Annotated in this window: 50 protein-coding genes and 2 tRNA genes (2 of these 52 cut by a window edge); 40 read left to right on the forward strand and 12 right to left on the reverse strand. The window is 47.7% G+C overall.

Features of this window, described 5'->3' with window-relative positions; all coding sequences use genetic code 11:
• The 18 genes from pyrH to tilS form a co-directional block, all read left to right on the forward strand.
• A protein-coding gene (gene pyrH / locus J3U76_RS08970) for a UMP kinase (RefSeq protein WP_208005635.1) crosses the window boundary here: on the forward strand, positions 1 to 273 show its 3' end. Its footprint begins 456 nt before the window's first position; only the last 273 of its 729 coding nucleotides appear in the window; its start codon lies off the left edge, out of view; it ends in the stop codon at positions 271 to 273.
• Positions 274 to 849: 576 nt separating this feature from the next.
• The gene (frr, locus tag J3U76_RS08975) at positions 850 to 1,407 is read left to right on the forward strand and encodes a ribosome recycling factor (protein ID WP_208005636.1); all 558 of its coding nucleotides are present in this window, start codon (positions 850 to 852) and stop codon (positions 1,405 to 1,407) included.
• Between the two features lie 75 nt (positions 1,408 to 1,482).
• A complete protein-coding gene (gene uppS / locus J3U76_RS08980) occupies positions 1,483 to 2,247 on the forward strand; it encodes a polyprenyl diphosphate synthase (protein WP_208005637.1) in 765 nt (254 codons plus the stop codon).
• 522 nt (positions 2,248 to 2,769) lie between these two features.
• Positions 2,770 to 3,645, forward strand: a complete 876-nt coding sequence (locus J3U76_RS08985) for a phosphatidate cytidylyltransferase (RefSeq protein ID WP_208005638.1) — start codon at positions 2,770 to 2,772, stop codon at positions 3,643 to 3,645.
• Positions 3,645 to 4,835, forward strand: a complete 1,191-nt coding sequence (ispC, locus tag J3U76_RS08990) for a 1-deoxy-D-xylulose-5-phosphate reductoisomerase (protein WP_208005699.1) — start codon at positions 3,645 to 3,647, stop codon at positions 4,833 to 4,835. Before J3U76_RS08985 ends, ispC begins: the two co-directional genes overlap by 1 nt.
• Positions 4,835 to 6,184, forward strand: coding sequence for a sigma E protease regulator RseP (gene rseP, locus J3U76_RS08995; protein WP_208005639.1), 1,350 nt, complete (start codon positions 4,835 to 4,837; stop codon positions 6,182 to 6,184). Before ispC ends, rseP begins: the two co-directional genes overlap by 1 nt.
• A 542-nt stretch (positions 6,185 to 6,726) precedes the next feature.
• A complete protein-coding gene (gene bamA / locus J3U76_RS09000) occupies positions 6,727 to 9,216 on the forward strand; it encodes an outer membrane protein assembly factor BamA (protein WP_424022307.1) in 2,490 nt (829 codons plus the stop codon).
• Positions 9,217 to 9,808: 592 nt separating this feature from the next.
• Positions 9,809 to 10,303 (forward strand): OmpH/Skp family outer membrane protein, encoded by a 495-nt coding sequence (locus tag J3U76_RS09005; RefSeq protein ID WP_243454176.1) that lies wholly within the window; start codon positions 9,809 to 9,811, stop codon positions 10,301 to 10,303.
• Between the two features lie 10 nt (positions 10,304 to 10,313).
• A complete protein-coding gene (gene lpxD, locus J3U76_RS09010) occupies positions 10,314 to 11,336 on the forward strand; it encodes a UDP-3-O-(3-hydroxymyristoyl)glucosamine N-acyltransferase (RefSeq protein WP_208005641.1) in 1,023 nt (340 codons plus the stop codon).
• Positions 11,337 to 11,371: 35 nt separating this feature from the next.
• Positions 11,372 to 11,833 (forward strand): 3-hydroxyacyl-ACP dehydratase FabZ, encoded by a 462-nt coding sequence (gene fabZ / locus J3U76_RS09015; RefSeq protein WP_208005701.1) that lies wholly within the window; start codon positions 11,372 to 11,374, stop codon positions 11,831 to 11,833.
• A 1-nt stretch (position 11,834) separates the two neighbouring features.
• The gene (gene lpxA / locus J3U76_RS09020) at positions 11,835 to 12,626 is read left to right on the forward strand and encodes an acyl-ACP--UDP-N-acetylglucosamine O-acyltransferase (protein ID WP_208005642.1); all 792 of its coding nucleotides are present in this window, start codon (positions 11,835 to 11,837) and stop codon (positions 12,624 to 12,626) included.
• Entirely contained in the window at positions 12,601 to 13,827 is a 1,227-nt protein-coding gene (gene lpxB, locus J3U76_RS09025) for a lipid-A-disaccharide synthase (protein ID WP_208005643.1), read from the forward strand. Before lpxA ends, lpxB begins: the two co-directional genes overlap by 26 nt.
• Positions 13,824 to 14,456 carry a ribonuclease HII gene (rnhB, locus tag J3U76_RS09030; RefSeq protein ID WP_208005644.1) on the forward strand — a complete coding sequence of 211 codons (633 nt, stop codon included), beginning with the start codon at positions 13,824 to 13,826 and terminating at the stop codon, positions 14,454 to 14,456. The genes lpxB and rnhB overlap by 4 nt, the downstream gene beginning before the upstream one ends.
• The gene (gene dnaE, locus J3U76_RS09035; RefSeq protein ID WP_208005645.1) at positions 14,457 to 17,924 is read left to right on the forward strand and encodes a DNA polymerase III subunit alpha; all 3,468 of its coding nucleotides are present in this window, start codon (positions 14,457 to 14,459) and stop codon (positions 17,922 to 17,924) included.
• A gap of 28 nt (positions 17,925 to 17,952) precedes the next feature.
• A complete protein-coding gene (gene accA / locus J3U76_RS09040; protein ID WP_208005646.1) occupies positions 17,953 to 18,903 on the forward strand; it encodes an acetyl-CoA carboxylase carboxyl transferase subunit alpha in 951 nt (316 codons plus the stop codon).
• 604 nt (positions 18,904 to 19,507) lie between these two features.
• Positions 19,508 to 20,257, forward strand: coding sequence for a M48 family metalloprotease (locus J3U76_RS09045; RefSeq protein ID WP_243454164.1), 750 nt, complete (start codon positions 19,508 to 19,510; stop codon positions 20,255 to 20,257).
• 793 nt (positions 20,258 to 21,050) lie between these two features.
• The gene (locus J3U76_RS09050; RefSeq protein WP_208005647.1) at positions 21,051 to 23,966 is read left to right on the forward strand and encodes a ligand-binding sensor domain-containing diguanylate cyclase; all 2,916 of its coding nucleotides are present in this window, start codon (positions 21,051 to 21,053) and stop codon (positions 23,964 to 23,966) included.
• Positions 23,967 to 23,977: 11 nt separating this feature from the next.
• Positions 23,978 to 25,309: a tRNA lysidine(34) synthetase TilS gene (tilS, locus tag J3U76_RS09055; protein ID WP_208005648.1), complete on the forward strand. Its 1,332-nt coding sequence runs from the start codon at positions 23,978 to 23,980 to the stop codon at positions 25,307 to 25,309.
• Between the two features lie 364 nt (positions 25,310 to 25,673).
• Here tilS and xthA read toward each other — a convergent pair whose 3' ends face one another.
• The 3 genes from xthA to J3U76_RS09070 form a co-directional block, all read right to left on the reverse strand.
• Positions 25,674 to 26,480 (reverse strand): exodeoxyribonuclease III, encoded by an 807-nt coding sequence (gene xthA, locus J3U76_RS09060; protein WP_208005649.1) that lies wholly within the window; start codon positions 26,478 to 26,480, stop codon positions 25,674 to 25,676.
• Positions 26,481 to 26,878: 398 nt separating this feature from the next.
• Positions 26,879 to 26,954: transfer RNA gene (locus J3U76_RS09065), tRNA-His, on the reverse strand.
• Between the two features lie 6 nt (positions 26,955 to 26,960).
• Positions 26,961 to 27,037, reverse strand: a tRNA-Arg gene (locus J3U76_RS09070).
• A gap of 240 nt (positions 27,038 to 27,277) precedes the next feature.
• Between J3U76_RS09070 and folD the strand changes: the two genes are divergently transcribed.
• A complete protein-coding gene (gene folD, locus J3U76_RS09075; protein ID WP_208005650.1) occupies positions 27,278 to 28,138 on the forward strand; it encodes a bifunctional methylenetetrahydrofolate dehydrogenase/methenyltetrahydrofolate cyclohydrolase FolD in 861 nt (286 codons plus the stop codon).
• A 126-nt stretch (positions 28,139 to 28,264) separates the two neighbouring features.
• On the forward strand, positions 28,265 to 29,086 hold the full coding sequence (locus J3U76_RS09080) for an ion transporter (protein WP_208005651.1): 822 nt from the start codon (positions 28,265 to 28,267) through the stop codon (positions 29,084 to 29,086).
• Between the two features lie 830 nt (positions 29,087 to 29,916).
• Here the strand turns inward: J3U76_RS09080 and J3U76_RS09085 are convergent.
• The 3 genes from J3U76_RS09085 to cysS form a co-directional block, all read right to left on the reverse strand.
• On the reverse strand, positions 29,917 to 30,267 hold the full coding sequence (locus tag J3U76_RS09085) for a hypothetical protein (RefSeq protein ID WP_208005652.1): 351 nt from the start codon (positions 30,265 to 30,267) through the stop codon (positions 29,917 to 29,919).
• 777 nt (positions 30,268 to 31,044) lie between these two features.
• Positions 31,045 to 31,350, reverse strand: a complete 306-nt coding sequence (locus tag J3U76_RS09090) for a hypothetical protein (RefSeq protein ID WP_208005653.1) — start codon at positions 31,348 to 31,350, stop codon at positions 31,045 to 31,047.
• Between the two features lie 126 nt (positions 31,351 to 31,476).
• Positions 31,477 to 32,856, reverse strand: a complete 1,380-nt coding sequence (gene cysS / locus J3U76_RS09095) for a cysteine--tRNA ligase (protein WP_208005654.1) — start codon at positions 32,854 to 32,856, stop codon at positions 31,477 to 31,479.
• A gap of 160 nt (positions 32,857 to 33,016) precedes the next feature.
• Here cysS and J3U76_RS09100 point away from each other — a divergent pair, with 160 nt between their 5' ends.
• From J3U76_RS09100 to J3U76_RS09110, 3 genes are all read left to right on the forward strand, one after another.
• The gene (locus tag J3U76_RS09100; RefSeq protein ID WP_208005655.1) at positions 33,017 to 33,514 is read left to right on the forward strand and encodes a peptidylprolyl isomerase; all 498 of its coding nucleotides are present in this window, start codon (positions 33,017 to 33,019) and stop codon (positions 33,512 to 33,514) included.
• Between the two features lie 73 nt (positions 33,515 to 33,587).
• The gene (lpxH, locus tag J3U76_RS09105; RefSeq protein ID WP_208005656.1) at positions 33,588 to 34,376 is read left to right on the forward strand and encodes a UDP-2,3-diacylglucosamine diphosphatase; all 789 of its coding nucleotides are present in this window, start codon (positions 33,588 to 33,590) and stop codon (positions 34,374 to 34,376) included.
• On the forward strand, positions 34,373 to 34,741 hold the full coding sequence (locus tag J3U76_RS09110) for a diacylglycerol kinase (RefSeq protein ID WP_208005657.1): 369 nt from the start codon (positions 34,373 to 34,375) through the stop codon (positions 34,739 to 34,741). The genes lpxH and J3U76_RS09110 overlap by 4 nt, the downstream gene beginning before the upstream one ends.
• A gap of 595 nt (positions 34,742 to 35,336) precedes the next feature.
• Here the strand turns inward: J3U76_RS09110 and J3U76_RS09115 are convergent.
• Positions 35,337 to 36,716, reverse strand: coding sequence for a DEAD/DEAH box helicase (locus J3U76_RS09115; protein WP_208005658.1), 1,380 nt, complete (start codon positions 36,714 to 36,716; stop codon positions 35,337 to 35,339).
• A gap of 540 nt (positions 36,717 to 37,256) precedes the next feature.
• On the opposite strand from J3U76_RS09115, the gene J3U76_RS09120 reads away from it, so the two are divergent.
• The 3 genes from J3U76_RS09120 (at position 37,257) to J3U76_RS09130 (ending at position 38,918) form a co-directional block, all read left to right on the forward strand.
• Complete coding sequence (locus J3U76_RS09120; protein WP_208005659.1) at positions 37,257 to 37,841, forward strand: acyl-CoA thioesterase; 585 nt, start codon at positions 37,257 to 37,259, stop codon at positions 37,839 to 37,841.
• Between the two features lie 93 nt (positions 37,842 to 37,934).
• On the forward strand, positions 37,935 to 38,330 hold the full coding sequence (locus J3U76_RS09125) for a septal ring lytic transglycosylase RlpA family protein (RefSeq protein WP_341534328.1): 396 nt from the start codon (positions 37,935 to 37,937) through the stop codon (positions 38,328 to 38,330).
• Between the two features lie 9 nt (positions 38,331 to 38,339).
• Positions 38,340 to 38,918, forward strand: coding sequence for a peptide-methionine (S)-S-oxide reductase MsrA (locus tag J3U76_RS09130; RefSeq protein ID WP_341534329.1), 579 nt, complete (start codon positions 38,340 to 38,342; stop codon positions 38,916 to 38,918).
• Here the strand turns inward: J3U76_RS09130 and mobB are convergent.
• Complete coding sequence (gene mobB, locus J3U76_RS09135) at positions 38,869 to 39,414, reverse strand: molybdopterin-guanine dinucleotide biosynthesis protein B (protein WP_208005661.1); 546 nt, start codon at positions 39,412 to 39,414, stop codon at positions 38,869 to 38,871. The genes J3U76_RS09130 and mobB overlap by 50 nt on opposite strands.
• Positions 39,415 to 39,700: 286 nt before the next feature.
• On the opposite strand from mobB, the gene tamA reads away from it, so the two are divergent.
• The 8 genes from tamA to J3U76_RS09175 all read left to right on the forward strand — a co-directional run bounded on the left by tamA (position 39,701) and on the right by J3U76_RS09175 (position 52,160).
• Positions 39,701 to 41,416, forward strand: a complete 1,716-nt coding sequence (gene tamA, locus J3U76_RS09140) for an autotransporter assembly complex protein TamA (protein ID WP_243454165.1) — start codon at positions 39,701 to 39,703, stop codon at positions 41,414 to 41,416.
• Positions 41,413 to 45,096 carry an autotransporter assembly complex protein TamB gene (gene tamB / locus J3U76_RS09145; protein WP_208005662.1) on the forward strand — a complete coding sequence of 1,228 codons (3,684 nt, stop codon included), beginning with the start codon at positions 41,413 to 41,415 and terminating at the stop codon, positions 45,094 to 45,096. The genes tamA and tamB overlap by 4 nt, the downstream gene beginning before the upstream one ends.
• A 419-nt stretch (positions 45,097 to 45,515) precedes the next feature.
• Entirely contained in the window at positions 45,516 to 47,273 is a 1,758-nt protein-coding gene (locus J3U76_RS09150) for a PglL family O-oligosaccharyltransferase (RefSeq protein ID WP_243454166.1), read from the forward strand.
• 120 nt (positions 47,274 to 47,393) lie between these two features.
• A complete protein-coding gene (gene hinT, locus J3U76_RS09155; protein ID WP_208005664.1) occupies positions 47,394 to 47,741 on the forward strand; it encodes a purine nucleoside phosphoramidase in 348 nt (115 codons plus the stop codon).
• 292 nt (positions 47,742 to 48,033) lie between these two features.
• Positions 48,034 to 48,630, forward strand: coding sequence for a penicillin-binding protein activator LpoB (locus tag J3U76_RS09160; protein WP_208005665.1), 597 nt, complete (start codon positions 48,034 to 48,036; stop codon positions 48,628 to 48,630).
• Positions 48,631 to 48,633: 3 nt separating this feature from the next.
• On the forward strand, positions 48,634 to 49,449 hold the full coding sequence (locus tag J3U76_RS09165) for a phosphotransferase (RefSeq protein WP_208005666.1): 816 nt from the start codon (positions 48,634 to 48,636) through the stop codon (positions 49,447 to 49,449).
• 198 nt (positions 49,450 to 49,647) lie between these two features.
• Positions 49,648 to 50,643 carry a beta-N-acetylhexosaminidase gene (gene nagZ / locus J3U76_RS09170; protein WP_208005667.1) on the forward strand — a complete coding sequence of 332 codons (996 nt, stop codon included), beginning with the start codon at positions 49,648 to 49,650 and terminating at the stop codon, positions 50,641 to 50,643.
• Between the two features lie 224 nt (positions 50,644 to 50,867).
• Complete coding sequence (locus tag J3U76_RS09175; RefSeq protein WP_208005668.1) at positions 50,868 to 52,160, forward strand: NAD(P)/FAD-dependent oxidoreductase; 1,293 nt, start codon at positions 50,868 to 50,870, stop codon at positions 52,158 to 52,160.
• A 116-nt stretch (positions 52,161 to 52,276) separates the two neighbouring features.
• Here the strand turns inward: J3U76_RS09175 and J3U76_RS09180 are convergent, their stop codons facing one another.
• The 4 genes from J3U76_RS09180 to J3U76_RS09195 form a co-directional block, all read right to left on the reverse strand.
• Positions 52,277 to 52,501: a hypothetical protein gene (locus tag J3U76_RS09180; RefSeq protein ID WP_208005669.1), complete on the reverse strand. Its 225-nt coding sequence runs from the start codon at positions 52,499 to 52,501 to the stop codon at positions 52,277 to 52,279.
• A gap of 111 nt (positions 52,502 to 52,612) precedes the next feature.
• Entirely contained in the window at positions 52,613 to 52,822 is a 210-nt protein-coding gene (locus tag J3U76_RS09185) for a hypothetical protein (protein WP_208005670.1), read from the reverse strand.
• A gap of 1 nt (position 52,823) precedes the next feature.
• On the reverse strand, positions 52,824 to 53,084 hold the full coding sequence (locus J3U76_RS09190; RefSeq protein WP_208005671.1) for a GNAT family N-acetyltransferase: 261 nt from the start codon (positions 53,082 to 53,084) through the stop codon (positions 52,824 to 52,826).
• Positions 53,074 to 53,238, reverse strand: a complete 165-nt coding sequence (locus tag J3U76_RS09195; protein WP_208005672.1) for a GNAT family N-acetyltransferase — start codon at positions 53,236 to 53,238, stop codon at positions 53,074 to 53,076. The genes J3U76_RS09190 and J3U76_RS09195 overlap by 11 nt, the downstream gene beginning before the upstream one ends.
• A gap of 566 nt (positions 53,239 to 53,804) precedes the next feature.
• Between J3U76_RS09195 and ccmA the strand changes: the two genes are divergently transcribed.
• The 6 genes from ccmA to J3U76_RS09225 form a co-directional block, all read left to right on the forward strand.
• Positions 53,805 to 54,440, forward strand: coding sequence for a cytochrome c biogenesis heme-transporting ATPase CcmA (gene ccmA / locus J3U76_RS09200; protein ID WP_208005705.1), 636 nt, complete (start codon positions 53,805 to 53,807; stop codon positions 54,438 to 54,440).
• Positions 54,437 to 55,105: a heme exporter protein CcmB gene (gene ccmB / locus J3U76_RS09205; protein WP_208005673.1), complete on the forward strand. Its 669-nt coding sequence runs from the start codon at positions 54,437 to 54,439 to the stop codon at positions 55,103 to 55,105. Before ccmA ends, ccmB begins: the two co-directional genes overlap by 4 nt.
• Positions 55,106 to 55,205: 100 nt before the next feature.
• Positions 55,206 to 55,952, forward strand: a complete 747-nt coding sequence (locus J3U76_RS09210) for a heme ABC transporter permease (RefSeq protein WP_208005674.1) — start codon at positions 55,206 to 55,208, stop codon at positions 55,950 to 55,952.
• Positions 55,942 to 56,148 (forward strand): heme exporter protein CcmD, encoded by a 207-nt coding sequence (gene ccmD / locus J3U76_RS09215; protein WP_208005675.1) that lies wholly within the window; start codon positions 55,942 to 55,944, stop codon positions 56,146 to 56,148. The genes J3U76_RS09210 and ccmD overlap by 11 nt, the downstream gene beginning before the upstream one ends.
• Positions 56,145 to 56,639 (forward strand): cytochrome c maturation protein CcmE, encoded by a 495-nt coding sequence (ccmE, locus tag J3U76_RS09220; RefSeq protein ID WP_208005676.1) that lies wholly within the window; start codon positions 56,145 to 56,147, stop codon positions 56,637 to 56,639. The genes ccmD and ccmE overlap by 4 nt, the downstream gene beginning before the upstream one ends.
• Before the next feature lie 35 nt (positions 56,640 to 56,674).
• Positions 56,675 to 57,671: the 5' portion of a heme lyase CcmF/NrfE family subunit gene (locus J3U76_RS09225; protein WP_208005706.1), read on the forward strand. 959 nt of this gene lie beyond the right edge of the window; only the first 997 of its 1,956 coding nucleotides appear in the window; the start codon lies at positions 56,675 to 56,677; its stop codon lies beyond the right edge, outside the window.

Raw genomic sequence — 57,671 nt, forward strand, 5'->3', positions numbered from 1 at the left:
ATTGAAATTGAAGCCGACGTAGTATTAAAGGCCACTAAGGTAGATGGTGTATACAGTGATGATCCGGTAAAAAATCCGGATGCTGAGTTGTATAATCACTTAGGTTATAACGACGTGCTAGAGAAAGAGCTTAAAGTGATGGATCTAGCCGCCTTTACCTTGGCAAGAGACCACGATATGCCAATTCGTGTGTTTAATATGAATAAGCCAGGCGCACTGCGCCGCGCCATTATGGGCGAAACCGAAGGCACGTTAATAAGCCGCAAGCTTTAATAGACAGCTGGAAGCTAGAAGCTGAGAGCTTAGAGCTTAGAGCTTAGAGCTTAGAGCTTAGAGCTTAGAGCGAAAAGAGTGGATTGCCACGCTGCGCTCGCAATGACCCAAAGGTTCGTCATTGCGAGGAGTGAAACGACGCGGCAATCCAGGTTTAGTAACGAGTGGTTTGAAGAATGGATTGCTTCGTACCTCGCAATGACATCCTTCAAGGGTAGTGAACAGGGGTTAGGGACTTGGGAATAGGAAAGCAAGCATCTAAATCATGTGGGTCATTGCGAGGAGCGTAGCGACGCGGCAATCCATTTAACAGACAGTGATAAGCTTTAAAGGGTGAAGCGGACAAGCGACCCCTTAAGAGATTAAAGATTTTTTGCAACGGAAGAACGCGGAAGGACACGGAAAAATTAGGCTGAGATAAGAGCGAAAAGTACCAAGATATCTATTGGTAAGTTCTTAACCATTAAGGTGTTTTTCAGATTTTATCTCTATTTTTCTGCGGGTTCCGTGGATTCCGTTGCAGATATAGGTTTTGGGTTTGATTTTACTTAACGCTGATAACTTAAGGAAAAAACCGTGATTAATGAGATTATACAAGACGCGAAAGAGCGGATGGAAAAAAGCCTTGAGTCACTTAAAGGCCAAATGAATAAAGTGCGCACGGGCCGTGCTCACCCAAGCTTGCTAGACACTGTGTATGTAGACTACTACGGTGCGCCTACTCCACTTAAGCAGGTGGGTAATATCACCACAGAAGACTCGCGTACCTTGGCGGTAACTGTGTTTGATAGCACCATGATTAAAGCAGTAGAAAAGGCCATTATGAGTTCAGATTTGGGCTTAAACCCAAACAGTGCCGGTACCTTAATTCGCATTCCGCTGCCAGCTCTTACCGAAGAGCGTCGTAAAGACCTAATTAAAGTGGTACGCAGTGAAGCAGAGCAAGGCCGCGTGGCTATTCGCAACATTCGTCGCGATGCCAACGGTGACTTTAAAGCCTTGTTAAAAGAGAAAGAAATCTCTGAAGATGATGATCGCCGTGCACACGACGACATTCAAAAGCTAACAGATGCATCTATCAAACAGGTAGATGAAGCGCTGGCAGCTAAAGAAAAAGAGTTATTGGAAATTTAATCCATACATCGGTTATAGTGACCAACGCCGCGCGGCTGCCTGCGCGGCGTTTTTCTTTGTGCAGGAGCGTATTAAATGCCAACGACCGAGACAGTGGCAGCATGTAAAGACACCACACTTCCTCGCCATGTGGCCATTATTATGGACGGTAATGGCCGCTGGGCCGAGCTGCGTGGAAAGTTTAGGGTAAGTGGCCATAAAGCCGGTGTAAAATCGGTGCGGGCTGCGGTGCGCTTTGCGCATCAACTAAATTTGGATGCCCTTACCTTATTTGCTTTTTCGAGCGAAAATTGGCGCCGCCCTAAAGAAGAGGTAAGTGCGCTAATGAGCCTGTTTATGACAGTGCTGGGCTCAGAGGTAAAAAAACTGCACCGTAATAATATTCGCTTAAAAGTGGTGGGCAACTGGGACGGCTTTAGTGACAGCTTACAACGCAAAATAGCCGATGCTCAGGCGTTAACCGCCAATAATACCGGCCTTACCTTAAATATTGCCGCTAATTACGGTGGTCGCTGGGATATTACCCAAGCGTGTCGCCAAGCCGCCGAGCAGGTGGCCGGTGGTAAGATTGCGGCGGCGGATATTAATGAAGATTATTTGAATAACCTGATGTGCATGAGCGATCTGGCGGCAGTGGATTTATTAATTCGTACCGGTGGTGAGCAGCGCATTAGTAATTTTTTGCTCTGGCAGCTGGCCTATGCCGAGTTACATTTTACACCGGTATTGTGGCCCGATTTTGATGAAGCCGCCTTTAGCGACGCCATTGCCGCCTTTGTCAGCCGAGAGCGCCGCTTCGGCTGCACCGGCGAACAAATTAGAGCTTTGTTGAAAGCGTAAATTTAAAGCTGGAAGCCTGAAGCTGAGAGCTGGAAGGGCAATGTTGAATGTTGAATGAAGTTCAAGGGCTTATGCTGTTGTATCGTCATTGCGAGGAGCGCAACGACGCGGCAATCCAGTTTACAGACAGCCATACGCTTTACGCTGAGCGCTGTACGAAAAAGCAAAACCGGTGTTTATTTGTAGGGGCGAATTTATTCGCACAAAAATGACAGCGCCTAGCGCCTAGCGCCCAGCACCAAGCTAAAAGAGAAAGCCCCAGTCAATCAGCCTGGGCTGCTTTCTTTGACGTAAGGCGGTCGGCGTAAAACGTACCGTGCTCTTTTGGTCGAATGAATTCGACCCTACACAGGGTTTTATTGTTTAACGTAAGGCGGTCAGCGTTAGACGTATAGCTTTCGTTTGGGAGGGATTGCTTCGTCTCTCGCAATGACAAGCAAACTAGGGTTTGTGTTTAGTTTTTTAACTTCGAGCTTCAAGCTTATAGCTTCAAGCTTTTAGCTGTGTTTTAAGGATTTTACTTTGTTAAAACTAAGAATTATTACGGCTTTGTGTTTGGTGCCTGTGGTGTTGGCGGCGATGTTTTTTTTACCGTTAACTTACTTCTCGCTGTTTGCCGGCGGGGTGTTTTTGCTGGCGGCGTTTGAATGGGGTCGCTTTATTGATGCAGAGCGCTCTAGTGTGTTTATGGTGTCGTTGGCTCTAGTGCTGTTTGGCTTAATGGGCGTTGTGCCTATTGAGCATATATGGAGCGCAGAGGCGGGGCCCAACACATTGGCTAATGGCTTATATAAGTATGCAGCTTGGTTATTAAGTGCAGGTGCTGTGTGGTGGTTAGTGGCTCTTGGTATGGTGGTTAGTTTTCCGCGTAGTAGTGCATTATGGCGTGAAAACCCAGCGACTAAGGCGATGTGTGCCTTATTTAGCTTGGTACCCTTTTATTTTGCACTGCTGGCGCTGCGCAGTTATCAATATGACGTAGACACCTATTACGGTGCTTGGTTACTGCTGTTTGTAATGTCACTGGTATGGGTGGCTGATACTGGCGCTTATTTTGCGGGTAAAGCCTTTGGTAAGCGTAAGCTGTGCCCTAATGTAAGCCCGGGCAAAACCCTAGAGGGGATGTTGGGGGGCGTAGTGGCGGCCACTGTGTTGGCGGTGATTGTAACGCAAAGTGTTAATTTGGCACCGGGGCAAAGCCAGGTGTTGTTAATTGCTTCTGTAGTGGCGGTATTGGCCTCTGTGTTGGGTGATTTAACCGAGAGTATGTTTAAGCGCGAAGCGGGCTTAAAAGACTCAGGTTCTATTTTGCCAGGGCATGGTGGCATTATGGATCGCATTGATAGTTTAACTGCAGCACTGCCGGTGTTTGTGGTCGTGGTGTGGTTGTTAGGATGATGCAAACGCTTACTGTATTAGGGGCGTCTGGCTCTATTGGTCAAAGTACCTTGGCTGTGGTGCGCCAACATCCTGAGCAGTTTTCACTTTTTGCCCTAAGTGCGTATCGCAATGTGGCGGCCATGGTGAAAGACTGTGTGGAGTTTGTGCCTCGTTATGCGGTTATGGTTGATGAGGTGGCGGCCCGTGATTTGCGTCATGAGTTGGCGCAATTGGGCGTTAATACTCAGGTATTAAGTGGCGCCAATGCGCTTTGTGAAGTGGCTCGTGAGCCCGAAGTGACCACGGTAATGGCGGCCATTGTGGGGGCGGCGGGTTTGTTGTCTACCTTGGCGGCGGTAGAGGCCGGTAAGCGAGTGTTGCTGGCCAATAAAGAAGCCTTGGTCATGAGCGGCGAGCTGTTTATTAACAGTGTGCACCGCTATGGCGCCGAGCTATTACCGATAGACAGTGAGCATAATGCCATTTTTCAGTGCCTGCCAAATACCTTGCAACAAAACCCGGGGCGCGGTTGCTTAACAGACGCGGGTGTCAGTAAAATTTTACTCACTGGCTCGGGCGGCCCGTTTCGTTATACCCCTATCTCTGAGTTAGCCGCGGTTACGCCGGCACAAGCCATTGCTCACCCTAACTGGTCTATGGGGCCGAAAATTTCAGTCGACTCCGCCACCATGATGAATAAAGGTTTGGAATATATAGAGGCGCGCTGGTTATTTAATGCCGCGCCTGAGCAAATTCAGGTATTGGTGCACCCGCAGTCTGTGGTGCATTCTATGGTGCAATATTCCGATGGCTCGGTATTGGCGCAACTGGGCCAACCCGATATGATGACCCCCATTGCTCATGCCTTGGCTTATCCTAATCGGATTGCCTCGGGCGTGGCGCCTCTTGATTTTTGTACCCTCAGTGATTTAAGTTTTATGGCGCCCGACATGGGGCGTTACCCGTGTTTAAAGCTGGCTATAGATGCCTGTGCCAGTGGCCAAGGGGCCACCACAGCATTAAATGCGGCTAACGAAGTGGCCGTGGCAGCTTTTTTAGCGGGCCAGTTAGGCTTTATGGCGATAGCAGAAGTGAATGAGGCGGTGATGCAGCAGTTGGGCAGTACGCAAGTGCGTCATTTAGATGACATAATAGCGCAAGATACTCGGGCACGAGACTGTGCAACAGCAGAAATAAGGAAGCGGTAATGGGCGGCTTTTTGTGGAACTTGGGCGCATTTATTGTGGCGCTTGGCGTATTAGTGGCCGTGCATGAATTTGGTCACTTTTGGGTGGCCAGACGCAATGGCATTAAAGTAGAGCGGTTTTCTATTGGCTTTGGTAAAGCCATTTGGCGCAGAGTGGGCAAAGACGGTACCGAATATGTACTGGCGATGATCCCGTTAGGCGGTTATGTCAAAATGCTCGACAGCCGAGTAGAAGACGTGCCCGAGGCACTAAAAGATCAGGCGTTTAATCATAAGTCTGTATGGGCAAGAATGGCGGTGGTAGTGGCCGGGCCAATGGCAAACTTTGTGTTTGCCATTTTTGCGTTTTGGCTGATGTTTTTAATTGGGGTGCCGGCAGTTAAGCCGGTGCTTAATGAAGTTACGGCTTCATCACCCGCCGCAGAAGCTGGCCTATTACCGGGGATGGAAATTCAAGCTATTGATGGTAAAGCTGTGCGCACGTGGGAAGACGTTAACTTTGCACTGATCGGTCGTTTAGGGGACGACAGTACTGAGTTTGCAGTGAAAAATAGTGCCGGCCAAGCTCAGCAAGCCCGTATTAACTTAATTGGATGGGAATTTGATCCCGACGAACAGTCACCCATAAGCGCACTTGGGTTAGTGCCTGTGGGGCCCAAGTTAACGCTTACCGTGGCGCAAGTGCTTGAAGATGGGCCCGCTAGTCAAGCTGGCATAAAAAACGGTGACCTGTTACAAGCGGTAGATGGCGAAACGCTAACCGACTGGCAACAGCTGGTGAGCAAGGTGCAAGCCTCTCCTGAAAAAGAATTGGAACTGGATGTGCTGCGCGAGGGTCAGAGACTCAGCTTAGTACTTACCCCTGCTCGTCACGAGACCAGTGAACGTGTCATTGGTTATGCCGGTTTGGCGCCTAAAGTGTTGCCCGTGGCGGACGAATATCGCTTTGATTTACGCTATGGCCTGTTTTCGGCTGTGGGTGCCGGGATAGATCGCACTTGGGACTTAACGGTACTCACCTTTCAAATGCTGGGTAAGTTAGTAACGGGCGTGGTGTCGGTTGATAATTTAAGTGGCCCTATTTCGATTGCCAAAGGGGCAGGAGCGACCGCCGATTACGGCTTGGTGTACTTTTTAGGCTTTATGGCATTGGTGAGTGTTAACTTAGGCATTATTAACCTGTTACCTCTGCCGGTGTTAGACGGTGGCCACCTGTTGTTTTACATCATTGAAGCCATTACCGGCCGTCCGGTACCAGAAAAAATACAAGAAGTGGGTTTTAAAATTGGCGCCGCATTATTAATGATGCTAATGGGCCTAGCGCTATTTAACGATTTTACAAGGCTGTAACCCTGACTGATGTTGTCATTGCGAGGAGCGCAGCGACGCGGCAATCCATCGCACAGGCAGCTATACGCTTTACGCTGAGCGCTGTACGAAAAAACAAAACCGGTGTTTTCTGCTCTTGTCGTTTGTAGGGGCGAATTTATTCGCACAAAAACCATGGCACGGCTTAAAATCGGTCGAATGAATTCGACCCTACACAGGGTTGGATTTTTTAACGTAAGGCGGTCAGCGTTAGACGTATAGCTTTGGTTTGGAATGGATTGCTTCGTACCTCGCAATGACCCAAATGTCGTCATTGCGAGGAGCGCAGCGACGCGGCAATCTATTGAACAGACAGTAATAAGCTAGAAGCTTGAAGCCGGAAGTAAAACCAAAAATAAAAATGTCTCAGTGTTTTTGTTTAGCTTACCGCTTCCAGCTCTGAGCTTCCGGCTTTCTCTCGCAATGACAGCGTCGGGCATAGAGCAGCCAAATAAACAAAAGTTTAAATAAGCGCCCAGCGCTTACTGAATTTACAAAACTATTTACAAGGATAAAGTCAGATCATGCTAGATACAGAAAAGGCACATAAAACTAAGGTGCCCAAAGCGCCGGTTTTTACAAAGACGCTGGTTGCCTCATGCCTACTGGGTGCTAGTATGCTGGCGCAGGCTCAAGGTGCGGTCACTCCTTTTGTAGTACAAGACATTCAAGTTAATGGCTTGCAACGCGTTACTTTGGGCGCCACTTTATTGAGCTTACCGGTGCGTATTGGCGAAGAGGTCGACAGCGACAGTTTGGCTCAGGCCATTAAAAGCCTCTATGCCTCAGGTAACTTTGAAGACGTTCAATTGCTGCGTGATAATGGCATTTTAGTGGTGCAGGTTACTGAACGGCCAACTATTTCTAGTATTAACTTTAGTGGCAACAAAGAAATTAAAGAAGAGCAGCTACAGCAAAGCCTAGAAGGCGCTGGGGTGCGTGTGGGCGAGCCACTCGATCGCACTACACTTAGCTCACTAGAAAAAGGCCTAGAAGACTTCTACTACGGTGTGGGTAAATACTCTGCCAAGGTAAAAGCCGTGCTTACGCCGCTGCCACGTAACCGGGTAGACTTAAAATTTGAGTTTGTAGAAGGTGCTGCAGCAGAAATAAAGCAAATTAACATTGTGGGTAATCAAGACTTTAGTGAGAAACAGCTATTGTCTCAGCTTGAGCTAACCGACAGTGTGCCTTGGTGGAATATTATGGGCGATCAGCGTTACCAAAAGCAAAAGCTGGCCGGTGACATAGAAACGCTACGCTCTTATTATCGCGATCGCGGCTATTTAAAAGCCGAGATAAGCTCTACCCAAGTGGCCATGTCACCGAATAAAGAAGGGGTATACATTACCCTTAATATTAATGAGGGTGATCGTTATACGGTATCTGGCGTGAGCTTGCGCGGTAACTTGGTTGATCGCCAGTCTGAGTTAGAGCAGCTGATCCCCTTAGAAGTCGGTGATTTATATTCCGCCGCCGATGTGGCCCACATGGAGTCGGTGCTATCTAAGTTTTTAGGTCGCTTTGGTTATGCTTACCCTAAAATTTCGACTTTTCCGCAAGTAGATGAAGCCAATAAAACCATAGAGTTAGTGGTAAATGTAGACCCGGGTAACCGTGTTTATGTGCGTCGTATTAACTTTAGCGGCAACATTATTACTAAAGACGAAGTGCTACGCCGCGAAATGCGCCAAATGGAAGGGGCGAGCTTGTCGAGCGAAGATATTACGCAGTCGCGCACCCGCTTAAACCGTTTAGGCTATTTTGAAAGTGCTGAAATAGAAACCCGCCGCGTGCCTGGTGAAGCCGACTTGGTTGATCTAGATGTGAGTGTGAAAGAGCAACCAGCAGGCTCGATTAACTTTGGGGTGGGCTTTGGTACCGACTCGGGCTTTAGTATTCAGGCCGGCCTGCAACAAGAAAACTTTTTAGGCACGGGTAATCGAGTGGGTATTAACTCACAAATGAATGATTACTCTAAAGATGTGTCATTAGACTTTACTGACCCTTACTTTACTGTAGATGGCGTTAGCCTTGGCGGACGAGTGTATTATCGTAAATTTGATGCTCGCGACGCTAACTTAGCCGATTACGACAGCACTCTGTATGGCGTGCGTGCCTTAAGCGGCCTGCCGGTAAACGAAGATAACCGACTTAACTTTAGTGCGGGTTATGAACACAATACGCTGGGTAAGCCCAGCGCCGGTAATAGCTACGATCAGCTCGATCTTTTTTGGCAGCTGCACGATGAGAATGTGTCTGGCGAGAATGAATTAAGTTTCGACACCTTTGATCTTACCGCAGGTTGGACTCGTAATACGCTAAACCGAGGCTACTTTGCCACTGCCGGTAGTCGTCAGAACTTGTCGCTTAAGGTGACAGTGCCCGGATCCGACTTGCAGTACTATAAAACCAGTTTTGATGATGCCCATTACTTCCCGATTGACCGTGATCATAACTGGGTGCTAGCGGGGAAATTTAGAGCTTCGTTTGGTGATGGCTATGGCGATGCCAGCAAGGGTGATCAGCGCTTACCTTTCTTTGAAAACTACTACGGTGGCGGCTTTAGCACCCTGCGTGGCTTTAAGAGTAACTCGGTAGGGCCAAGAGCGGTATATTCAATTAAAGATGCAAATGGTAATCCTACGGGTGAATATCGTGGCGATGACAGCACCATTGGCGGTAATGCGTTAATTGCAGGCTCGGTTGAGTTAATTGTGCCTACGCCGTTTGCTAATGAAGATTTACAACGCTCTTTACGCACTAGCGTGTTTGTAGATGCAGGTACGGTTTGGAATACTAAGTACCAAGGCCGATACGAGAGTGACTGTGTTGAAAACTGTGATTTAATTTATGACTTTGGTGATCCATCTAACATTCGTGTTTCAACGGGTGTGAGCATGCAGTGGTTGTCGCCACTGGGCCCACTGGTGTTCTCATTGGCCACACCGCTCAAAGAAGTAGAAGGCGATCGTACCGAAGTGTTTAACTTCAACATAGGTAGAACGTTTTAAGATCAGCTTGAAGCTGGAAGCTGGAAGCTGGAAGAGAAGACCTGGATTGCTTCGCTGCGCTCGCAATGACCCCAATGGCGTCATTGCGAGGAGTGCAACGACGCGGCAATCCAGTTAACAGATAGTAATAAGCTTGAAGCTAGAAGCCGGAAGTAAAAACAAAAATGCCTCTGTGTTTTTGCTTAGCTTACCGCTTCCAGCTCTCAGCTCTCAGCTCTCAGCTCTCAGCTTCCGGCTTTCTCTACGCTTTACGCTGAGCGCTGTACGAACAGCCAAAGCTGGTTTTATTGTTAACGTAAGGCGGTCAGCGTTAGACGTATAGCTTTATTTGGGATGGATTGCTTCGTGCCTTGCAATGACCCAATGTCGTCATTGCGAGGAGTGCAACGACGCGGCAATCTATGTAACAGGCAGTAATAAGCTTGAAGCTAGAAGCCGGAAGTAAAACCAAAAATAAAAACTGAAGGATGGATTGCTTCGCTTCGTTGCGCTCGCAATGACAAGTAAACTAGGGTTTGTGTTTAGTTTTTTTAACTTCTAGCTTCTAGCTTATAACTTTTCGCTTTGTTTTAAGGAGAATATTTTGCAACAGATGATGAAGATTTTTGGTGTATTGGTGTTGGTATTGAGTGCAGGTGCGGTGCAGGCACAAAATACTAAAGTAGCAGTGGTGGATACGGCCTTGGTGTTTCAAAAAATGCCGCAGCGTGACCGTGTGGCCAATAAGCTTAAAGGCGAGTTTGCCAGCCGAGTAAAAGAAGTTAAAAAACTGGAAGCCGATGGTCGCCGCTTTATTGAAAAGCAGCAAAAAGACATGGCTTTTATGAACGACGATCAAAAAGCGAGCGCGCAAAAGAAACTTAACGAAATGCAGGGTTCTTATGTGCAAAAACGTCGTAAACTCGAGCAAGATCAGGCGCGTCGTGAAAGCGAAGAACGTCAAAAAATGCTAAAAAGTATTCAAAGTGCCGTGACTCAAATTACCCAGTCGCAAGGAATCGACTTGGTGGTTGAGCGTGGGGCTGTTATTCATGTTTCACCTAGCCTCGATATCACCCAACAAGTGATCAGTCGAGTGAGCAAGTAGAGCAAGTGTTATGACAATTAGCTTACAAGCATTGGCAGAGCGGCTAAACGCCGACTTTAAAGGCGACGCCAATGTGATGATTCACAGAGTTAATACCCTAGACAAAGCGGGCCCAGAAGATGTGGCGTTTTTGTCGGATAATAAATATCAGCACTTGCTTGAGTCTACTCAAGCAGCGGCCGTTATTGTAAAGGCCACCGATGTGGCTGCCTGTGCCGTGCCTTGTTTAGTGATGGACGACCCGTATTTAGGGTTTGCTCTGGCGGCTCAAGCACTAGACACCACACCGCGCCAAGCGGTGAGCATTCACCCCAGTGCGGTGATTGCTGAAGATGTGCAGCTAGGCGAGGGCGTCTCTATTGGTGCCAATGCCGTAATTGAGTCGGGAGTGGTTTTAGCCGATGGGGTTGCGGTTGGTGCTGGCTGTGTAATTGGTGAGGGCGTGCAGTTAGGGGCTAATACGCGACTGTGGGCGAATGTGACGCTTTATCATAGAGTCACCCTAGGGCATAACTGTCTGGTACAATCGGGGGCTGTGATTGGCAGTGACGGTTTTGGCTATGCCAATAATAAAGGCGAATGGGTTAAAATTCCGCAGCTTGGCACTGTGGTAATAGGGAATCGCGTAGAAATTGGCGCCGGTACCACTATTGACCGCGGTGCGCTAGGCGATACTTGCATTGCCGATAATGTGATTATTGACAACCTATGCCAGATTGCCCACAACGTTCAAATTGGTTATGGCAGTGCCGTTGCCGGTGGAACTGTAATGGCGGGTAGTCTAAAAGTAGGTAAATACTGTATTATTGGTGGGGCGGTTGTTATTAACGGCCATATAGAAATTTGTGATGGAGTCACTGTGACCGGCATGGGCATGGTGATGCGCTCTATTACTGAACCAGGCATCTATTCGTCCGGTATTCCGTTGCAGCCCAATAAAGAGTGGCGTAAGACGGCGGCACGAGTGATGCGCATCGACGATATGCACAAGCGATTACATCAGCTTGAAAAGCAGTCAGACAAAAAAAATTAAGCACAATTTGGTAGGGTTACATTTTGAATGACGAACTGAATACCGAGAATAATCAGTTAGATATCCAGGAAATTCTGGAACTACTGCCCCATCGCTACCCGTTTTTGATGGTAGATAAAGTGGCGCATTATGAAATTAGCCCAGAGCGCAAGACCCTGAGAGGCATTAAGAATGTGTCTTTCAACGAGCCTATGTTTACGGGGCATTTTCCGGGTAAGCCGGTATTTCCGGGTGTGCTTATTTTAGAAGCCATGGCACAAGCCACCGGTATTTTGGCCTTTAAAATGGTGGGTAAGCCGGCTCCTGGCGAGCTGTACTATTTTGCCTCTATTGATAATGCTCGCTTTAAGCGCCCTGTGGTACCCGGAGATCAACTGGTATTGGATGTGGTGTATTTAAAAGAGCGCCGTGGCATTGCTAAGTTTACTGGTGTGGCCACCGTAGATGGTGAAGTGGTGTGTAGCGCAGAATTAATGTGTGCCAAACGCGGAGGTTAATGTGACCGAACAAAGTGCAAAGATCCATGAAACCGCCATTGTTCACCCCAGCGCTAAAATAGGAAAGGGGGTCGAAATTGGCCCTTGGACCTTAATTGGTGCCGACGTTGAAATTGGCGATAACTGCTGGATTGGCCCTCATGTTGTGATTAAAGGGCCAACTCGTATTGGTGAACGTAATCATATTTTTCAGTTTTGCTCGATAGGGGAAGACTGCCAAGATAAAAAGTATACCGGCGAGTTAACTCGGCTGGAAATTGGCGACGATAACGTGATCCGTGAGTCTTGCACTTTTCACCGTGGCACCAGTCAAGATGAAAGCCTAACCCAAGTGGGTAGCCGTAATCTATTTATGGTGAATGTGCATGTGGCACACGACTGTCGTATTGGTAGCGATTGCATTTTTGCTAATAACGCCACCTTGGCAGGCCATGTGCATATTGGTTCGCACGTGATTTTTGGTGGTCATGCGGCCATTCATCAGTTTGGCCGTGTGGGCAGCCATGCCTTTATTGCCGGTTGTGCGGCATTAAATAAAGACGTGCCACCCTATGTAATGGCGGCAGGGCTTTATGCCAAACCCTTTGGTGTAAACTCCGAGGGCCTGCGCCGTCGTGGTTTTTCACCTGAAGCTATTTCGGCCATTAAAAAAGCCTACAAAATTATTTTTAGAAGCGGTAAAACCGTGGCCGATGTACTCCCTGAGCTAGAAGCGCTCAATGTGCAACAGTCAGAGGTAGGCCCCATGATTGAATTTTTAAAGACCAATGAGCGCGGTATTATTCGTGCCTGAGTCTTATTTATCCACTGAGGTTGCGAGCACGCCAACTTCATTTGAACAGCGTCCGTTACGCATTGGCTTAGTGGCGGGCGAAGTGTCGGGCGATACCCTAGGGGCGGGGCTAATACGTGAATTGCGTAAACGCCACCCCAATGCCGTGTTTGAAGGTATTGCCGGGCCACAAATGGTGGCCGAGGGCTGTACAGCCTTATTTGAGATGGATGAATTATCGGTAATGGGCTTAGTCGAAGTGCTAGGCCGATTGCCGCGAATATTGCGTATTCGTAAGCAAATTATTCGCCACTTTCTTGATAATCCACCGGATGTGTTTGTGGGCATAGATGCCCCCGATTTTAATATCGACACCGAGCTTAAGTTACGCCAAGCCGGCATTGCTACCTTACATTACGTGAGCCCCTCGGTGTGGGCATGGCGACAAAACCGCATTCATAAAATAAAGCGCGCCACCGATATGGTGCTGGCTTTCTTACCTTTTGAAAAAGCCTTTTACGATCGCTTTGACGCACCTTGTCGCTTTATTGGTCATACCTTGGCCGATAAAATGCCGCTGGTGCCCGACACCCAAGGGGCGCGGGAGCGACTGGGGTTAAAACCTGATGGGCATTACCTTGCCTTATTACCCGGTAGCCGCCATGCGGAAGTGACCTTATTAAGCCCAGTGTATTTAGCCGCCTGCCAACAGCTAAAAGTACGCCACCCCGAATTAGAATTTGTGGTGCCTTTAGTCAATCCTAAACGTCGTGCTGAGTTTTTAGCGATTAAAGAGCAAGTAGCGCCGCAATTAGAAGTGATTATGATTGAGGGGCAAGGGCGAGAGGTCATGACGGCTGCCAATATTGTCTTGTTGGCCTCTGGCACGGCCACCTTAGAGGCGATGCTGGCGAAAAAACCCATGGTGGTGGGCTATAAATTTAAGCCCTTTAGCTATTGGTTAGCCAATAAGATTGTTCATACTGCTTATGCTTCTTTGCCCAATCTGTTAGCCGATCATATGTTGGTGCCTGAGCTTATTCAGCATGAATGCACGCCCGATAATATTGCCGATGAAGTGAGTAAGCTGATTAATTTTGATACCAGCGAGCTATTAAGCGAATTTTCTCGCTTACATAAGCAAATTCGTTGCAATGCCGATGAACAAGCCGCATTAGCAGTGTTATCACTGATACCCAGCGCACAGGCGAGTGCACAATGAGCAAGCCCCTAGCAGACATTGTCTACCCTCAAGGGGTGTTAGTCGCCGGTGTTGACGAAGTGGGGCGCGGCCCCTTGGTGGGCGATGTGGTGACGGCGGCGGTGATATTAGACCCCAAGCGCCCCATTGCTGGCTTAGGTGACTCTAAGACAATAAGCGATAAAAAGCGCCAATTATTAGCGCCGCTTATTCGCGAGCAGGCATTGGCGTGGGCCATTGGCCGCTGTACGCCGGCAGAAATTGATGAGCTAAATATTTTGCACGCCACCATGTTGGCCATGAGCCGTGCCGTAGCGGCATTAAATATACAACCCGGATTTGTGTTTATTGACGGTAACCGCTGCCCGCAGTTACCTATGCCCGCGCAGGCGGTGGTAAAAGGTGATAGCCGAGTGGCAGAAATAAGTGCCGCTTCTATATTGGCCAAAGTCGCGCGAGATCAAGACATGCTTGAGCTTGATAAATGCCACCCCCAATATGGCTTTGCTCAGCACAAAGGCTACCCCACCAAAGCTCATTTTGCCGCGCTAAGCGAGCACGGCGTGTTGCCTGAATATAGACGCAGCTTTAAGCCTGTGGCGGCGCAATTGCAGCAAGACGCCTTGTTAACCCCAGTACGAGAAAGATAAATGACCACGCCCTTTATTCATTTGCGCGTACACTCTGACTTTTCTTTGGTTGATGGTGTCGCAAAAATTGGCCCCATTAATCAGCGCTGCCAAGAATTAGGCTATCCGGCCATTGCGCTGACCGATCAAATGAATATGTGTGGCTTGGTACGCTTTTATGGTGACAGCCACCGTAAAGGCTTAAAGCCGTTAGTGGGCTGTGATATTTGGGTGCAGGGCGATGAGTTAGGTGAGCAGGTATTTCGCTTAACCTTGCTGGCCATGAATAACGACGGCTATCAAAACATAACCCGCATTATTTCTGCTGCGTATGAGCGTGGCCATGTGCAGCATTTACCCTTGGTGGATAAAGCTTGGCTCACTGAATTTAACGACGGCATCATTGTGTTGTCGGGGGGGCTTGAAGGGGATGTGGGCATAGGCCTGCTTAAAGGTAACGATGCCTTAGTGAGTGAATGCGTGGCGTTTTATCAGCGCCATTTTGCCGATCGTTATTATTTAGAGCTGCAGCGTACCGAACGCCCCGATGAAGAAACTTACCTACATATGGCGGTGAGCCTTGCCGAGCGCGAACAGTTGCCGGTAGTGGCCACCAACGAAGTGGTGTTTCTTGATAAAGATGACTTTGACTCCCATGAAGTACGGGTGGCCATTCATGATGGTTTTACCCTTGAAGATAAACGCCGGCCCAAACGTTATAGCCCAGAGCAATACCTAAAAAGCCCCAGCGAGATGGCTGAGCTATTTAGTGATATTCCTGAAGCTTTGGCCAATACCGTAGAAATTGCTAAGCGTTGTAACGTTACCGTGCGCTTGGGCGAGTATTTTTTGCCTGATTTTCCGACCGGTGAGATGAGCATTGCCGATTTTTTAGTAAAATGCTCCCAAGAAGGCTTAGAAGAGCGGCTGGCGTTTTTATTTCCTGATGAAGCGGTGCGGGCCGAAAAACGCCCTGAATATGATGAACGCTTAGATATTGAGCTGGGCGTGATTAACCAAATGGGCTTTCCGGGTTACTTTTTGATCGTTATGGAGTTTATTCAGTGGTCAAAAGATAACGGTATTCCGGTGGGGCCTGGGCGTGGCTCGGGGGCGGGCTCTTTGGTGGCTTATGCCCTTAAAATTACCGACTTAGACCCTCTTGAATTCGACTTACTGTTTGAGCGTTTCCTAAACCCAGAGCGGGTATCTATGCCCGACTTTGATGTCGACTTTTGCATGGACCGCCGCGACGAAGTGATCGATCACGTAGCCGATTTATATGGCCGTGATGCGGTAAGCCAAATTATTACCTTTGGTACCATGGCCGCCAAAGCGGTAATCCGCGATGTGGGCCGGGTGCTGGGCCATCCTTATGGCTTTGTGGAGCGCATTTCTAAGCTTATTCCTCCCGAGCCTGGTATGACCTTGGCTAAAGCCTTTGACGCTGAGCCTAAACTGCCCGAGCTCTACGACCAAGACGAAGAAGTGCAAGCCTTGGTTGATATGGCGCGCAAGCTTGAAGGTGTGACCCGTAATGCCGGTAAACACGCCGGCGGCGTGGTAATTGCCCCTACCCGTATTACCGATTTTGCGCCGTTATATTGTGATGAGCACGGCCATAATCCCGTTACTCAGTTTGATAAAGACGACGTAGAAGAAGCGGGGTTGGTTAAGTTTGACTTTTTAGGGCTACGTACCCTTACCATTATCGACTGGGCCTTGGGCATGATTAACCCCAAGCTTGAAGCCCAGGGGCAAGCACCGGTTGATATTGCCGCCATTCCCATGGATGACCCAGCGTCATTTAGGGTGCTAAAGCGTTATGAAACCACGGCCGTGTTTCAGCTTGAATCACGGGGCATGAAAGACTTAATTAAGCGCCTGCAACCCGACTGTTTTGAAGACATGATAGCCCTAGTGGCCCTGTTTAGACCTGGGCCTTTGCAGTCGGGCATGGTGGATAACTTTATTGACCGTAAACACGGTCGAGAAGCGGTGTCTTTTCCCGATGAAACCTGGCAACACGAGTCATTAAGAACCACCCTTGAGCCCACTTATGGCATTATCCTCTATCAAGAGCAGGTGATGCAGATTGCTCAGGTATTGGCAGGCTATTCATTGGGGCAGGCCGACTTATTACGTCGAGCCATGGGTAAGAAAAAACCCGAAGAAATGGCCAAGCAGCGCGCAGGTTTTGAAGCGGGCGCGGTGGCCAATGGCATAGACGGCGAGTTGGCGATGAAAATCTTCGACTTGGTAGAAAAATTTGCCGGTTATGGTTTTAATAAATCGCACTCTGCCGCTTACGCCTTGGTGTCTTATCAAACCTTGTGGCTAAAAACCCATTATCCGGCGGAGTTTATGGCGGCGGTAATGACGGCCGATATGGATAACACCGATAAAGTGGTAACCTTGGTGGATGAGTGCCAGCGCATGGGGTTAACCTTGCTGCCGCCGGATGTGAACTCGGGGCGTTATCGCTTTACGGTGAATGAGCAAGGCGAAATTGTTTATGGCATTGGGGCCATTAAAGGCGTGGGCGAGGGGCCCATTGACTCTATATTAGCGGCACGAGAAGCCGGACCTTTTAGAGACTTATTTGATTTTTGTAACAGGGTAGACCTTAAAAAGCTCAATAAACGGGTGATGGAAAAGCTGGTGTATTCTGGCGCTATGGACCGTTTAGGCCCCCACCGTGCTGCTACTATGGCGACCTTGGCTGAAGCGATGAAAGCTGCGGAACAACATGCTAAAGCCGAAGCGTTGGGCCAAAGTGATATGTTTGGCGTTTTAGTAGAAGAGGAAAAAACCGAGCATGCCTTTGTAGACGTACCTAAATGGCCTGATAAAATATGGTTAGACGGTGAGCGCGACACCTTAGGTTTGTATTTAACCGGGCACCCCATTAATCAATATGCCAAAGAATTGCGCAATTACACCACCGGGCGCTTAAATGAATTGCAGGCCACCAGCCGCGATAAAATAACCACGGCGGCGGGTTTGGTGATTGCTGCTAGGGTGATGACCACCAAGCGTGGTAATCGCATGGGTATTTTAACCTTAGACGATCGTTCGGGACGATTAGACATCACCTTGTTCTCGGATGCATTAGAACGCTATGAGTCTTTGCTAGAAAAGGATAAAATCCTGGTTATTAGCGGACAGGTCAGCTTTGATGATTTTAATGGCGGGCTTAAGATGTCGGCACGGGAAGTGCTAGACATGAGTGATGCCCGCGAGCGTTTTGCTCGTGGTTTGGCGCTAAATATTAATAGCAGTCAAATTGATCAGCACTTTTTTAATCAATTATTGGACATACTGACCCCAGTTCGGGCGGGAGTGTGTCCTGTTAGTGTTACCTATTATCGACCGGGAGCGCGGGCGCAATTGATGTTAGGCACCGAGTGGCGGGTGACCCCCACCGACGAGGTGTTAACATCGTTAACGCAATTGCTTGGACCGAATAAAGTTGAGCTACTCTTTTGAGTCGAACCATTTTTGAACTGAGGGACTTATGAGCCACCAATTTCTGGATTTTGAACAACCGATTGCCGAGCTACAGGCCCAAATCGAAGAGCTTCGTCATGTAAATGAAGGGGATGCTGTTGATTTAGACGAAGAAGTGAGTCGTCTGGAAGGTAAGCGCGATGAACTGACTAAAAAAGTCTTTTCCAACTTAGGCCCTTGGCAAATTTCGCAGTTGGCTCGCCATCCGCGTCGCCCTTATACCCTAGATTATTTAGAGCATATCTTTGGTGATTTTGATGAGTTGGCAGGGGATCGTGCCTATGCCGATGACAAAGCCATGGTTGGCGGTGTAGCCCGCATAGATGGTCGTCCAGTTATGGTGATTGGCCAGCAAAAAGGTCGCGAAACCAAAGAGAAAATTCGTCGTAACTTTGGTATGCCTCGCCCAGAAGGTTATCGCAAAGCGTTGCGCCTAATGGAAATGGCAGAACGCTTTAATATGCCCATTCTGACCTTTATTGATACGCCGGGTGCTTACCCAGGCGTAGGCGCTGAAGAGCGCGGCCAAAGTGAAGCCATTGCTCGCAACCTTAAAGTAATGTCGGGCTTAAAAGTGCCGGTTATTTGTACCGTGATTGGTGAAGGTGGCTCGGGTGGCGCATTGGCCATTGGCGTGGGTGATCGCGTGAACATGCTGCAATACTCTACTTACTCTGTGATCTCTCCTGAAGGTTGTGCTTCCATTTTATGGAAGAGTGCCGAAAAAGCCTCTTTAGCCGCAGAAGCCATGGGCATTACCGCCCAGCGTATTCACGAGTTAAAGCTAATTGATAATATAGTAGAAGAGCCTATGGGCGGTGCCCACAGCAACCCAGCATTAGCGGCTGAGCTTTTAAAAGCCCGTTTAATTAGCGATTTAGCTGAATTAGACAAGCTAGATACCGATACCTTATTAGAACAACGCTACCAGCGCTTAATGAGCTACGGTTATTGCTAAGTTAGCATCAAACATCTAGCCAAAAGCAAAAAACACCAAGCCTAGCTTGGTGTTTTTTTATGCACGACACCTGAGAGCAGACAGCTCCGCTTCCTTGGGTCATTGCGAGGAGTGCAACGACGCGGCAATCCAGTTAACAGATAGTAATAAGCTTGAAGCTAGAAGCCGGAAGTAAAAACAAAAATGCCTCTGTGTTTTTGCTTAGCTTACCGCTTCTAGCTCTCAGCTTCCGGCTTTCTCTACGCTTTACGCTGAGCGCGGTACGAACAGCCAAAGCCGTTTTATTTTTAACGTATGGCGTACAGCTTTAGACGCATAGCCTTGGTTTGGAATGGATTGCCACGCTGCGCTCGCAATGACCTAGATGTCGTCATTGCGAGGAGTGCAACGACGCGGCAATCCAGTTAACAGATAGTAATAAGTTTGAAGTAAAACCGAAAATAAAGTACCTCAGTGTTTTAATCAGTTATTCCTAATCACGGTTTCTAATCTATAACCAAGATCGTATTTTTGGACTTACAGCTTATATTTCCACTGATATAAATAAAAAAATAAAGTACCATCACCGCTGCTAATATTGTTATAGACAAGGATTGAGATACAAATGAAAAAAACATTAATGGTTGCCACTGCTTTAACACTAGGACTCAGCGGTTGTGTATCCGATGATCATGCTCAGTATTTAACTGCCGGTATGACTGCGTTTAAGGGACTCACTATTTCTAAAAATGAACTGCAAGCTCAAGCCAGTTTATCTGCCGAAAAAATGGATTCAGAAAACACCATTGCCCCTGCTAATAGTAAATATAGCAAGCGTTTAGCTAAGCTAACTAAAGGCCTTAACTTTGTTGATGCTACGCCGCTTAACTTTCAGGTTTACTTAGCCGATGAAATTAATGCCTTTGCCATGCCAGATGGCACTGTACGTGTGTATTCTGGTTTGATGGATGTAATGAATGATGATGAATTAGTGGCTGTTATTGGTCATGAAGTGGGTCATATTAAATTTGAGCATTCACTCAGCCAATTTAAAACTGCTTATTTAGCTCAAGCGGCACGCCAAGCAGCTTCTGCAGCGGGTGGTACTGTGGGTGAATTAGCATCGTCTGAGTATGCTGATATGGGCGAAAAGTTTATGAGCGCGCAATTCTCGCAAAGCGATGAGTTAGAATCAGACGCCTACGGTATTGAAGTATTGTGCCAACAAGGTATGGATCCTTTTGCCGCTATGCGTGCCCAAGAAGTGCTATTAAAGCATTCAGGTAATGGCGGCGGCTTGTTTTCTAGTCACCCATCCAGTGCAGAGCGTATTGCCGCTGCTAGAACGGCAGCAGCCAATTCAAACTGCGGCTAACAGACGGTAATAAGCTTGAAGCCGGAAGCTAGAAGCCGGAAGTAAAACCGAAAATAAAAATGCCGCAGGGTGTTTGTTTGAGCTTTTCTTTAACTGACAGCTTCCAGCTTCCAGCTTCTCAGGGGCGCTTCCGGCTTTCTTTATGCGGTACGTGTTTTAAAGACAATGCTGAATTGTGAATGTTGAATGAAGGTCAAAAGATAAACCTATTTTGCAACGAAATCCGCTAAATCCACGAAAAAATAGAGACTAAATCTACAAGATATTTTTATTGTTAAGGCAAAGCCTACAGGTATGTGGTCTTGCTCTTAACCCTTAGAGTTTATCGCTGTTGTGTTGATCTTTTCGTGGGTTCCGTGGCAGATTTAGGTGTGGTGTTTAGTGTCTGTTAATTCAACATTCAACATTCAACATTCAACATTCAACATTGCACTTGGGTCATTGCGAGGAGCGCAACGACGCGGCAATCCAGGCCCTTCGGGCAGCGATCAGCTTTAAGCTGTCAGCTATCAGACAAACAAAAAACAAACCGACCGCAGAGCGGCCATACGCTTTACGCTGAGTGCGGTACGAACAACCCAAACCGTCTTATCTTTAACTTACGGCGTAAGTCGTAGCGCTTTCTTTAACTGACAGCTGACAGCTGATAGCTTACGGCTGACAGCTCCCCAAAAAGGGGCGCTTCCCTCTTTAAATTGTTGTGTTTTTCACTCGCTGTGTCAGGATCTTTTGCTGACAATATCGGGCGATAGCCGATGGTTTTTTTCCTCCTCAGTTAAGGCAACCTTCACGGATGAATACATACTTTTGCTTGCAACGAGGTAAGGTAATTAGCGCCATTTTATGTGTGCTGAGTTTATTTTTATCTTCTTCTCTATTAGCTGCATCAGTCCCGCTTACTGATTATTACCAAGATCATTGGAACACGCGCGATGGCCTACCGCACAATAGCATTAATGATATTGCCCAAACGGCACAAGGCTACTTATGGTTTGCAACTTGGGAGGGCGTGGTTCGTTATAATGGCCGTCAGTTTCGTGTTTTTACACGAGGTGATGAAAGCGGTTTACCAGACTCCGGTATTCGGGGGTTAACCCGAGACGACCAAGGACTATGGGTGGTAGGAGCGCGCGGTGGCATCAGTCACTATCAGCATCAAGCTTGGTCGCCACAGCCAGATGCAGATGCCATGGTCAATCATGCCTTGCCTACCCGCGACGGGCGATTGTGGTTAGCAACGCAAAACGATGGCATTTATGTGCGTGATGGCAAAAAGACCGTTGCACACTTTAGTATTGAGCAAGGCTTACCTAGCCCAGATGTTTATCACTTAATTGAAGATAAAGCAGGGCGTGTTTGGGCCGGCACGGCTAAAGGTTTGGTGTCGATTACTAATAACAAAGTACACCTGATTAATGATATTCCTCTGGTGGCGACCGAGGCATTATTTATTGATGATAGAAACCGCTTGCTGATTGGCTCTGAACAAGGGCTGTTTGCGATGGAAGAAGGTAAAGTGCGCTCACTTTATGGCGAGCAGATACAGCAAGCTGTGATCAGTATTTTACAAGATAAAAGTGGTGACCTTTGGCTAGGCACGGCCGATAGAGGGTTAGTGCGTATTAGCCAATTTGGTATTGAACGTTTAGAAGTAAAGCATGGATTACCCGAACAGCGGGTAATGTCATTGTTTGAAGACACAGAAGGCAGTATGTGGGTGGGCACGAATGGCGGCTTAATGCGCTTACGTGAAGTGCCGTTTACCAGTGTGACCGAGCAAGATGGCCTGGCAGGCAACTATGTGCGAACAGTCTTGGCCCACAGTGACGGCTCTGTGTGGGTGGGATCCAGTACCGGATTAACCCAGATTAAAAACGGCCATGTTCAACCTCTTGAATTAACCATGCCCGATGGCACTGTGCCTTCTATTTTAAGCTTGGCGCAAGGGGGCCCAAATGAATTATGGGTAGGCACCTTTACTCATGGTTTATTACAAATTAAGCATGGAAAATTAGTGGCGCGTTATCAAAGAGCACAAGGGCTACCCAGTAATGAAGTGCGAGCGATATTACCCACCCAAGCGGGCAGTATTTGGATAGGAACCGCCAACGGCTTAAGCCAATTAAATAACAATACCCTTGTTAATTACAGCACCCAAGATGGCCTGCCGGGTAACTTTATTATGAACCTGCACCTAGGGGTAAAAGGGGATATTTGGGTGGGGACTGGGGTGGGCGCCGCCATTATTCACCAGCAAAAAATAACGCCTGTGTATCTTAACTCTCAAGAAAATGCCGAGTATGCCTTTGGTTTTTATGCCGAGCCCAATGGGAAGTATATGTGGTTGGCAACCGATAGAGGCTTGGTGCGTTATCGCTATGCTGATAAGAGTTTAGCCGTTGTTGGCCTTAAACATGGCTTGTCGATAGAGAAAGTATTTCAGCCCGTGGCGGATCAATTAGGCAATTTATGGTTAACCACCAATAGAGGCATTATGCGTATTCGTTTAGCCGATGCACATAATGTGGCCGATGGTAAGCAAGCGCTGATTGAGTTTGAGCACTTTGACGAAAGCGATGGCATGGCGAGTAGCCAGGCTAACGGTGGCTCTGGGCCATCGGCCGTGGCAACCGCGGATGGAAAAATTTGGATCGCGACGGCATTAGGGGTGGCTCAGGTGCAACCTAAGCGGTTAGCTGCATTTGCTAATCAAAACCTACCCGTGGTGCTTGAAACCGTAAGCGTGGCCGGTAAGCCGCTCTCTTTAGCGTCTAATATGGTGCTAGAGCCAGGCAGTGGACGTTTACAGTTGCATTATGCTGGGTTGGGGTTTGTTATTCCTGAGCGCATTAAGTATCGCACCTTGTTAGAGGGGTTTGATCAAGAGTGGGTGATGCGCGATCACCAAGGGGTGGCCGAATACACTAACTTACCGCCAGGGCAGTATCGTTTTAGGGTAGCGGCGGCTTACCCTTATGATGATTGGAGCCAGCAAGAGGCGAGTGTTTCGGTAAAGGTATTGCCTTTTATTTGGCAGTTGCCGCTATTTTGGGGCGTAATAGTAACATTAGTGCTGGTGGTGTTTTGGCTGGTGCTGCGCTGGCGAATACAATTTTTTGAATACCATAATCAAGAGCTGAGTCGCCAAGTGGCGGATAAAACGAGTAAATTGCAACAGCAAGCCCAAGATTTTGAGTTGCAGGCACGTGAAGATCAACTGACAGGGCTACCTAACAGGCGGGCTTTTGATGAGGCTCTGGCGATGATAATGGCCAGACTCGCCAGACAGAGTGCGCCCTTAAGCATGATGGTGATTGATATTGATCACTTTAAGCAGGTGAATGATACCTTGTCTCATGCGGTGGGTGATAAGGTGATTCAAGTGGTGGCCGGGGTGATCCAAGAGCAGATCCGTAATGTGGATCATCCTGCCCGCTGGGGAGGCGAAGAGTTTACCGTGTTGTTACCCGATACCGACACTGACACCGCCTATCAGGTTGCGGAGCGAGTACGCTTGGCGGTGGCGGCCCATGATTATAGTGAGATTGCCCCTCAATTACGGCTAACAATTAGTATTGGCATTGCACAAATTGCCAATAATGTGGATGAACATCAGTTATTGATACAGGCCGATAAGGCCTTATATCAGGCCAAGCGCCAAGGCCGTAATCAAGTTGTTGTATATAGCGCGGCGAACGATAAGGCGTAAATAAGGTGATTATGGATTTATACTCAGTTTTTAGTCGGCAGATGAGTGGGTTAACACCTAAACATGCCTTGGTGGTGGGCTTTAGCGGTGGGCTAGATTCGACTGTGTTGCTGGCGCTGGCGGCGCGTTTGGCAAAAGAGCAAGGGGTGTCGTTACGGGCCATTTATATTGCGCATGGCTTGCAGGCAGCGGCGGATGACTGGCCGGCACATTGTGCGCAAGTGGCGAATGCGTTGGGGGTCAGTTGCCAGACAATCACAGTTCAAGTGCAACTGGGGCCCAGAGTGAGCCTAGAGGCGGCGGCGCGCAGTGCGCGTTATCAGGCATTTAGTGAGCGCCTAGCAGCCAATGAAATATTGCTAACCGGTCATCATTTAGATGATCAGGCAGAAACCTTATTGCTGGCGCTAAAGCGCGGGGCAGGGGTGGCAGGCTTGGCGGCGATGCCGGTTAAAAAAAATATCGGGCATGCCCAGCAATGGCGGCCATTATTGTCTTGTTCGCGCTCTCAGCTAGAAGCCTATGCCCATGAGCAGGGGTTAGATTGGGTAGAAGATCCGAGTAATAGCGACAACGCCTTTGATCGTAATTTTTTACGCAATCGTATTATGCCAATACTTACACAAAAATGGCCATCCGTTACCACCACCTTAGCGCGCAGTGCCGAGTTGTGTGCCGAGCAGGCAGACTTAGCTGAAGAGATAGCCGAGCAAGACTTAGCGCAATTATTGAATAACCAAGGTGGGCTGTTAGTGGCTGGCTTGCAGCTATTAAGCACAGCTCGCCGACAGAATGCATTGCGCTATTGGTTACACCGCCAAGGCCTTTATCCTAGTCGACGCCAGCTACAGGCCATTTGGCAAGAGCTGGCTCTTGCACGAGCTGATGCCAGCCCTCAGGTGCGTATTGGTCAGCAGACGGTGCAGCGCTATCAAGGTGCTTTATATGTCCCCATAACAGCGGCTGAACCCATTGAATTACCTCGCTTGGTGGCAGAGCAATGGCTGGATGCCGGGGTTGGGCAATTAAAGATAAGCTGGGTGCCTGAACACGCTGATTTAGCCGCTGATGTGGAGATAGATTCACTGCAATTAGTGTTTAATCGCAGCGGATTACGCGCTCAGCCTACTGGCCGCGCAGGATCACGCCCCCTTAAAAAGCTATGGCAGGAATATGCCATTGCGCCTTGGCAAAGAGCTTCTATGGGGTTAGTGATGCAAGGTGACAGCCTAGTGGCGGTGGCCGGATTATTTACCTGCCAAGCCTATCAAGCTAAGCCCAACCAAGCCGGCTGGAAAATAGAGTGGCAGCGCCCAGCGCCCCTTCGGGGAGCTGTCAGCTGAAAGCTATCAGCTATCAGCTGTCAGTTAAAGAAAATAGCGCTTGGCGTAAAACGTATGGCCGTCTGTAAAGTGGATTGCCGCGTCGTTGCACTCCTCGCAATGGCCAAAGAGTGGCTCTGGCTTTTCGTAGGGTCGAATTCATTCGACCGATTTTAAGCCGTACCATGGTTTTTGTGCGAATAAATTCGCCCCCTACAAAAGATCAAACCAAAAAACACCGGTTTGGCTTTTTCGTACCGCGGTCAGCGTAAAGCGTATGGCTGTCTATACGATGGATTGCCGCGTCGTTGCACTCCTCGCAATGACTAAAAACAGCGCCTATTCCCTATTCCCTAATCCCTATTCCCCAATCCCGCTTTGTTGCTTACTTAAAGCTTGCCCAGATGGGGGCGTGGTCGGAGGGTTTTTCTATGCCGCGTAACTCGTAATCGATGCCGGTTTCAACTAGCTGCTCAATAAGTGGTTGAGTGGCGAGTACGAGATCGATACGTAAACCGCGGTTATCGTCGAAGCCGCGGCTGCGATAATCAAACCATGAGTACTGATCTGTGGTGGTGGGGTGCTGTAAGCGCCAAGTGTCGGTTAAGCCCCAGCTTAAGAGACGCTCCATCCACTCGCGCTCTTCTGGCAAAAACGAACACTTTTGATCCCGCAGCCAGCGTTTGCGATTTGGCTCACCAATGCCGATATCGAGATCGGTGTGGGAAATATTCACATCACCCATTACAATCACGGCCTCAGTAGGCTGATGATATTCAGTGAGATAGGCTTGTAAGTCTTCATAAAAGCGTTTTTTAGCCGGAAACTTAGTCTCGTGCTTGCGGTTTTCGCCTTGCGGAAAGTAGCCATTTAAAATGGTCACTTCACTGCCATCGGGGCGGGCAAAACGGCCCATAATCATGCGGCGCTGGGCATCTTCTTCGTCACCCGGAAACCCCTTACGGACTTCAAGAGCGGGCTGCTTGCTTAATATGGCTACGCCATAGTGGGCTTTTTGACCATGAAAATACACGTGATACCCCATGGCTGCTACCGCCTCTAGGGGGAAGGCTTCATCGTGTACTTTGATTTCTTGTAAGCCAATTACATCGGGTTGATGCTTATCAATAATGGCTTGTAGTTGATGTAAACGCGCCCGAAGGCCATTGATATTAAAAGAAATAACTTTCATTTTTTGCCCAGTCAAAGTCTATAAATTAAGGTGATCAATAACCCGCTATGTTAACAAATAAAGCAGCGCGAAGCGCTAAGCTTGGTGAAGCGGACTGGCAGAGATAAACCGGTAAGGGGTAAGGAGGACGACACTTAAATGACAATCTTGCGGGGCAAGAAAGTTTTATCTTGTTCTCCTCACCCCTCACTCTTTACCAATAGCACCCTATTTTTCCGTGGTTTCCGTGTTCTTCCGTTGCCAAAGGGGTGAGTGTCTGTTTTTGAACTTAATTCAACATTCAACATTCACCGAACATCGCCTTTGTCTTCTCTAAATTGCAGGCAAAAAAATACCGAGTCAGCTGACTCGGTATTTTTTTAGCACCCAGCTTTACGCTGTTGGCTGCTACTTCAATATGGGGTGACCGACGGGGCTCGAACCCGCGACAACCGGAATCACAATCCGGGACTCTACCAACTGAGCTACGATCACCAAAGATGGCGCGCCCTGCAGGACTTGAACCTGCGGCCACCCGCTTAGAAGGCGGGTGCTCTATCCAGCTGAGCTAAGGGCGCCGTACTACATTTGCTTGCACAAGATAAAACCCAATTGGGCTGTATTCATTTGCGCTAACGGGGCAGGATAATACCCATTTGCCCTGCGTGGGTCAACGGCTTTGTCTGGTACAACTTAGTTGTGATCATCATTTATGGGTGATCGTTGAAAAAGGCAGCAGCATAAATCATGAAGGATTACTAAAGTGGCTAAAAAATGAGACAATTACCGCACTTTAATAAAGGTGAGAATCAACGCAGATGTCAGCTCAAATAATCGATGGAAAAGCGATAGCACAAGCGGTACGTAATCAAGTGGCCGAAAAAGTAGCCGAACGCACGCAAGCGGGAAAACGCGCCCCAGGTTTGGCGGTAATATTGGTGGGGGCCAACCCTGCCTCGCAAGTATATGTAGGCAGTAAACGCCGAGCTTGTGAAGAAGTAGGATTTATTTCTAAGTCTTATGACTTGGCTAAAGAGGCCACAGAACAAGAGTTATTAACATTAATTGATGAATTAAATGCCGATAACACCATAGACGGTATTTTAGTGCAGTTACCCCTGCCAAATCATATTGATAGTACTGTGGTTATTGAACGTATTCACCCGCATAAAGATGTGGACGGCTTTCACCCTTACAATATAGGCCGTTTAGCACAGCGTATTCCGGCATTGCGCCCCTGTACGCCTAAAGGCATTATTACCTTGCTTGAGCGCAGCCACATTAAAACCCACGGGCTGAATGCCGTTGTAGTGGGAGCTTCTAATATTGTGGGCCGCCCTATGACCCTGGAGTTATTACTGGCGGGCTGTACCACCACCACCTGTCATCGCTTTACCGAAGATCTACAAGCTAAAGTAGAAGAAGCTGACTTATTGGTAGTGGCGGTAGGTAAACCGCACTTTATTCCAGGCCACTGGATTAAGCCTGGTGCCGTAGTTATTGATGTGGGCATTAACCGCCAAGAAGACGGTAGCTTAGTGGGCGATGTGGAGTATGCCGTGGCTGCTGAGCGTGCCGCTTATATTACGCCTGTACCCGGTGGTGTGGGGCCAATGACGGTGGCCTCATTAATAGAAAATACCCTGCTTGCCTGTGAGCGCTATCACCAAGAGCAATAATCACTTTTTAAGCTAAGCTGTAAACTGAGGGCTGAAAGAAAACACTGAGTGAGTCGGTCATTCAGCTCTCTTGTTGCAAAATTGTATGGCGAGAAACTCTTTACCTTCACTTGATAAGGACAGTCTATGCCGTGGCCCAGTAAAGAGGTGTTGTATTCTGTTATATTTGGTACCGAGACCCCAGCGGGCCGCCGTTTTGACTTAGCACTAATTGTTGTTATTTTGCTCTCTATTATTGTGCTACTGCTAGACTCTATGAGTTCGGTACGGGCGCATATTGGGGGCAGCTTATATGTGCTGGAATGGCTGTTTACGTTACTTTTTACTTTAGAATATGGCGTAAGAATCTATTGCGCACAAAATAGACTTGCATATATACGCAGTTTTTACGGTATTATTGACGCCTTAGCTGTTATGCCAACATACTTATCTATATTTATTCCTGGCCTTAGCTTTTTATTGATGGTGCGATTGCTTCGAGTACTGCGAATTTTTCGTATTTTAAAGTTAATTCGTTATGCGAATGAAGCCAATGTATTGTTGCGTTCATTAAATCAAAGTCGCCGTAAAATTATGGTGTTTTTTAGTAGCCTGTTTATTTTGGTCACGCTATTTGGCTCTTTGCTATATGCAGTAGAGGGGCCTGAACATGGCTTTACCAGTATTCCGGTGAGCATCTATTGGGCGATAGTCACTATTACCACGGTTGGCTTTGGCGATATTACTCCGCAAACTCCTTTAGGGCAGGGTATTGCTGCGGTAACCATGTTAATGGGGTATGCCATTATTGCGGTGCCTACGGGTATTTTAAGTGCTGAGCTGGGGCGAGAGATGCGTCGTGAATATAATATGCGCCATTGCCCGTTATGCGATAAGTCGGGTCACGATCAAGATGCGGATTATTGCAAATATTGCGGCGGCGCTATGGAGCCCAAAGCAGAAGAGTAGTGCAGCGCCCCATTCGGGGAGCTGTCAGCCGTAAGCTATCAGCTGTCAGACCCCCAAATGTCGGTCATTGCGAGGTACGAAGCAATCCATGGTAAAAGAGAGCGGAACGTCTGTCGCTGTACGCCTACGTTAAAAGTAAAACGGGTTGGACTTTTCGTACCGCGTTCAGCGTAAAGCGTAGAGAAAGCCGGAAGCTGAGAGCTGGAAGCGGTAAGCTAAGCAAAAACACAGAGGCATTTTTGTTTTTACTTCTAGCTTCAAGCTTATTACTATCTGTTAACTGGATTGCCGCGTCGCTGCGCTCCTCGCAATGACGACATTTAGGTCATTGCGAGGTACGAAGCAATCCATTCCAAACCAAAGCGCTAAATCTAACGCTGCGCGCCTTACGTTAAAGAAAACACGGTTTGTTCGTATCGCGTTCGGCGTCAAGCGTAGAGAAAGCCGGAAGCTGAGAGCTGGAAGCGGTAAGCTAAGCAAAAACACAGAGGCATTTTTGTTTTTACTTCCGGCTTCTAGCTTCAAGCTTATTACTATCTGTTAACTGGATTGCCGCGTCGCTGTGCTCCTCGCAATGACGACATTTAGGTCATTGCGAGGTACGAAGCAATCCATTCTTCAGGCCCGTACTGCTCCAAACATAGATTGCCGCGTCGCTGCGCTCCTCGCAATGACCAAAGGGTGGCTCCGGCTTTTCGTAGGGTCGAATTCATTCGACCTTAGGCTGGCACCAAGCTTAAAGAAGACACACAGCGCCTAGTCTCGCGTAAAGCGTACATTTACATAAAAAATACCGAGCGATTAAGCTCGGTATTTTTATCATTGTTATATTAATTATTTTGTTCGTTGTCTTGCGTTAGCTCATCAATTTTTTGGCTAGTGGCATTAGCGGCATCATCAATAGCGTCGCCGGCTTTATCTAGCTGTTCGCTGGTGCCTTCTTTAATATTAGTGGCGGTTTCATCGAGCGACTCACCTACTTTTTCTAATGTACCTTTTTCTTCAACACCTAACTCTTCTTTAGCTTCGTCAGCCAACTCTTGGCTTTTTTCTTGAACCTGCTCAACTGACTCGTCTAATTGTTCACCGGCTTGTTCGGCAGGCCCTTTATTATCACAGGCAGCAAGGCCAAAGGCGGTAACAGAGCTCAATAGTAATACATTAATCCATGACTTTTTCATTTCATACTCCTCGTTGAATATCCATTACGACGTTAGGCCGTGTGTGTACCTTACTATTAATAACGCATTTGTGAGGGAGATAACAAGGATTTTAGTCAGATAAAAATAAACCTTTTTTTATAAAAGTGATATTTATCAGACACTAATATAAAGTTGAGAAGCCCGTTGTCGTATATAAATGGTAAATAAAAGCATAAACATGACGGAATTTGTCATTATTGAACAGAACAGGTAGCCATATGCTTTACGCTGCGCTCGCAATGACAGCCAACAACAGCGGCGCTTGTTTTTAAGCCAATATTGAATGAAGGTCAAAAGATCAGACCTTTTTGCAACGAAACCCGCTAAATCCACGAAAAAATAGGGATCAGATCTAAAAAAGACTGTTCATGGTAAGAGCAAATACAAAGCTTATAAGACAGTGTACTTGGCATTTACTATGATAATTCGTTGCAAGGGGTTGAGTGTTTGTCTGTTTAATTCAACATTCAAAATCTAACATTCAACACTGTTCTTGGGGTCATTGCGAGGATTGCCACGTCGCTACGCTCCTCGCAATGACCAAGGGGGGCACCGGCTTTTCGTAGGGTCGAATTTATTCGACCGTTTTTAAGGGCGTCATGGTTTTTGTGCGAATAAATTCGCCCCTACAAAAAACAGCCCAAACTGATTGACTGGGGTCTTCTCTTTTAGCTTGGTATCGGACGTCAGTCAGTTAATCCAACATTCAACATTCAACATCCAACATCCAACATTAAAAATCCAACATTGCCTTTATCAAGGCTGTTCTAGGGTTTCTTCTAGAATTTCATTAAGGCGTTGTTCGGCTTCTTGTGACGCTTCTTTGGTGACCACCTCAAGTTGCTCTTTTTGCTGCTCTATTACTTTAGGCTCTGGGGCGCTGGCGTGATCGCCATTAACATTATTAAGCTGAGTGTTCTGGGATGTTTGAGTGCTTTGGGTCGTTTGATTGTCCATCACTTCATCAATGTTATCGCCAATGTCTGAGGCAGGACCTTGAGGCTCGCAGGCGGTGAGGCCCAGTAGGGCGGTGAGTACTAAGCTGGCCGTGATGGTGCGCATCGGGTGTCTCCTTGTTTGGAATATTGAATGCCAATTGATAAGCAGATTAAAAAAAGAGGGCACCAATTATGGTGCCCTCAATATTTTTTTCAATATAGATTTATTAACCTTGGCCTTAAGGGCGGGTTATTTACGGCGCCAGCGGGTGCCTTCGGCACTGTCTTCTAGCATTATGCCCATGGCGGTGAGTTGATCGCGGGCGGCATCTGCTGCGGCCCAGTCTTTACTTTGGCGAGCATCTAAACGCGCCTGTATTAGTCGCTCTATTTCGGCTTCTTCTTGCTCGTCCCCTTGGTTGCCACGCAAAAACACCTCTGGGTCTTGCTGCAATAAGCCCAATACATTCGCCAGTTCACGCAAGCGTGCGGCAAGGCCGGCGGCGGCGGTATCATCTTTGCCTTTGAGGCGATTAATTTCGCGGGTTAGATCAAACAGCGCAGAATAGGCTTCTGGGGTATTAAAGTCATCGTTCATGGCGGCTTTAAAGCGCTCAACAAACTCTTCACCACCGGCGGCCGGCACAGTGGGGAGGTCACGCAGCGCGGTATAAAAACGCTCTAATGCACTGTGAGCTTTATTTAAGTTGTCGTCTGAGTAGTTAAGTTGGCTGCGATAATGGCCAGATAACAAGAAATAACGCACGGTTTCGCCATCAAAGTGCTCAAGTACATCACGAATGGTGAAGAAGTTGCCCAGTGATTTAGACATTTTTTCTTGATCGACCATCACCATGCCCGAATGCATCCAGGTATTAACATAGGGCGTGTGGTTGGCGCAGCAGCTTTGCGCTATTTCGTTTTCGTGATGCGGAAACTGTAAATCTGAGCCGCCACCGTGAATATCGAAATGCTTACCTAGGTGTTTGCCGTTCATGGCCGAGCACTCAATGTGCCAACCTGGGCGGCCTAGCCCCCAAGGCGACTCCCAGCTGGGCTCACCGGGCTTTGATTGCTTCCACAATACAAAGTCGAGCGGGCTGCGTTTGCTGTGCTCGACTTCTACACGCGCACCGGCTTGTAGTTGCTCTAAATCTTGGCCCGATAATTTGCCGTAGTCTTTAAAGCTGCTGACTTCAAACAAAACATCGCCATTGTCTGCTACATAGGCGTGACCGTCATCGATCAGGGTTTGTACCATGGCAATGATTTCTGGAATATGTTGCGTGGCTTTAGGCTCAATATCGGGGCGAGCAATCTGCAAATTATCAAAGTCTTGGTGCATATCGGCGGTAAGACGCTCGGTGAGCGCATCGCAGCTTTCGCCGTTTTCTGCGGCACGTTTAATAATTTTATCGTCAATATCGGTGATATTACGCACAAAGGTAAGATCGTAGCCAAGATAGCGTAAATAACGGGTTACTACATCAAAGGCGACAAAAGTACGGCCATGGCCAATATGGCATAAGTCGTAAATGGTGACGCCACACACGTACATGCCGACCTTGCCGGCCTCTAAAGGGGTGAATACTTCTTTTTGTCGGGTCAGGGTATTATAGATTTTCAGCATGTTGTCGCATCTTGGTCAGAGTGTAAGGGGTAAATACACTACTATTGAACCTTTAATGGCTATTTGGTGCAAGCCTTGCTGCTCTAGGGGTTCGCTAATGGGCCTGCTTGCGTTAAAATCACCACCTAAATCGGTTTATTTTGGATACTGGATATTAATTATGGTTACTTTGCATACAACTCATGGTGACATCACCTTAGATTTATTTGCTGATAAAGCTCCTGAAACAGTGGCTAACTTTTTACAATATTGCCGCGATGGTCATTACGACGGTGTCTTGTTTCACCGTGTTATTGACGGCTTTATGATCCAAGGTGGTGGTTTTAACGCCGATTTTGTAGAAAAGCCAACGCGTGAGCCAATTAAAAATGAAGCAGACAATGGCTTATCTAACAAGATTGGTGCCATTGCCATGGCGCGTACTTCTGAGCCGCATTCAGCCTCTGCTCAGTTTTTTATTAACGTAGGCGACAACGACTTCTTAAACTTTAAGTCTGCCACTACCCAGGGCTACGGTTACTGTGTATTTGGTGAAGTGGTAGAAGGTATGGATGTGGTTAACAAAATTAAAGGTGTGGCTACTGGCACCCGTGGTTATGTACACCAAGACGTACCCGTAGACGACATTCTGATCACCAGCACCACAGTAACTGAGTAATTAGAACCCGTGATGCCTTGTTATTAAGGTGCACGCTAGTAAAAGTGCCCGCCAGTGAGCGGGCATTATCTTAATGTTAGCGCCTTTATTTACGCCTCTTAAATGTGAGCCTGCCTTGAACCCTACCACGCTATTTATTGCCGATTTGCACTTAAGTGCCGCTCGACCAGACATTACTGCCGCTTTTATGCGCTTTATGCAACAAGAAGCGGTGCACGCTGAGGCACTTTATGTACTCGGAGACTTATTTGAGTTTTCTATTGGTGATGATGAACCCAGTACCTTAAATGATGAGGTGGCGGCGGCGTTTAAAGCCTGTGTGGCACAAGGCACACCTGTGTATTTTATTCACGGTAATCGTGATTTTATGGTGGGGCGGCGTTTTGCCAAACAAGCCAATGTGCGCTTATTACCCGAACATAAAGTGATTGATTTATATGGTGAGCCAACGCTTATTATGCACGGTGATACCTTGTGCATTGATGATGCGGGTTATCAGCGTTATCGGCGTATTACCCGTTGGGGCTGGTTGCAGTGGTTGTTTTTACGGTTACCTTTACGTTTTCGCATGAACATTGCTGACGGTATTCGCAGTAAAAGTGCTCAGTCGAAAGAAGATAAAGTGATGCAGGTAATGGATGTGAACCAAGCTGAAGTGGTGCGTCAAATGCAGCGCTACAAGGTAAAAACGCTGATTCATGGCCATACTCACAGACCCAATATTCATACCCTTGCTTTAAAAGAGCAAGCAGCAAAACGCATTGTGTTGGGAGATTGGTACACCCAAGGCAGTGTGTTGGTAGTAACGCCACAGGGCTGTGATTTACAAAGCAGACAGCTGTTACGTGAGGGTGAAGCATGAAGCCAGGTAAAACCGGTTTAGCGCGCATTGTGGCCGCCTGTGGTTATTCATTTAAAGGCTTGAAAGCCGCCTATCAACATGAAGCGGCATTTCGCCAAGAATGCTGGTTGCTGGTGCTATTAGTGCCCATTGTCTTGATCTGGAATATTAGTCTGCTAGCCAAGGCGCTGTTGCTGATGACTATGTTATTGGTGCTTATTGTAGAGCTATTTAACTCTGCCATAGAGGCGGTGGTTGACCGCATCGGCCCTGAGTTTCATGAGTTATCGGGCCGCGCCAAAGACATTGGCTCTGCTGGGGTATTGGTCGCCTTAGTGTTGTGTGGCCTAACCTGGCTGCTGGTGTTTTTAGATTGGTTGAATTAATAGACAAACACTCTACCACGGAATACACGGATAAAAGCTGTAAGGGGTGAGGAGTGAAGAGGACGAGATAAAACCTAAAAGATAGCTTGAAGCGGGAAGTTAGAAGCCGGAAGAGAAGATCTAGATTGGGTAGGGTACGAGCCTGAAGGATGGATTGCTTCGTGCCTCGCAATGACCCAAATGCAGTCATTGCGAGGAGCGTAGCGACGCGGCAATCCATTCAACAGGCGAGGGTATAGTGTAAGGTTTTTATTACGTCCTCCTCACCCCTTGCAGGTTTATCTCAGCCCGTCCTCTTTACAATCTTACAGCCAGATTTTAATTTTGCTATGCAAAATCGGCCAGCTGAAGCGGCCTCTACGAGAGCACTGGGTTAGCTTTAAGTATCGTCCGCCTTACCCCTCACTGGTTTGTTTTGGCCGTCCGCTTTACCGTTTTACTGGTAGAAGCCGCTTCAGCCGGCTGGTGTCGCGCAGCGGCACGTCTTAAAAACGGTCGAATAAATTCAACCCTACAAAGGCATTCACCGCGTGTTGCGCGGCAACCTAGCTCTTCTCTTCCAGCTTCAGGCTCTCAGCTATCTTTTCGCTTTGTTTTAGTTAGGCTTCTTACGTTTAGGTGGGGCCATGCCGTCGTTGGATCCTAGGCCGGTGCCGGGGGCTAAGCGATCACTGCGATCTTTTAAGGCTTTTACTGTTTTTGCTTGCTTTTTAGCTGGTTTATAAGCATTGGAGCCGCCTTTGCCTTGGTAACCTTTACCTTTACCTTTAGCTGCGGGCTTGGCGGTGGCTTTTTTCTTGTTAGGTCTAATGCCTTTAAATTTACCGACTAAGCCTTCAAAGGTCATAAAGCTAATGTCTTGCTGCAAAAAGCGCTCTACACGCTTAAAGGCATCCCAATCTTTGGGGCCCACTAAGGAGAGGGCTAAGCCTTTAGCGCCTGCTCGGCCAGTACGGCCAATGCGATGTACATACTCTTCGGCCTGCTTGGGCATATCAAAGTTAACAACTAACGAGACCTGTAATAGATCTAAGCCGCGGGAGGCCACATCTGTGGTAATTAATACCTTTTGTTGGCCACGGCTAAAGCTGTCCATAATGCGATTACGTTCAGCTTGGCTCATATCGCCACTGAGGGCGGCTGTGCTTAAGTTGTGGGTTTCTAGCAAGCGGGCTAAGCGCTCGGTGTCGGCGCGAGTGGCGGTAAAAATAATCGCTTGTTGGTAAGACTGAGTCGTTAAAATATGTTGTAGCAAGGCTTGTTTGTGATCGAGGTGGTCACATAAATAGAAGCGTTTCTCTATATCTAAGTGCTCAGCATTAGCGGCCCCTACGGCAATACGCTTGGGCGCTTTCAGTAGCTTGTCGGCCATGTCATTCACTTGAGCATGATCGAGGGTGGCCGAGAACATTAAGGTTTGGCGACGTCTATGATCGGCAGCGTCATTAATTTGATTTAGCTCTTTGGCAAACCCTAAGTCGAGCATGCGATCGGCTTCATCCATAATAAGTAGCTCTAGGCCATTAAGCATCAGTGAGCGTGACGTTAAGTGGTTAGCCAGTCGACCTGGGGTGGCAACGATAACGTGGGGCTGTTTGCGCAGCAGCTTTATTTGGTCGTTAAAGTTTTCGCCACCCAGTAATAGAGCAATATTGATGCTGTTATTGCTGGTGAGTGAGCGCAGTTGTTCGTATACCTGTTTAGCTAGCTCACGAGTAGGGGCTAAAATAAGGGCCCTAGGATCGCGCTTACTCAGTGCTTTGGTTTTGATCAGTCGTTGTAATGCGGGCAGCAAAAAGGCCAGGGTTTTACCTGAGCCTGTTTTAGAGGAGGCAATAAGATCGTGGCCGGTTAATATTACCGGGATCGCTTGGTCTTGGATCTCTGTGAGGGTATGTAACCCTTGGTGTTCGAGTGCGGCCATAAGACGGTTGTCTAAACCAAGATCTTTAAACTGTTCGGGTTGTTGCGCCAAGTTACTGCTCCGCTTGCGATAAAGTTAACAAATTAAATGGCCGCTATTGTATAAGAAATTTACTGATAAGGCTTGTAAAGAGTGAGGGGTGAAGAGTGAAGAGGGCGAGATAAAACAAACTGATTAAAGCGGGGCGCAGCTGTTGTTTTAAATATCGTCCTCCTCACTCTTTACAGGTTTATCTTAGCCTGTCCACTTTACCGTTACTGGTGGCGCGAAGCGGCACGTCTTAAAAGCTTTTGCAACGGAATCCACGACTCTTTATTTACGAGATGCACGGAAAAATAGGGATAAGAGCTGAAAAGAGCGTTTATTGGTAAGGCTACTCTTGAGACATCTCAATGCAGACACGCTTTTAGCTAAGCAAAAGCCATTCAATAAATGATACATGTCGCAAAGGGTAAAAATACCCAAGTTTAGTGCTGATCTCTGGTTTACTGTCAGTGCATACTCAGCCAAAATCAATCTTTGACTTGGACTAAAGTCGGGTTGACAGCAATAATAAAATATTACATTTAACGTTGATTATTAGGTGAAGTAATGAATGAAGCACAGTTTAGTACCGTTAAGTCGTCTCAGGTTATTCTTAAAGAGTTGATGGTGCCTTCTTACGCCAACTTTGGCGGCAAGGTGCACGGTGGGGTTATTTTGGGCTTGATGGATAAAATTGCATATACCTGTGCTGCCTCTCATTGCAAAGGCTACAGTGTGACCGCGTCTGTAGATTCGGTGGACTTTATGAACCCGGTAGAAGTGGGTGACCTACTAACATTATATGCGTCCGTTAACTATGTCGGCACCAGCTCGATGGAAGTGGGCATTAAGGTAGAGTCAGAAAACTTTCGTGAAGGCACAGTCAAGCACACTAATACCTCTTACTTTACCATGGTGGCATTAAGTGAAGAAACCCGTAAACCGGTTAAAGTAGCGGGCTTGTTATTGGAAGATGAGGATGAAATTCGTCGTTTTGTGATGGGTAAACTGCGTAAAAAGCTACGCCGTGCGCACCAACAAGAAATTGATGATATTGGTAAGGCACTGAATATGGGTAAAGCCATCCCTGAGCTTACCGGTGAAAATTGTCAGGTACAGGAGTCGGCATATAAAAATACGACGGCCCGCTAAGTGCAATATTAGTAAAGTGGGTGACGCTGGACATAGTCAGTTATTTCTCGGTCATGTGTGCTTCACCCTTTGAATGATTAAGAGGTGAGTAATGTGATTTTCGTTAAAAAAATAACTGGTGTATTGCTATTGGTATTGTTGCAGTCTTGTACCAGCGTACCAAGCTCTGCAAGTACGGTAGGAACGTTAGCCGTGGTGAGCTCACAGCAGGGTAAGGCCTCTTATTATGGTGGTCGCTTTCATGGTCGAAAAACCGCCAGTGGTGAGATTTTTAATAAAAATATACTTACAGCCGCTCACCGTACTTTGCCATTTGGCACTCAGGTTAGAGTGACTAATTTGAACAATAATAAGTCGGTGGTGGTGCGTATTAATGATAGGGGCCCTTATGCTAAGGGCCGTATTATTGATTTATCTGAACAGGCGGCTCGTCAACTTAAGATGATCCGTGCTGGTGTGGTAAAAGTAAAAGTAGAGCGTTTAAGGTAGATGAAGCACGTGCTCATAAAAAACATAAAACCTGTGCTATTGAGTGCGTTACTCGTTTTTCCTTTGTCAGTATCAGCGGCACAAGCGGTATTTGCAGGGGGAAGCTTTTGGGTGATGGAAGCACTGTTTGCTTCTCGTTTAGGCGTTACTGAAGTGACTGCTGGCTGGGTGAAAACCGATAATCGTGCCTCTCGTCGCCAAGCTGTACGTGTCGAGTATGACGCGCAACAGATTAATTATGGTGAACTCCTCACTTTATATTGGGCTGCTATCGATCCCTTTGACGGTAAAGGGCAGTATTGTGATAGGGGGCGAGAATACAGCCCTGCTATTTATGTGCAAACTGCCTTTCAACGTCGGCTTGCTCAGCAAAGCCGAGCTCAAATTGCACTTGCGCAAAACAACAGGGTTAAAACGCGTATCTTACCTGCCAATATCTTTATGCAGGCCGACGAGCGCCACCAGCAATATTACCAAAAGCACCCGGTATTGTATGGCGGTTACCGACCAATGTGTGGCTATCCTAGTGAGCGTTATATTAACGCGCGGCTACGCGCAAGAGCCCCGCTTGCCACCACTGCACAATAGTATCGGCAATGGCGTTAGCATTATTTAAGTCTAGTAACGATACCGGAGCGGTTAAGTGGAGATCATCGGTAGCTACCGCTAAAATATGCGGGTCTTGTAGACAAAGTAAGGGTTTGTGATAACTGGGTCTGTGTATTTCTATTTTTTGGATAGCTGCATCACGAAAGCCCTCAACAAGTACTAAATCAAGCTGGTTTGTGCTTAGGCGCGCCAACGACTCAGCTAAGTTAGGCTCTTGTTGTTGAGGATTTTCATAGGTCAGTATGCTGCGTTGTGGCCCTGCCAATAAACACTGGCTGGCGCCGGCATGGCGTAGCTCATAACTGTCTTTGCCGGGTATGTCTTGCTCTACATCGTGGTGGGTATGCTTGATAATACCGACGCGTAATTGGCGTTGAGCGAGCAAGCTGACTAATTGACGTAATAGCGTGGTTTTTCCGCTGCCGCTAAAACCTGCAAAGCCCAATAATGAGTAGGCAGAAGAAGATACGCACATAATTGCTCCAAGTAAAAAGACTAACATAAGGGCAATATAGACGGTATGCGGTGCTTTATTGCCAATAATAAAGGTATATTATTTGAAAAATATGCCTTTAGCGCCTTTTTTTGTTAATAAATGCCGTAACAGACACAAAAAACATAAAGACGAACACGACTATTTTTCGATAACATCTTACTATAAGCTGTTTTTATACAGGTGAGTTGTTTTCGCCAGTCTTATCAATTATCTGGGTAGCCAAAACGTTTTGAAGATACATAATCTACAACAATTAAGGTGCATTATGAATCAAGGAGCATGGGGACTGTTGCTCTTGCTATTGCTTAGCCTGAATGTGAAGGCTGATGAGGTTAGCTTTCAATTAAAAGGGTTAAAAGGCGATTTAAAAGACAACACCAAGGTGTACCTAGATCAATTACCACCGATTGAAGCAGAGCAGCTTCCGCGTTTTCGTAAAGATATTCAAACGGCTGTGATCACCAGCCTGCAAGCTCTTGGCTATTACAACCCCGATATCGAGATTATTCCTGATAAAGATAACCCTAAGCGCGTGACCGTTAAGGTAAAGGCGGGTAAGCCGGTACGTATTCGTAAGCTAAATGTTGAGCTGAAGGGTGACTCGCAAACCGACCCACAGTTTGCGTCGCTGATAAGTCAGCTGTCTTTGCGTCAAGACGATGTATTTCAACATAATACCTATGAAAAAACCAAAGCCAGCTTACTGAGCCTTGCGCTAACGCGAGGCTATTTTGATGCACAATATCAACATAGCCAAGTGTTGGTACACCCAGCAGATAATGCGGCCGACGTTAACTTAGTTTTTGACTCTGGGCCGCGCTATAAATTTGGTGAGTTAAAAATTGATAGTGATAGACCCGTCGCTCGTCTGTTAGACCCTTTGGTGGATATTACCGTGGGCGAACCTTTTTTAGCCAATAAAGTGTCTGACTTAAGCCGCGCTGTATCGAGCACAGAATATTTTCGTCGTGTAGAAATACAGCCGTTAGTGGGCAAGGCCAATGAAAATCATGAGATTCCCATGTCGGTAGTGTTGCGTGCTAAAGCGGATAATGAGGTAGAGGTGGGTATTGGTTTTTCAACCGATGAAGGGCCTAGGGTGTCAACCAGCTGGGATAAGCCTTGGATAAACAGCTTAGGTCATAGCTTGCAAACTAATCTTAAAATATCTGAACCGAAGCAAGATATTAGTGTGATTTATAAAATCCCTCGTGAGAATCCGTTAGAAAACTACTATACGGTGCAGGGCGGTTATCAGATGCTAGACCAAGATGACACCAAAAGTGACCGTGTTGTTGCTTCTATACACCGTAGAGATAAAAATCTAGGTGGTTGGAATCGAGATGTATTTATTCGTTCTGAATTTGAATCTTATACCCAAGGCCAGCAAGAAGACGAAAGCTTTCTGGTGATCCCAGGGGTGTCATTTGAGCGAATTCGTGTTCGAGGCGGTTTAGAGCCGGTATGGGGAGACTCGCAATTAGCGACTTTAGAGCTCTCTGAGCCTTGGTGGGGATCAGACACTCGCTTTATTCGCTTATTTGGTCGTACTAAGTGGTTACGTACTGTGGGTGAGGGGCAGCGGGTGATAGCCCGTGCCGAACAAGGGGCGGTTTGGGTCGATGAAGTTGATCAATTACCGCCGTCGCTGCGCTTTTTTACCGGTGGTGATATGACGGTGCGCGGCTTTAGTTACCAATCAATTACCCCCGTAGATGCCAACGGCGATCGCCTAGGGGCTAAGTACGCCACCGCACTTAGTCTTGAGTACGACTATAAAGTGGCTGAAAAATGGCGACTCGCCACTTTTGTGGATACGGGGACGGCGACCAATGATTATACAGAATCTTGGAAAGTGGGCACCGGCTTAGGTGTGCGCTGGCAAACGCCCGTGGGGCCGGTACGTATTGATTTAGCATTTGGCGTGTCAGAAGAGCATGTTCCGATGCGCATTCACTTTACTTTAGGGCCTGAACTATGATGCTGACCCGAATAATAAGTACCTTTGTGGTGAGTGTTTGCTTGCTACTGATGTTGGTATTTAGCCTGCTGTTTACTCAGACAGGCAATCAATGGTTATGGGGCATAGCCAAAGAGCAGGTTTCTGGGCTTGAGGGAACACTAGAGTCTGGCCAGCTAGGCCAAGGTTGGCACTTTAGTGAGTTGCGTTTTGAGCAAGACTCGCTGGCATTTTCGGCGCGCGATATAACCCTAGGGTGGCAGTTAGGCAAGCTGCTTGAGCGACGTTTTTGGTTACAAGAGCTGGTCGCCGAAGATATAGAAGTGACTATTAAAGATTTTGCCGAGGCGAAAGAAGAAGAGCCCACTGAGCCGCTGGGTCAATTTAGTCCACCAGTGCGTGTTGACCTTGATAATATTCAGGCCAATAACGTTAAAATATCTCTACCCGGACAAACCATTGCATGGCAACGTCTGCAAGTTGCTATGCATTGGGATAATGAGGCCATGGTGATTACTGGGCCCAATATGGAGGGCTTAACGCTTACCTTAAACAGTCAAGATGATGCACCACCTCCCCCAGAGCCGACCACCGATGATGTGGCTTCGGCCCTAGTATTACCGGAAGTGGTATTGCCGTTTCCCATTAAGCTGCGTGATTTTAAGTTAACTAATAGTCAGTTAATTCAAAACGGCCAAGTGCAAGCCTTGCATGCTTTAGTGCTAGAGGTAGAGGGCAAAGACAGCACTATTAATATTGTTAATGCCGAGCTTGATCATGAAATGGCCGTGCTAAAGCTGGGTGGCAATATCACCTTAACCCAAGACTATCCGCTTAATTTAGCGCTCAATGGAATGGTTCGTGAGCCATTAATGGACGGCCAGCTTGATGGCCAAAGCGTGGCGTTAACCCTGTCAGACAGTTTAGCCAAGTTAAAAGGTAACTTGGTGCTGGGTGGGGTGCTTAAAGCCCATGCAGCATTGGCCGCCGAGCCGCTTGACCCTAAACTGCCGTTTGATTTCTCGCTTAACTGGCAACAATTAGGTTGGCCGTTTAACGATCCACAATGGCGATTAGAGCAAGGACAACTCTCATTAAAGGGGCGCCTTGAAGATTATCGTTTAAGTTTAACCAGTGAAGCAATGGGCCCAGACTTACCGGCCATTGGCCTTAAACTGGCGGCTAATGGTGACTTAAGTCAAGCCAATATAGCGCCGTTAACACTGACCTTGCCGAGAGGGGAGGCCAAAGTCGAAGGCAAAGTAAACTGGAGCAACGGCGTTAATTGGCAAGGCATATTGGCGCTCGCCGATGTGGATCCCGGTGCTTTTGTCGCGGGTATGGACGGGCAGTTAAATGGTCAGTTAGCTACGCAATTTGCACTGCAAGGTGAGCAATGGCAGCTTGATGCAACGCCAGATATTCGGGGATCGTTACGGGATTACCCTTTGTCGCTCACCGGACAAGTCTCACTTGATCAGGCCTTACAGGGCAATATTAACCAGCTGCAACTTAAAAATGGTGATAATCGCTTAACGGTGAACGGTCAGATCAGTGAGCGTTGGCAGTTAAATGGCGTATTATCTGCGCCTAATTTAGCCGTGTATGCACCTGGCTTGTACGGTGATTTAGCTGGCGATATTCAAGTGCGTGGTGCGTTAAAGGCGCCTGAGTTACAGGCAAATATTAAGGGTAAAAAAGCCGGCTTTAATGATAACGAAGCGCGCGATATTAGCCTGCAAGCCAAGGCGACCTTAGGCGAAAATTTAGCTGGTAATGTGAAGTTTACCATAGACCGAATTCGCGCGGGCAGCATGACGATGCAGTCATTAAAGCTAACGGGGTCGGGCACGCAAGCTAATCACCAATTAGATTTTAGCGTTAAAGGTGATCCGCTAGCAGCCGAGTTTGGGTTAACGGGCAGTGTCAATGACGGTGGCTGGCGCGGGCGCCTTAACAAGGGAGTACTCGATAGCCGCCTAGATCGCTGGTCGTTGCAACAACCTTGGGTGATGTCGGTGCAAGATGCCACCTTTACTGCCCAGCCTCATTGCTGGGGATCACTGGCGGCTTCTTTATGTTTTGATGCCATGAGCGCCAGCGCAGAGCAAGGTAAGCTTGGCTTTAATATGCGCAACTTAGATCTCGCGCGCCTTAAGCCCTTTTTTCCTGAAGGTTTTTCATGGGAAGCCATATTAGCCGGTCAAGTACAGCTAGAATGGCAAAACGGCATTCCTAAGCTGAATGCCAATATTAGTACGCCACCAGGTACTTTTGTGAGTAGCGATACTCGACTTGATTACCAAACATTATCGCTCACCAGTGATATGACAGATAATCGTTTAACGTCGGCGTTAGCGTTTCGCTCAACGACCTTGGGGCAATTAAACTTGAATGCCAATGTCGCCGACTTAAATAGCGAGCGAGCGCTAAGTGGTCAGCTTGATATTGAGCAACTTAAACTCGATTGGTTGGCACCTTTATTACCTGAGGTGGCCCGCTTGCAAGGTACCTTGGCTGGGCAAGGGCGCTTAGAGGGAACGCTGGCTAAGCCATTACTGTTTGGCAATATTAAGTTAAGTGGCGGTGAGGTAGATACTTACTCTGATATGGTGACAGTGCGTGACTTTACTACTGAGTTAGATATTAGAGGATCGCAAGCAAGCATTACCGGCCAATTAAAAGTGGGTGATGGACCATTAAATATTAACGGTGATCTTGATTGGCGCACATTACCGGTGAATGGTGAAATTCGCCTTAAAGGTCGAAACTTAGAGGCCGGCTATCCGGGTATGGGGCGAGTTAGGGTAAGCCCAGATATGCAAGTGATCTTGGGTGAAAAAGCAGAAGTGAGGGGTGAAATTGTCATTCCTTGGGCGCGTATTGAGGTGAAAAAACTACCAGAAAGTGCGGTGGGAGTATCGTCGGATGTGGTTGTGGTACAACCTTCGGGAGTGATTCCTGAAACGGCGCCGAGCTTACCACTGGATATGCGTATTCAAGTACGTTTAACCGATGATGTGCGCCTAGAAGCCTTTGGCTTAGATACACTCTTAGAAGGTAAGCTCAATATTGTGCAAAACCCCAATCGGCCTATGCGCAGTAATGGTGAAATTCGTTTAATAGAGGGTAAGTTTAAGGCCTATGGTCAAAACTTATTAATTCGCGATGGCAGTATTTTATTTAGCGGCCCCCTCGATGTGCCTAACTTACGAGTAGAGGCCATTCGTAATCCTTCAAGTATGTCTGATAGCACCATTACTGTTGGGGTAAAAGTAACGGGTAATGCGAGTCAGCCTAAGTTGGAGGTATTTTCTGAACCCAGCATGCCGCAAGCTGAGCAATTATCGTATCTATTACGGGGTAGAGGCTTAGATGGCGACGGTGATTCTGACGGTAATGCCTTGGTGCAGTCTATGTTACTGGGCGTTGGGGTGAGTACCGTTGGTGGCGTAGTGAGTAACGTTGGCGAAGCTTTGGGTTTGCAAGATGTGTCGCTAGATACTGGCGGCAGTGGCGATGATACTGAGGTGAACATTAGCGCCTATGTATTACCTGGGTTGCAAATTGGTTATGGTGTGGGGGTGTTTTCATCCATTGGTGAATTACGGTTACGCTACGAGCTATTACCCCGTTTATATTTACAAGCCGCCAGTGGCTTAAACCAAGCCATCGATTTATTTTACCGGTTTGAGTTTTAAGATCGCGTTCAGCGCCAAGCGCCGTTCTTGGTCATTGCGAGGAGCGTAGCGACGCGGCAATCTATTTAACAGGGAACTAGGGAGTGGTGAATAGGGAATAGTCACTGAAAAACAAGCTCGTTATTCTAATCACGAGTCCCTAATCATCAATCCCAGTAACCCATGTTTAGAGCGGTGCGATTCTGAAGAATGGATTGCCACGCTGCGCTCGCAATGACGACAAAATACAGTGCGAGCGCCAAGCGTTATGTCTTACATGTGGCAGCTTCTGCCTCTTGTCGGTGTGATGGCTCCTGCTTTTTGTGCCAAGCTTGGGTAAAGTAGCGGTTTGTAAATGATTTCAACACGCGAGTACAAGCTGGATGATACCTTCGCCCTTATTAAAACAAGAACGGCTAGCTAAAATAGTGCTGATTTGCATGGCCGTTTATACTTTGTTGGCGATGCATCTTTACTTGCCTCATCTATTTGGCATTGGCTTACAGCTCCCTTTTAACGTGATGGGCTGGTTTTTTATTGGCTTAATCACCTTGTTAGGACTATACCACTGCCATGAACGCCGCCTACTCACCAGCCGATTTTGGCTTGGCACTGTGCTGGCCAGCATCCTATTGTGGATTCCTTTTCTCTATCCGAATAATTCGGTAGCCGAGCAGGCTTTGCCGCGAATGTTAGGGCTAGTTGCGGGCTTATTGTTTTATCTTGCCTTACAACAATGTCGGTTTAACGCCCGTGGCCGACGCTATTTACTCTATTGTTTATTAGCTGCGGTAAGCGTCGAAATTTTACTGGGCATGATACAGTTTTTTATCTTAGAGCCGGGCAACTGGTTTGGTTATAACACCAAGGTGCGCTCTCCTTACGGTATTTTTCAACACCGCAATGTAATGGCAAGCTTTGTGGCAACCGGCATGGTGTTGGCTATTTATTTATGGCTGCACGAAGCAAAAACGCCCAAGCATCGGTTTTTATTAAAATCGCTTTGGTTTTCTAGTGTGCTAGGGGCAGGCGCCATTTTAGTGGTGTTGTTGCAATCGAGAGCAGGGCAGTTGGGTTTGTTGCTGGGGCTTGCGTTACTGCAACCTTTGTTGTGGCAAACATTGCTAAAAAACCGCTCTAAACGCTTGTTGGCAAGCTTATTACTGATCCCCCTTGGCATTGTAGTGGGAGTATTTGGGCTTGATGCCTTTGATATGAGCAAGCGCAGCTTAAGTATTTACACCGATGCCGATGGTCGGTTTGATATTTATGCTCATGCATTACGGATGTGGCTAGATAAGCCGTGGCTTGGTTTTGGTTATGGCAGTTTTGAGTCGGCCTTTTACCAAACTTATGCTACTTGGCGCGAGCTGACTCCCGGTGCTAAACCCCTGTTTACCGAAATGGGGCACCCCCATAATGAATTTTTATTATGGGCGATTGAAGGGGGAGCGGTGCCCTTACTTGGGCTGCTTATTATGAGCGTTTTAGTCTTACGCCTATTATGCCGACTCCCTATTGCACAGGGCATGGCGTGGATTGGCGTTTTGTCACCTATTTTCATTCATAGCCAAACAGAGTTTCCTTTTTACCACTCTTTGCCACACTGGTTGATGGTGTTAGTGCTAGTGTATGTCATGGATGCGCAATATGGGCAGCGGCGCTTGTTGTCACCTCCAGGTGCTTGGATGCGGTGGCCGATAAGGGCATGGGGTGTTGGGGTGATGCTGTTTATGGCGTCGGGGTTATATGCAGGACAACAGTTAACGCAATATGCTCGTAACGAACAACACAGCCAAGCTCAGTTATCCGCGGTGATTAATCCCTGGGTCTGGTATAACAGGGTCGAGTTTTATCGCCACCATTGGCAACTCATTCACGCATTATTAACTCAAGATCGAGCACAGCTGCTAGCCTATGCTGATTGGGCTCAACGTTTTGTTCGCCATACCCCTAGGGCGGGGGTGTATTATAATGCGTATCTGGCGTTAGGGTATGCGGGTAATGAGGATCAAGCTCAGCAATTATTAGCTCAAGCAAGGCGCTTATACCCCAATGTACAACTGCTAAACCGTGCCAGTATTCAGCGTGGTCGCAATAACTTAGGGGCCATCACGGCCCATTTGTCCGCCTCTGAGCTTAATAACGCCATTCCGCTTTATGATAATTTGCGCCCTGCTATTGGTGGGGCTTATTAGTTACTGGCAATGCTTAGTTGTTATTTTTAAAGCATTTATTTAGTGGTTAACATGGCTATAATGGTAAACCTATCTGGCATTTTTAATGTGCGATTTGCTGCCCAATCAAGGAGTTTAGACATGGCTGAAGAAACTATTTTTAGTAAGATTATTCGTAAAGAAATTCCTTCCGATATTCTGTATCAAGACGAATTGGTGACGGCATTTCGTGATATCTCCCCTCAAGCGCCCACCCATATTCTGATTATTCCTAATGTGCTGATCCCCACTGTGAATGAGGTTGAGCCTGAGCATGAACTTGCTTTAGGTCGCCTGTTTAGTGTGGCGCGTAAGTTAGCCGCCGAGGCCGGCATAGATGAAAGTGGCTATCGCTTGATTATGAATTGTAATGGCGACAGTGGCCAAGAGGTGTACCATATTCACATGCACTTACTGGGCGGACGCAACTTAGGGCCATTACTGGCATAGCTAAATGAATGTTGAATTTTGAATGTTGAATGAAAACAAGCGCGGTGTGCTAATCCCTAGTCCCTAATCACCGCTTTACAAGTGACTAGGGATCGGTGAATAGGGAATAGTCACTGACAGACAAGCGTGGTGTGCTAGTCCTTAATCACCAATCCCAGCAATCCATGTTTAGGGTGGTACGAGCCTGAAGGATGGATTGCCACGCTGCGCTCGCAATGACCCAAGTTCTAGGTTGTTTTAAAGCTTGGCGCTGTTTTTTTTAGTATTTATTTGCAATAAATAAGGAAACTCAATGACGATGTTTCGTTTAACTTTAGTACTGGCCACGTCTGTGGCGGTGGCGGCTTGTAGTATGCCCAATCCTTACTCGTCACAACCGGCCCCAGTAAAGCCGGCCGACCCTGTGACCCCCAGTCAACCGCAGCCACCTACTCCTCCCCCTGTGATTGAGATGCCAACTGCGCCTCCAACCCCTGTGCCTGATGTGCGCAATGCCAGTGTTGAACGTTTGGTTGATGGACTGGCTAACCGTCTTAAACAAAGTGCTGCACTGAATGAAGTGGCAGGTCCGGTATTACTCAACCCCATTCGTAATAATGCTGGCAGCCCTGTTGATACCCAGGGCTTAACCTCACGATTAAGTGCGAATTTGAGCGGGCAACTTAATTTTGCTGATGGCGCGACAGTGAGCCGTTTGCGCCAGCAGCTAGCTTATCAAGGTGGGCGAGCAGATATGGCCGCTTTGGTGCGCTTAGGCAAGCAAAGTGGGGCTGATTATTTATTGTCTACTGAGCTGTCGCGCAGTGGTAGCACCATTAAATTACAAGGGCAGCTGATGGAGTTGGCCAGTGGTGAATTGTTATGGTCAGATCAGGTGAGTGGCCGATAACCGGTGCCCAATGCGCTATTAGCAAGGTTACCGTCGCGTTTTAGGGGGCAATTAATTCCGTTAACCGGCGGTTTAACCAATCGCTGCTGGAAGTTAATTACCGCTGAGTGCGCGTATTGGTTGCGAGAGGGCAGCGCTGATACTCATGCCTTAGGGATCAATAGAGCGCAGGAGTTACAAGCGCATCAGGCGGCGGCAAAGGTGGGGCTTGCTCCCAATATTCACTTTGCTCTGCCTGAACAGGGCATTTTATTGCTTGATTGGTTAGCCGAGCCCGACTGGCAGCAGGTGCCGAGGGATATGTCGCGCCTCGCACAGCAAGTGGCACACTTGCACCAGCTAAATGCCGATGTGCCATTGCTCGATATTGCCGACCAAGCAGCGCATTATTTACGCCAGCTACAACCCTTGCCAAAGGCACTGGCGGATTTTGTCCCTTACTTTTCACAAGCAGGCGTAAACCTGCCATTTCAGCCGGTGTTATGTCACCACGACATCAACGCCGCCAATGTGATGGGCTCACGACCTTGGTTAATCGATTGGGAATATGCCGCCTACGGTGATGCCGCCTTTGAGCTTGCAGTGATCAGTGACAGCTTTGGTCTTGATTTGTGCCAACAGCAGATGTTGTTAACGGCCTATAATAGGGCCACTGACAGTGGGGGTGGCCATCAGGTGAGTGCTGCGCGTTTTCAGGCACGCCTGCCTTGGGTACACTGGCTCACCGCCTTATGGGCGGCACTACAATATCAACAAACAACCAATGCCGAATACGAAAAAATGCAGCAGTTAGCGCTAACCAAGCTTAAAGCTAGCTAGAAGCTGAGAGCTTGAAGCCGGAAGTAAAACCGAAAATAAAAATGCCGCAGTGTTTTTGTTTAGCTTAGCGCTTCCAGCTCTGAGCTTCCGGCTTTCTCTACGCTTTACGCCAAGCGCTGTTTTCTTTAACTGACAGCTGATAGCTTACGGCTGACAGCTAAAAATATATACCGCCATACGGCGACAACGGGAGTGGCAATGGGCCCCTTTATTCTTGATTTAAATGGCTATGAGCTTGACGCACAAGAGCGAGAGCTATTGGCACATCCGACTGTGGGTGGGGTGATTTTTTTTAGCCGTAACTACCATGACCGTAAACAACTTAGCGCCCTAGTGAGTGCCATTCGCGCCGTTAACCCAGGCTTGTTACTCACAGTGGATCACGAAGGGGGGCGAGTACAGCGCTTTCGCGATGGCTTTTTTTCGCTGCCAGCACCAGGGGCATTGGCGCAGTATCAGGGGCCTGATCAATTAAGCCTGCTTAAAGATGCCGCTTGGTTGATGGCTGCTGAACTACTGGCTTTAGATATTGATATCAGCTTTGCCCCTGTGCTCGATTTAGAGCGTGGCAGTGAGGTAATCGGTGATCGTAGTTTTGGTGCTGAACCTGAAAAGGTGATCAAGCATACGCGCGCCTATATTCAAGGCATGCACAATGCCGGTATGGCGGCGGTGGCCAAGCATTTTCCGGGGCATGGTAGTGTGCGCGCTGATTCGCATAAAGAAAGCCCCCGCGATGAGCGAGATTTTAATACCATTAGTCAGCTCGATATGGTGCCCTTTAAAACCCTGATTGGTGAGGGGCTAATACAAGGCATGATGCCGGCTCATGTGATTTATTCGGCCGTGGATAACCAGCCCGCTGGTTTTTCTGATATCTGGCTAAAACAAATATTACGCCAACAATTACAATTTAATGGCTTGATCTTTAGTGACGATCTGACGATGGAAGGGGCTGCCGTAGTGGGGGGCTATGCTGAGCGTGCCCGTCATGCTCTGAATGCCGGTTGCGATCTTTTATTAGCCTGTAATAACAGAGCCGGCGCCATTGAGATTATTGACAGTTTATCGCACCAGCATCAGTGCGATATCAGCGCCTTACGAGGGTGCTCTCAAGCCATGGGCGAGGCGTTATATACCAGCCGAGAGTGGCAAGCAACCAGCCTACGTGTGCAGCGGTTTATTGATAGATAAAAAAGTGGTGTAAGCCATAAAAAACTAGGTGAACGATGCATTGTTTTATGTAAAGATAAATTGCTGGCATCGTTCGCCCTATGATCGCAGCAAGGTTTGCAAATTCATCAGTTAATAGGTTAATCGATTAATAGAATCTAGCGCTATCACTGGCTCGCATTGGTATAAAACGTGAGTGGGAGTGAGGTGATAGCCGTAGGTTTTATCTTTTTAGGGACGGGTTAATGACGAAAATTATTGTAGTCGGTGGTGGTGCGGGTGGTCTTGAATTGGTCACCAAATTAGGGCGAAAGCTGGGTCGTAAAGGTAAAGCTGAGGTGATGCTGGTTGATAGAAACCGTACCCATTTATGGAAGCCTCTTTTGCATGAAGTGGCAGCTGGCGCCATGGATGCGGGTATTGATGCCCTAAGCTATCGCTCTCATGCGCATAACCACGGCTTTAGTTTTCATTTAGGATCATTAAGCAATATCGATCGCGATAATAAAACCATTACCCTAGGCGCCATGTTAGATGAAGGCGGCCAGCCGATGTTGTCGGAGCGCACATTAGAGTACGATATTTTAGTGTTGGCCATTGGCTCTGTGTCTAATGATTTTGGCACTAAAGGGGTAAGTGAGCACTGTATTTTCTTAGACAGACCCCAACAAGCTGAGCATTTTCACGATCAACTGATGAACCGCTTTATGCAATATGGCGAGGGGGAGTTATCAGACGATAAAGTGGATATTGCCATTGTGGGCGGCGGTGCCACGGGTGTGGAATTATCTGCCGAGCTTTATAATGCCGTTGAGCACTTAGGAGCCTATGGCTTTAAAAATTTAAGCCCAGATTGTTTGCGTCTCACCTTAGTGGAAGCCGGACCGCGTATTCTGCCCGCGTTACCCGATCGCATTGCCGGTATGGCACAAAAAGAGCTGCGTGATTTAGGGGTGGATGTACGCACCAATACCATGGTGGTAGAAGCCACTAAAAAAGGACTGATCACCAAAAATGGCGATCTCGTGCCTGCTACATTAATGGTATGGGCGGCCGGTATAAAGGCACCCGATTTTTTAAAAGACATTGCTGGGCTTGAGACGAATCGTAATAATCAGCTTAGCGTTAAGCCTACCTTACAAACCAGCCGCGATGAGCATATTTATGTGATAGGGGATTGTGCGCACTGTCTGCAAGACAATGGCAAACCGGTGCCGCCTCGGGCGCAGTCGGCTCATCAAATGGCTAATACCACCTATATAAATATTCGCGCGCAGCTAAACAATAAACCGCTAAAGCCTTATGTTTATAAAGATCATGGCTCCTTGGTTAATCTGAGTCGCTACACCACAGTGGGCTCATTAATGGGTAACTTAATGCGCGGCAGTATGATGGTTGAGGGGCTATTTGCACGCACCGTTTATGTGTCTTTATATCGCATGCACCAGGTGGCATTACACGGCTACATTCGTACCGGCCTCATGATGCTAGTCGGGCGCATTAACCGCTTATTACACCCCAAGCTGAAGTTACATTAAAAGCGCAGTGACTGGTGATTAGTGATTGGTGACTTGTGATTAGTGATTAGTGATTAGTGATTAGAAGTTCTAGTCCCTGCTCCCCAATCCCTAGTCCCATTACTTTAAGCTCGGCGCTATTTTTTATCATTCTCGCGGGTCATAAATACAAAGGTAAGGTACATTTTTGTGGGCAGTGACATGGCCATGCCTACTGCAATGCAGCCGGCGCTGAGTAAAATGCCTGTTACTCCCATCTCTTGAATATCTTCATTAAAGCTCAAGTAGGCGCCGAGTAAAATAAGCGAAAACCCGATTGTCATCAGAATTTTAAGTAACCGAAGCAGCTTTTTATTGGTCACTTTTTTCTCCCAAGCTTGAATGCTCATTTAAGAGTAGAGTATTTAGCTTAAGGGGGCTTGATCTATGTCAGCTGCGCTTGCTTTATTTAGGCTGGTCTAGGCTGCGGTGATTTACCTTAAAGGAAGCTGGTTCCACAATATAAAGACTCCCACGGCTATGTAAAACAGCACAAACAAGCCAAATAATAGCGGCTGCTGCTGTTTACGATAATAATTATTTTTAAAGCCTCGGCTACCAGCCAGTACTTTGCCGGTAAAGAGCCCGTGAAGGCCAACGCTGATAAACAGTAAACTGAGTAACACCAGTAACGAATTTGGCATCTTAGCTTTCTTTTAATAAACGGGACATTTTGACATAAGCTTGCTCGCTTTTATAAAAGCGCTCTCCTTCAACCTGCATACCAAAGCGTTGATAAAAGCCGATGGTTTCTTCGCGCGCATCACACCAAAAATAATGCACTTGCGGCTGGCGCTGTAAATATTTAAAGATGGCGTTGAGTACGGCACTGCCTATCCCTTGCCCTTGAAACTCTTCTAAGGTGGCATATTTGCGTAGTCGAGCGCTGGGCCCGTCAATAAACACCGATGCAACACACTAATTTATCATCGACAAAAGCGCCAAAATGCACGCCAAGCTCGTCGTGCTCAACTTGGCTAAAAGCCGGCGGTTTACTGGGCCACAACACCTGATGACGCACCGCTATCGTTTGTTGCCAGTTAATGCTGCGAATATCCATATTTTCCTCATTCCGTTAAAGCCCTAGTTTAACAGACAGTAATAAGCTTGAAGCTAGAAGCCGGAAGTAAAAACAAAAATGCCGCAGTGTTTTTGCTTAGCTTAGCGCTTCCAGCTCTCAGCTTCCGGCTTTCTCTACGCTTTACGCTGAGCGCGGTACGACCAAACCGTTTTATCTTTAACGTACGGCAGTCAGCGTTAGACGTAGCTTGTTTTGCTCTGATGTGTTGTAGGGTCGATTTCAATCGACCAAAACGATAGTGCAGCCGAAAGAGGTCGAATAAATTCGACCCTACAGTTTAGACATCCGATGGAGCAGACAGCTAGGCGCTGCACACACCTGTAGGCACTGCTTTAGCTGTGCGGTGTTTGGGGTTAATTACGTGCAAGGGATGGCGCAGCGCACCATTTCGCGGCTAAAGCACGCGACTACATTCGAGCTTTCTTTAACTGACAGCTGATAGCTTACGGCTGACAGCTCCCCGAAGGGGAGGGCTGTTTTAAGTTCTGCACTATCTTGTGTGCTGTGCTAAACTGGCGGCCATTTTTTAATGGTCTACGTTGTCGATTATGTTAGAAGCCAGACTCTTAACTTGTGTCCGAGAAGAGCACACCTTATTTAGCGAGTTATCGCTAAAAGTGATGCCCGGTGACTTGGTGCAGGTGGCCGGCCCTAATGGGGTGGGCAAAACCAGTTTATTGCGCTTGCTGGCCGGCTTATCTCGCCCTTATGGTGGCGATATTTGCTGGCAGGGCGAAAACATAGAAAACCATCGTGACGAATACCATCAAGATTTACTTTATTTGGGCCATCAGGCTGGCATTAAGCACGAGTTAACCGCACTGGAAAACCTGGCCTTTTTTCGCCGTATGCATCATGCCCAAAGCCAAGCTAATTTATGGGATGTATTAGCGCAAGTCGGCTTAGCTGGGCTAGAAGACCAAGTGGCCGGCCAATTATCTGCCGGGCAAAAGCGCCGTGTCGCCTTAGCGCGCTTGTGGCTGGGGGGCCCTAAACTGTGGATTTTAGATGAGCCCTTTACTGCCATAGATAAAAATGGCGTTAAAGTATTAGAGCAATTATTGCTTGATCATACCGCCGCCGGCGGCATGGTGCTGATCACCACTCACCAAGATTTATCGTTAAGTGCCAGCCGTGCACGCACCTTAATGCTAACCCCGTATCAAGAGGAGCTGACATGAAGTCGATGTTTAGCGGCGTGTTACGCCGCGAGCTAGTGTCAGCTTTGCGCCGGCGTGGGGATATTTTAAACCCCTTGTGGTTTTTTATTATTGTGATCACCTTGTTTCCGTTAGGCATAGGGCCCGATCCGGGTCAGCTGGCACGTATTGCGCCGGGCATAGTATGGGTGGCGGCCTTGTTGTCGTCTTTATTAGCCCTAGAGCGGTTGTTTCGCGATGACTTTATTGACGGTACCTTAGAGCAATTAATGCTAATGCCGTGCCCACTTGGGGTATTAGTGCTAGCCAAAGTGTTGGCGCATTGGTTGCTAACCGGCTTGCCTTTGTTATTGCTGTCGCCTTTGGTGGCAGTGTTACTTAGCCTCGACATGGTGGGCTTTAAAGCGGTATTTTGGACCTTATTATTGGGTACCCCTATTTTAAGCCTGTTAGGGGCCATTGGGGTCGCGCTTACGGTGGGCATAGGTAAGGGGGGCGTGTTATTGAGCTTATTAACCTTGCCGCTGTATATTCCGGTACTGATATTTGCGACCTCAGCAATAGATGCAGCTACTTTAGGTGTGGCTTATAATGGGCAGCTGGCGATATTAGCGGCCATGTTAGTCGGCAGTATTACCTTGGCGCCGTTTGCGATCGCATCTGCATTGCGAGTAAGTGTTAACTAACTCATAACTGATTGTTATAAGCGCTTTTTTTAAGTTATCTTAAGCAGGTTACATTCGGTTGTATCAATAATATTACATATAAAAAAGGTCTGTGAGCAACATGTGGAAATGGTTACATCCTTACGCTAAGCCCGAGCAAGCCTATCGATTGGCGGGCCTTTGGCTACCTTGGTTTGCCGTATTTAGTGTGGTGTCATTTGCAATTGGGTTGGTGTGGGGCTTGGCATTTACTCCCGCCGACTACCAGCAGGGTGATGCCTTTCGGATTATTTATATTCATGTGCCGGCGGCTATTTTGTCGATGGGGGCCTATTCCTCGATGGCGGTGGCGGCTTTTATTGGTTTAGTGTGGCAAATTAAAACCTCCGATATGGCGGTGGCAGCCATTGCCCCTGTGGGAGCGGTATTTACTGCAATTGCACTTTTTACCGGTGCCGCTTGGGGTAAACCTATGTGGGGCGCTTGGTGGGTGTGGGATGCGCGTTTAACCTCTGAGCTGATTTTATTGTTTTTATATTTAGGCGTGATTGCCTTATACAATGCGATTTCCGATAAAGTGTTAGCTGGGCGCGCGGCCGGTATTTTGGCCTTAGTAGGGGTGATAAACCTGCCGATTATTCACTACTCGGTGGAGTGGTGGAATACCTTGCACCAAGGTGCCAGTATTACTAAATTTGACCGACCTTCCATTTCTAATGAAATGCTCTGGCCCTTGTTGCTAATGATAGTGGCCTTTAGCTGCTTCTTGGGTGCGGTGACCTTAATGCGATTGCGTAATGAGTTAATTCGACGTGAATCTCATCGTCCTTGGGTGCTTACACTGGCGGAGAAACAAGATGAAGTTTGATACTTGGTCGGCATTTTGGGCCATGGGAGGTTATGGCTTTTATGTTTGGTTGTCTTTTGGTTTTACCTTAGTGGCCATGTTGGGCATTGTGGTGACCACCATAAGAACTAAAAAAAGCTTATTACGAGCCGTCACACAAAAACAGGCTCGCGCACAACGCCGTAAGGCGGCTCAGAAGTTGGAGAACACGCTATGAACCCGAGACGTAAAAAACGCATGGCCGTATTGTTGGTGGTCGTACTGGGCTTATCAGTAATGACCGGCTTAGTCTTATATGGCTTGCAGCAAAACATTGACCTATTTTATACCCCGACCGAATTAGTAGAGGGCAAGGGCGATGATAAAATTAAGCCCCAAGTGGGTGAGCGCTTACGTATTGGCGGCATGGTGGTGCCAGGCTCGGTGAGTCGCGATCAAGAGAGTTTATTAGTCAGCTTTGGCTTAGTGGATGCTGGCGGTGAAGAAGTCACAGTGGTCTTTGAAGGTATTTTGCCCGACCTGTTTCGTGAGGGGCAGGGTATAGTAGCACAAGGTCATTTAGAGGATGCCCGCACCATTACTGCCTTTGAAGTATTAGCCAAGCACGATGAAGAATACATGCCACCGGAAGTGGCAGAAGCGCTCAAGGGAATCGAGCATGTAAAACCCGAATACACCCCTGAGCAGCTTGAAGGAAGCCGGTCATGAATCCAGTTGTCGATTCGGTTAGCCAAACCCTTGGTATTATCCCGGAAATTGGTCAATTTAGTCTTATTCTGGCCCTCGCGGCCAGTTTAATTCTAAGTATTTATCCCCTATTAGGAGCGTCTCGTGGTAACACCGGCATGATGTTGCTGGCGCGCCCCTTAGCCTATGCCATGTTTGGCTTTTTAGTAGTGTCATTTGCCTGTTTAACTTGGGCTTTTATTGATCACGACTTTACCGTCTTGTATGTGGCGTCTAACTCCAACAGCCTATTGCCGCTAGAATATCGCATCTCTGCGGTGTGGGGGGCGCATGAAGGCTCTTTGTTGCTGTGGGTATTAATTTTAGCCGGTTGGGCCGCTGCGGTGGCACGTTTTAGCCGTGCTTTACCGCTCGATGCCGTGGCGCGCGTGCTCAGTGTAATGGGCATGATTGGCGTGGGCTTTTTGCTGTTTGTGATTGTCACCTCTAATCCGTTTGAACGTACTTTGCCTTTTTTTCCGGTCGATGGCCGTGACCTTAACCCTATGCTGCAAGATCCTGGGCTGATTTTTCACCCACCTATGTTGTATATGGGTTATGTGGGTTTGTCGGTGGCGTTTGCCTTTGCTATTGCCTCGTTAATGACCGGCAAGTTAGACGCGGCTTGGGCACGTTGGTCGCGCCCTTGGACCATGGCGGCGTGGATATTTTTGACGGTGGGCATTGCCTTAGGCTCTTGGTGGGCTTATTACGAGCTTGGCTGGGGCGGCTGGTGGTTTTGGGATCCAGTAGAAAACGCTTCCTTTATGCCTTGGCTGGCGGCCACCGCTTTAATTCACTCGTTGGCGGTAACCGAAAAACGCTCCACCTTTAAAGCTTGGACCGTACTGCTGGCTATTTTGGCCTTCTCACTTAGCCTATTGGGGACCTTTTTGGTGCGCTCTGGGGTCTTGGTGTCGGTGCATGCCTTTGCCTCTGATCCGACCCGGGGCTTGTTTATCTTAATCTTCTTTATGTTGGTGGTGGGCTCGTCTTTACTCTTGTATGCCATTA

Source organism: Oceanisphaera pacifica, from assembly GCF_017498065.1.
GTDB lineage: Bacteria > Pseudomonadota > Gammaproteobacteria > Enterobacterales > Aeromonadaceae > Oceanimonas > Oceanimonas pacifica.

What these genes read in the sequence shown, in the direction of transcription:
- uppS (WP_208005637.1), top strand. Translation starts at nt 1,483, where the DNA reads ATGCCAACGACCGAGACAGTGGCAGCATGTAAAGACACCACACTTCCT.
- ispC (WP_208005699.1), top strand. Translation starts at nt 3,645, where the DNA reads ATGCAAACGCTTACTGTATTAGGGGCGTCTGGCTCTATTGGTCAAAGT.
- rseP (WP_208005639.1), top strand. Translation starts at nt 4,835, where the DNA reads ATGGGCGGCTTTTTGTGGAACTTGGGCGCATTTATTGTGGCGCTTGGC.
- bamA (WP_424022307.1), top strand. Translation starts at nt 6,727, where the DNA reads ATGCTAGATACAGAAAAGGCACATAAAACTAAGGTGCCCAAAGCGCCG.
- J3U76_RS09005 (WP_243454176.1), top strand. Translation starts at nt 9,809, where the DNA reads ATGATGAAGATTTTTGGTGTATTGGTGTTGGTATTGAGTGCAGGTGCG.
- lpxD (WP_208005641.1), top strand. Translation starts at nt 10,314, where the DNA reads ATGACAATTAGCTTACAAGCATTGGCAGAGCGGCTAAACGCCGACTTT.
- lpxB (WP_208005643.1), top strand. Translation starts at nt 12,601, where the DNA reads ATGAGCGCGGTATTATTCGTGCCTGAGTCTTATTTATCCACTGAGGTT.
- rnhB (WP_208005644.1), top strand. Translation starts at nt 13,824, where the DNA reads ATGAGCAAGCCCCTAGCAGACATTGTCTACCCTCAAGGGGTGTTAGTC.
- dnaE (WP_208005645.1), top strand. Translation starts at nt 14,457, where the DNA reads ATGACCACGCCCTTTATTCATTTGCGCGTACACTCTGACTTTTCTTTG.
- accA (WP_208005646.1), top strand. Translation starts at nt 17,953, where the DNA reads ATGAGCCACCAATTTCTGGATTTTGAACAACCGATTGCCGAGCTACAG.
- J3U76_RS09045 (WP_243454164.1), top strand. Translation starts at nt 19,508, where the DNA reads ATGAAAAAAACATTAATGGTTGCCACTGCTTTAACACTAGGACTCAGC.
- J3U76_RS09050 (WP_208005647.1), top strand. Translation starts at nt 21,051, where the DNA reads ATGAATACATACTTTTGCTTGCAACGAGGTAAGGTAATTAGCGCCATT.
- tilS (WP_208005648.1), top strand. Translation starts at nt 23,978, where the DNA reads ATGGATTTATACTCAGTTTTTAGTCGGCAGATGAGTGGGTTAACACCT.
- xthA (WP_208005649.1), bottom strand. Translation starts at nt 26,480, where the DNA reads ATGAAAGTTATTTCTTTTAATATCAATGGCCTTCGGGCGCGTTTACAT.
- folD (WP_208005650.1), top strand. Translation starts at nt 27,278, where the DNA reads ATGTCAGCTCAAATAATCGATGGAAAAGCGATAGCACAAGCGGTACGT.
- J3U76_RS09080 (WP_208005651.1), top strand. Translation starts at nt 28,265, where the DNA reads ATGCCGTGGCCCAGTAAAGAGGTGTTGTATTCTGTTATATTTGGTACC.
- J3U76_RS09085 (WP_208005652.1), bottom strand. Translation starts at nt 30,267, where the DNA reads ATGAAAAAGTCATGGATTAATGTATTACTATTGAGCTCTGTTACCGCC.
- J3U76_RS09090 (WP_208005653.1), bottom strand. Translation starts at nt 31,350, where the DNA reads ATGCGCACCATCACGGCCAGCTTAGTACTCACCGCCCTACTGGGCCTC.
- cysS (WP_208005654.1), bottom strand. Translation starts at nt 32,856, where the DNA reads ATGCTGAAAATCTATAATACCCTGACCCGACAAAAAGAAGTATTCACC.
- J3U76_RS09100 (WP_208005655.1), top strand. Translation starts at nt 33,017, where the DNA reads ATGGTTACTTTGCATACAACTCATGGTGACATCACCTTAGATTTATTT.
- lpxH (WP_208005656.1), top strand. Translation starts at nt 33,588, where the DNA reads ATGTTAGCGCCTTTATTTACGCCTCTTAAATGTGAGCCTGCCTTGAAC.
- J3U76_RS09110 (WP_208005657.1), top strand. Translation starts at nt 34,373, where the DNA reads ATGAAGCCAGGTAAAACCGGTTTAGCGCGCATTGTGGCCGCCTGTGGT.
- J3U76_RS09120 (WP_208005659.1), top strand. Translation starts at nt 37,257, where the DNA reads ATGAATGAAGCACAGTTTAGTACCGTTAAGTCGTCTCAGGTTATTCTT.
- mobB (WP_208005661.1), bottom strand. Translation starts at nt 39,414, where the DNA reads ATGTGCGTATCTTCTTCTGCCTACTCATTATTGGGCTTTGCAGGTTTT.
- tamA (WP_243454165.1), top strand. Translation starts at nt 39,701, where the DNA reads ATGAATCAAGGAGCATGGGGACTGTTGCTCTTGCTATTGCTTAGCCTG.
- tamB (WP_208005662.1), top strand. Translation starts at nt 41,413, where the DNA reads ATGATGCTGACCCGAATAATAAGTACCTTTGTGGTGAGTGTTTGCTTG.
- J3U76_RS09150 (WP_243454166.1), top strand. Translation starts at nt 45,516, where the DNA reads ATGGCCGTTTATACTTTGTTGGCGATGCATCTTTACTTGCCTCATCTA.
- hinT (WP_208005664.1), top strand. Translation starts at nt 47,394, where the DNA reads ATGGCTGAAGAAACTATTTTTAGTAAGATTATTCGTAAAGAAATTCCT.
- J3U76_RS09160 (WP_208005665.1), top strand. Translation starts at nt 48,034, where the DNA reads ATGACGATGTTTCGTTTAACTTTAGTACTGGCCACGTCTGTGGCGGTG.
- nagZ (WP_208005667.1), top strand. Translation starts at nt 49,648, where the DNA reads ATGGGCCCCTTTATTCTTGATTTAAATGGCTATGAGCTTGACGCACAA.
- J3U76_RS09175 (WP_208005668.1), top strand. Translation starts at nt 50,868, where the DNA reads ATGACGAAAATTATTGTAGTCGGTGGTGGTGCGGGTGGTCTTGAATTG.
- J3U76_RS09185 (WP_208005670.1), bottom strand. Translation starts at nt 52,822, where the DNA reads ATGCCAAATTCGTTACTGGTGTTACTCAGTTTACTGTTTATCAGCGTT.
- J3U76_RS09195 (WP_208005672.1), bottom strand. Translation starts at nt 53,238, where the DNA reads ATGGATATTCGCAGCATTAACTGGCAACAAACGATAGCGGTGCGTCAT.
- ccmB (WP_208005673.1), top strand. Translation starts at nt 54,437, where the DNA reads ATGAAGTCGATGTTTAGCGGCGTGTTACGCCGCGAGCTAGTGTCAGCT.
- J3U76_RS09210 (WP_208005674.1), top strand. Translation starts at nt 55,206, where the DNA reads ATGTGGAAATGGTTACATCCTTACGCTAAGCCCGAGCAAGCCTATCGA.
- ccmD (WP_208005675.1), top strand. Translation starts at nt 55,942, where the DNA reads ATGAAGTTTGATACTTGGTCGGCATTTTGGGCCATGGGAGGTTATGGC.
- ccmE (WP_208005676.1), top strand. Translation starts at nt 56,145, where the DNA reads ATGAACCCGAGACGTAAAAAACGCATGGCCGTATTGTTGGTGGTCGTA.